The sequence below is a fragment of the Mangrovivirga halotolerans genome (genome assembly GCF_026241165.1).
Lineage (GTDB): Bacteria > Bacteroidota > Bacteroidia > Cytophagales > Cyclobacteriaceae > Mangrovivirga > Mangrovivirga halotolerans.
Genome location: NZ_JAPFQN010000006.1, coordinates 519,043 through 576,713 on the forward strand (window position 1 = coordinate 519,043; position 57,671 = coordinate 576,713).

Below are 57,671 nucleotides of genomic sequence, written 5' to 3' on the forward strand. Positions count from 1 at the left end.
AGTCCTGATCAAGTGATTTTGGTTTGCTCTTTTTTAATTTTCTGAAAAGCTGCTTTCTCTCTTTGCTCATTTACACTAAAAACATCACTATAAATGTTCCTAAAATTATAAACCAGGAAACATCCATAAATACCCAGAATGCATGGAGCAAAGATAACTTCATTTTTTGAAAGGGATTTGTAAAATAGATTAACTTTTCAACCGGATCTGACAAGCTAGTAAGAGAATTGATAAATAAGGCGATCATGAAGACAAGTCCGGCAATTATATGTATCAGATGCAGGCCGCTGAGCAAATAAAGTAAAGTTTCTACCGCCTGTCCATCAAAATAAACTTCATCATTAAAAAGATTCATCCAGGCAAATAGTTGAGATACCCCAAAAAGAGTAGTAAATAATATCCCAAACCCGAGATAACGCTTTAAATTCAGGTCATTCTCTTTTTCAAAAAAACCGGGTAGCCTTGCAATAAAATAATGAGAGAAAACCAGAAAACCGGTGCTGATATAAAATGTTACTGGCAGATTGATTGGTTTGGCAGAATGCTCGGAGCTCACAAATAGTACGACCAGAAGGAAAATAAATATTATCGAAGATCCAAAAATTGACAGGTAAGTAATGGTTTGGTATGGATGAAGCGACTCTATCTTTTCAAATGTAGATAGCGCTGAATTTTTATCCGCATCCGTCTTATAGACTTTACCTTTCATACATATATTACCAATAAATTATTTAATTGTTTCGGCTTAATTAATTTACATTAATTATCCCACCTAAACATATATGTAAAGCATAAAAATTTTCTGGTTCTGGAAGATTTTAGAAAACCTTTGGCTTTGTGAGTCGTTGTTTCTCAGGTATTATAAGCAAATTTGCAACAATCACTTACCTGCTACTGATGTGAAAGCCATCGGGGCGGGCTTTAGTCGTTATTAATTTTTGAAATAAAAAAAGTTATTGTGAAGGCATCTTCATTCCTAAAACTATACAGAGAAAGCAGCGAGGTTAATGCTGTAGCAGAAGCTATAAAGCCAAACGAAAGTTTAAACATTCAATTGAAAGGCGTTAGTGGCAGTCTGGATGCAGTGATCTTTTCAGCTGTATTTATGCATAATAAGCAAAACCACCTGTTGGTTTTACATGATAAGGAGGAGGCAGCCTATTTTCATACTGACTTAAAAAACTTTTTCCCGGATAAGGACATCTTGTTTTTTCCTACTTCATATAAAAGACCTTACAGTTTTGATGAAACTGAAAACGCAAACATATTGCGCCGTGCTGAAGTACTGAACAGGATGAATCATAAATCCCCTTCTGGAGAAATAATCGTTACCTACCCAGAAGCGCTTACCGAAAAAGTTATTAATAAAAGGTCCTTGTTGAAAAACACCTGGTCTGCTTCTGAAGGTGATTCTGTTGATATCGATACACTAAGTGAGCTATTGGTTTCTTATGATTTCGAACGGACTGATTTCGTTTATGAAGCCGGACAATTTGCAGTCAGGGGAGGAATTATTGATATTTTTTCTTTTGCACATGATTTGCCCTTCAGGATAGAGCTTTTCGGAGATGAAATTGATAGCATAAGAACTTTCGATCCTGAAACTCAAACTTCTCAGGAAAATGTAAAAACATTAAATATTATTCCAAACGTTCAAACCAGGCTTTTGGAAGAAACGAGGCAATCCATACTTGAGTTTTTACCACGAAACCTGAAAGTATGGATAAAAGATGTTTCCCAGGTTTTAGACACTGTTGATGCTTATTATAAAAAAGCAACAGAAGATTTCGATAGTGTTTTGAAACAATCAATGGGAACTAAGGTGGTGCTCGACCCAAAAGATCTTTTCGAACAAAAAAATTCTTTTCTCGAACACCTGAATACTTTTCCTGTAATTGAGTTTGGCAACAGGTTTTATTTTGAAGATGCTTTAACTATCAATTATGAATCTGAATCTCAACCAAGCATGAATAAGAATTTCACTTTGCTTGGTGATACCTTACTTGACTATCAGCAGAAAGGATATTCAAATTTTGTAATTGCAGAATCCCAGCGTCAGATTGAACGCCTACACAATATATTTGATGAGATCGATCCATTAATAAAGTTTGAAGATGTCACTGCAGGTATAAGACAAGGTTACATAGATAAAATTCTCCGAATAACCTGTTTTACCGATCACCAGATATTTGAGAGATATCACCGATTTAAAGTAAAAGACAGACATTCTAAATCTAAAGCATTAACTCTTCGGGAATTGTACACTTTACAACCTGGAGACTTCGTAACGCATATAGACTATGGCATCGGAAGGTTTGCCGGCCTGGAAAAAGTTGATGTGGGAGGGAATGAACAAGAGGCTATCAGGTTGATCTACCGGGACAACGATCTTTTATACGTTTCCATTCACTCAATTCATAAGATCTCAAAATATTCCGGTAAAGAAGGAACACCGCCGGTAGTATCCAAACTAGGATCGCAGGAATGGGAAAACAAGAAAAAAAGAGTGAAGAAAAAGGTTATTGATATTGCTGATGACCTAATTCAATTATATGCCAAAAGAAAAGCCACTGAAGGAACAGCTTTTAACAAGGATAACTATTTACAAGCAGAGCTGGAATCTTCTTTCATTTACCAGGACACACCAGACCAGGCAAAAGCAACGGCAGATGTAAAAGCAGATATGGAAGAACCTCATCCGATGGACAGGCTTGTTTGTGGGGATGTAGGTTTTGGTAAAACTGAAGTTGCAATCAGAGCAGCGTTTAAAGCAGTGAATGATGGTAAGCAGGTAGCTATTCTGGTTCCTACCACTATTCTTGCAATGCAGCATTATCACACATTATCCGAAAGATTGAAAGAGTTTCCTGTAGTAATCGATTATATCAATAGATTCAGGACGACAAAAGATATTAAACAGATACTGAAAGAAACCGAAGAAGGTAAGGTCGATATTCTTATCGGAACCCACAGAATTGTAAATAAAGACGTTAAGTTCAAAGATATTGGACTTCTGGTAATCGATGAGGAACAAAAATTTGGTGTTAAAGTAAAGGAGAAGCTGAAGGAATTCAGAGTAAATGTTGATGTACTCACACTGACAGCTACTCCGATACCAAGAACTCTTCATTTCTCTTTAATGGGAGCCAGGGACTTAAGTATTATCCAGACTCCACCACCAAACAGGCAACCGGTGACTACTGAACTTCATACTTTTAACGAAGATATTATCCGGGATGCTGTGAGTTATGAACTTAGAAGAGGAGGACAGGTTTTTTTCGTTCATAACCGTGTAAATGATATCGAATCTGTAGCAAACATTGTATTAAAACTAGTACCGGATGCAAGAATTGGCATTGCCCATGGCCAGATGCAGGGACATCAATTGGAAAAGGCAATGTTGAGATTTATAGAGGGAGAATATGATGTGCTGGTGTCAACCAACATTATTGAAGCCGGGCTCGATATTCCAAATGCAAATACTATCATAATTAATCAGGCACATATGTTTGGTCTTTCAGACTTGCATCAAATGCGAGGAAGGGTAGGGCGTAGTAATAAAAAGGCTTTTTGTTATTTATTGACTCCACCAACAATCGGCCTTTCAACAGAAGCCAGAAAAAGACTGAGTACACTTGAAGAGTTTTCAGATCTTGGAGACGGGTTTAAAGTAGCTATGCGTGATCTTGATATTAGAGGAGCCGGAAATTTGCTTGGATCAGAGCAAAGTGGGTTTATCACGGATCTTGGATTTGACACTTACCACAAGATTCTGGATGAGGCTATACAAGAGCTTAAGGAGAAAAAATATAAAGACCTGTTTGAAAAAGAACTTTCAGAGAAAGTTAAAAATCTTGTTCCGGATTCCAATATTGAGACAGATATGGAAATTCTTATTCCTGAAGATTATGTTTCTAATATCGCAGAAAGGCTTAGTCTCTATAATCAGGCTGATAACCTGAAAACACAAGAAGAGCTCGATAATTTTGAAAGCAATTTAAGAGACCGGTTCGGCCCATTACCTGAAAGTGTTAAATCTTTGCTGGAGACAGTGGAATTAAGATGGATGGCTCAACAGCTTGGCTTTGAAAAAGTAAATCTAAAAAATGGTGCGATTAAGGCATTTTGTCCACCATCAGATAGGGAAGAATATTATAATTCCGCAATTTTCGGATCAATCATTGGGTTTATTCAGCAAAATCCAAGGTTTTGCCGCATGAAGGAAACAGGAAAGCGCCTGGTATTAACAATACAGGATGTTGATTCGGTATCTAAAGCAAAAGAAATTATGAAACAGATGATGCCGCAAGCAGTTGAAACACCTTAATTGTTTTCTTTGATTGCGTTTTCAATTTTATCCACCATTCGCTCTATTTCTTCTAGTGGAATAAATCCTCGTGCCATAAGATAAATCGTTTCTCCGGCTTTCATAAAAAGAGTAGGGTATCCGGTTACTCCTAAAGCTGATGCAAATTTGAATTCATCATATGTTTTTTCGAGGTATTCGCGGCTGGTAAAGCGGTTATAAAAATCATCATAATCCAGGCCACAGTCTTCAACTATCTTTCTGTAGTTTTCAACTTTGTTAAGATCTTTACCTTCATAATAAAGCAGAGATTGAATTTTATGTGCGTATTCGATGCTTTTACTTCTCTTAATAGCTTTCATTGTACGCAAGGCTCTGGCTGGGACTTCCGAATCCATTACCATTGTTCCTTCCTTCATTACTCCATCAATAAACCCTTCGCCGAACTTTACTCCGGTCTTTTCTTCAACAGTTTTATATGTTTTAGCAATAAAAGGAGCAACTGCACCAATCGGACCCACTTGTTCACCTAAAATCATTCCACCACTAAGAACTGTTACATCAAAAGTCTCCTTGTGTTTTTCAGCAAACCTTTTAATGTGATCGCTAAAACCATAACACCATCCGCATAAAGGATCAAATACGTAAATCAACTCATTCTTTTCCATAGTTTGATAAACGAAACTAATATTCAATAGTTATGTCCAGGTCTTACCGTTAGTAACAAACCAGTTTGAATATTGACTCTTATAAAGCTATCTTAACAAATAAAATCAGGGATTTTATCTCCAGGATGTAACTTATTCAATAAATATATTTTTGAATTAATGGTCAATTTCAAAACAAATTAATAATGAAAAATAATTTTATGACTAAATAGTCAATTTTTAATATTTTATAATACAATAATTTAACGCAAAATTTAAATTCAATTAATATTTATGACTGATTATTCAGATGCAGGAAGCAGAGCATCAGAATTCCTTAGAAAATATAGTAAGTTTCTAATATTAGGAGTGCTGGTTCTCATTACCATCTTTACCACTGTTAAACCGGTAGGGACGGAAGAAGAGGGCGTTGTAATTTTTCTTGGTAAATATTCCAGGACTGTAAAGCCCGGACTAAATTTTATTTTACCTTTTGGGATTGAGAAAATGTATAAGATCCCTGTTCAAAGACAGCTTAAGCAAGAATTTGGGTTTCGAACAAAAGACGCTGATGTACGAACAACTTATTCATCCGGGAATTTCTCTGATGAATCATTAATGCTTACCGGTGACTTAAACCTTGCTGACGTAGAATGGGTAGTACAATACAGAATTGTCAACTCATATAATTATTTGTTCAAAGTAAGAAACGCTGAAGATGCGTTACATGATATGGCTGAATCTGCTATGAGAAAAATAGTGGGAGACAGAACGGTAAATGAAGTTATTACAATTGGAAGACAGGAAATCGCAACTGAGGTAGAAAATCACCTACAAAAAATGTGTAACGAATACGAGAACGGTATTCGTATCGACCAGGTGGTGTTGCAGGATGTAAATCCACCCGAACCAGTCAAACCATCATTTAACGAAGTGAATGAAGCGCTACAGGAAAAAGAAACTTTGATCAATCAGGCAGAGTCAGATTACAACAAAGTAATACCAAGAGCAAGTGGTGAAGCAGAACAAACTATTGAACAGGCAGAAGCATATTCTCTAAACAGAATCAACAGGGCTAAAGGTGAAGCTGAAAGATTCAATTCACTTTATAATGCTTACATCAAAGCCCCAGAGGTTACTAAGAAACGGATTTATTACGAAACGATGGAACGAATTCTACCTAAAATTCAAAGTAAAACAATCATCGATGAAAGTGGTAAAAACGTACTTCCATTATTAAATCTTAATAACTCATCAAACACCAATAAGTAATGAAGAAATCTAAAATAATAGCACTCGTTGCAGGAATAATCGTTGTTATCGGTCTTTTAATGAGTACATTTATCGTTAATGAATCAAAACAAGCAATTGTTACCCAATTTGGTAAGCCAATTGGAAAACCAAGGATAGAACCCGGCTTGTATTTTAAAATTCCGGTTATTCAGAAAGTTCAACTTTTCGATAAGAGATATTTAAAGTGGAATGGTGATCCAAACCAGGTTACCACTAAAGACAAAAAATATATTTTTGTTGATACTTATGCCAGGTGGCAAATCACAGATCCCTTGAGGTTTTTTATTCGATTAAGAGATGAGAGATCAGCACAATCAAGATTAGATGATATTTTGGATGGAGAAACCAGAAATGCTGTCGCTAGCTTTAACCTGCTAAATCTGATAAGGTCATCTAACAGAGAGCCCGTTGTTTCTGAGGACTATCTTCAGGAATTGGATGAACTGGAAGAAATTTCCGTTGGTAGAGCACAGATTGAGGATATGATTCTCGAAAAAGCAAATGAACGAACATCGGATCTTGGAATTAAGATTCTGGACATCAGATTCAAGAGGATGAATTATGTTGATGAGGTTAGAGATCGTGTGTATGATCGTATGATTAGTGAAAGAAAAAGAATCGCAGACCAGTTCAGATCAGAAGGGCAAGGAGAAGCGAGCAAGATTAAGGGTAATAAAGAAAGGGATCTTGCAAAAATTCAGTCTGAAGCTTTTGAACAGGCAGAAATTATTAAAGGTAAAGCGGATGCGCAAGCAACTTCTATTTATGCTTCTGCCTATGATAGGAACTCTTCTTCAAGAGAGTTTTATTCTTTTTTAAGAGCCATGGAGGCTTTAGAAAAATCATTTGATGATAAAACTACAATTGTAATAACAACTGACAGTGATCTATATAAATATTTAAAAGAAACGGACTAATTACCAGACAGTTCTTAAGATAAGCAAACCAATGAAGCAGGCATTTAGTAGTAATGAAGCTACTGTGTTTTGCTTCATTGTGTTTTTAAAATTTACTACCCTTTCTCCATGTTTTTTATAATTCCAAAACCACAGGGCTAAATTTAGTTGTATCGGAATTGTGCATATTAGAACCCATAATGCATATCCTGGGTTGTCTCTGAAGAAAAGAAAAATTACCAGGCCTAACCCAGCAATTGTTAACAGAACAGAAGAGAAAACAAACGTTCCTTTGATTCCTAATGCCAGGCTAATGGTATTATCCCCTCTTTTATAATCTTCTTTATGTTGATATATCTGCGTTATTGGATATGATCCATATAACATGAAAGAAGCAATTGCAGCAGAAATCAATATTTTCGGGTCGGTTAATTCTGATAAAGGCATTTGCGGATTATTAATTAAGCTAACGCTCATTACTACCCAGGCCCCTTGAAAAAACCCCACGATCAACCAGCTTAGCCAGGGATATTTTTTCAATCGTATTTTGGGGTAGCTATATGCCCTTGAAACAAGAATGTAGATAAGGCAAATAAAAAGAAATTTGATTCCAATAAAAAAGTAAGCAAGTATTAAAGCTGTTAGATCAAGGAGATTTGCAGCAGTTAATAGAGTTTTGTTTACTTGAGGAGGTCTTTCAAGTCCACCAATACTTTCTTCATCTTTATCGTAGTAACTATTAAACCCATTACTGGCAGGGTAGATCAACAAATGCCAGATTATAAATCCAGTTATGCTATTGAGAGTATTAATTTCGTCAGAAACGAATAATCCCAGCAGAAAAATAGGCGAAAGGAAAAGTGAAAAAGGAAACCTGAGATGTAAAAGAGTTGAAGTTAATTTTTTATCCATTCCACTTTTTCAGTTATGGGTGACCTTCTGCTTTGTGGCCATTTTTTGTCAGTATTACCAATAAATAAAAAACCCAATAGTTTATCATTCTTATCAAGGCCAAAAAACTTTAATGCTTCGTTTTCATAGGTTATTCCTCCTGTACTCCAGTAACATCCGACTTTATAGGCTGAAGCAGTTAACCACATATTCTGGACAGCACTAGCAACTGAAATTATTTCTTCAACTTCAGGAACACTTTCTTTTGGGTCCCTTTTCATACCAATAGCAATTACATGACTGCAGTTTAATGGTTTTGACTTTAGCTTTTGGTAAGTTTTTTCTTTAAAATCTCCACGGTCGGTTGAAAGTCTTTTGTATAATTCTGACTGGAAATCCGCAAGTTTCTTCAGCCCTTCTTCCGCAAAAACAGAAAACCGCCAGGGTTGAGTAAGCCGGTGAGTAGGCGCCCAGTTGGCCGCTTCCAGCATTTCATTAATAATTGAATCATCAACAGGCTCTTCATTAAATGCTACCGGATAAACAGATCGTCTGTTTTGAATAAAATATTTTAATGTAAGTATTTTCTGACTATTGTCGGCCATTTATATCTGTCGTTTTATTCTAATTATTATATTTGGAAAGCAATTTAAGAAATATAATGACAAAAATAATTTCTTTCATATCTCGTAAAGGAGGAACTGGAAAAACAACCAATGCAATTAACCTTGCTACCATGTTTCATTCCCTGGGCCATAAAATCGCATTGATCGAAACGGATAACAACTATACTCTCAACACGCTGAGAAAAATGGAGTTATATAAAACCGGGGCCAATGAACATAACCTTTTTCCCATAATTCCATCCTTAGATGAAAATGCTATAGAGGAGATTGAAAAGTTAAAAGAAGAAGGTCTGGATTATATTTTAGTTGATAGTGCAGGAAAAACAACAGATAAAAATATTAAAAAGCTTTGTATTGCATCTGATGTAGTGATTGTGCCAACCAGCCTGTCGCCAAATGACCTCTTGGTTACTTATCAAACAGTAAAAGATCTGGAACCAGCCAGAGAATTCAATGAAAACCTTAAAATACTGGTTCTTCCAAACAGGATCCATTCTCAAACCAGAAAAGAAACTATTGCACAGGCAACCGAAGAATTAGAAACTATAGTACTTGGCAATAAGGTTCCTATGAAGAATCTTTTTGTCAACTTTTCAACTATTTTATCTGAAAAGGAATATTTACCTGTTGCTAAAGAAATCCTGGAACACGTTTAAATTTTTTAATTATGGCTAAGAAAAGTACCCTCAAGGACCTCAATTCATTTTTGAATCAACAACCAAAAAGACTTGATAGCGAATCTGATATTCAACCATCAAGTATAGATTTGGATAGTGTACAAGCAATTGCCAAGGCAATTAATGAAATCACAAAAGATAGTGGTCTTGAAGCATCAGCTATCTTAAGCACGATAATAGAAGAAGTTTATCAAGAGAAAAAGGATAAAAGCCCGGAAGACTATCTATTACTAAACAGTGCGGCTTATTTAAATGCTAAGAATTAACAGTTTTCTCTTGATAAATCTCTCTTATTAGATTTTCATATCTTTTGTGAAGAACTTTTCTTTTTAATTTAAGTGTTGGTGTGAGTTCACCTGACTCAATTCCCCATATATCAGGAATAAGAGCGTGTTTCTTTATTTTTTCAAACTGAGCGAATCTTTCATTAGTTTTCTCCACAGCCTTAGCTAATAATTCTTTGATTTCAGGCTTTTCAATCAAGTCGTAATTCGAGTCGAAAGAGATATGATGAGATTGTGCATAATTACTAAGCGAATCAAAGTCAGGATGAATTATAGCTCCCGGGAATCTTTCCCCTTCTCCAATAACCATGCAGTGCTCAATAAATGGTGATTCTTTGAGTGCATTCTCTATAACCTGCGGAGCGATATATTTGCCGCCGGAGGTTTTAAACATTTCTTTTTTACGGTCAGTGATTTTCAGGTATTTTCCATCAACCATCTCTCCAATGTCTCCAGTCATTAACCATCCATCTTCATTAAAAGTTTTTGCAGTCAGCTCTGGTTGTTTGTAATAACCTTTCATCACGTTAGGACCTTTTACAAGAACTTCTCCATCTTCTGCAATTTTAACATTTACTTTATCTAGAGGAGGCCCAACACAACCTATTTTTGGATCGTCATATAAACTAAAACTAACCCCCGGAGAAGTTTCTGTCTGTCCATAAGCCTCAAGAATAGGCATATCCGCAGCCCAGAATGCTCTGGCAATTTTAGATTGCAGTGCCGCTGCACCTGAAACTATAAATAATATTTCGTTGCCCAGAGCTTCTTGCCATTTCGAAAAAATCAACTTTCTGGCAATTTTAAGTTTAAACTTATAGAAAGAACTATTTCCATTTGTTTTATACTCATCAGCTAAATTAACAGCCCAGAAAAATAAAGATTTTTTAATTCCGGTAAGCTCACGTCCTTTGGAAACGATTTTTTGATATACTTTTTCTAATAGTCGTGGAACTGTAGTAAATAAATGAGGCTTTATTAACTTGAGGTCTTCTCCAATAGTGTCGATAGATTCAGCGTAATAAATCGAAACTCCCAGATAAAAATACATACCGGAAGCTGTTCTCTCAAAAATATGACAAAGTGGTAAAAAGCTAAGCGCTTTCGATTGATATGTCGGCCTTATTTTTGGAAATATTTTGGAAATACTAACCAGGTTACTCAAAATATTTCCGTGACTAAGCATTACTCCTTTGGGTTTCCCTGTAGTTCCAGAGGTATATATAATTGTCAGTAGGTCTTCAGGGCTAACTGCAGTGATCGCACTCTCTAAATTATCGACCAACTGGTCAGTCAGATTTAGCTCATCCAGATAATCATAGAAGTTCTTATATCCCTGATCTTTCAAGAAACAAATAACTTCAGCATTGATACCAGCTTCTTCTAGCCCTTCGCTAGCTTTATCAGCAAGTTCCTTATCTTCACAAAAGACAATCGAAACTTCAGCTTCACTGAAAATGTATGCATAGTCTTCGGCAGTAATCGTCGGATAAACAGGAACAGTTACTGCTCCGATATGCTGAGAACCAAAGTCTACCACATTCCACTCTCTACAATTATTGCTAATAATGCCAATTTTTGCATCTTTTTTAAACCCATCCTGTAGCAACCTCAGGGCGAATCTCCGACATTCTCTGATAAGCTCTTCTGTCGACCAGGCATCAATTTTTCCATTATGAATGTTTGCGACAGCTACATCTTTAGGATAATGTACTTGCTGAAAGTATAATACATCAAAAACTCTTTGAGGTTGATTCATATTTATTACGGTTAATAGACTCTAATATAATCTCTGCTTATTTATTACCAAAACCACCGGGTCATTTTCCATCTGCGAAATGCTGTAAATAAGAAAAACGGCTAGTTAATTTCCCTCCTTTTGTGATTGTTGCATTTTTTATAACGAGGTTATCTATATCATTTTTAGTCAATGCTCCGATCACATTATCAGTTAATTGCCTTCCAAAATCCTCAGAAGCATCACGTGGTAACTCACAAGGCAAATTATCAACAGCCATTACTGTTACATTGGCTTCGTCAGAAAAAGGTGTTTCTTCCATTCCTTCAGATTGATTATAATCATAAAAGGGAGAATCAATTGTAGAAGGCCGTATAGTTGAAGGGATTGATCCTTCAATATCACACGTAATATCAGCAATTACTTTAATTTTGAAGCTTCGGTCAAGCATATCTTCCTGCTTAAATAGTACAGGTTGCGATGGATCCCAATATGCTCCTGCTATCAACAAGTCTGCATGTTTCGTAAAATCAAGAAAAGTTGAATAGTATCTTTCAGGGTGGTTATGAAATTCAGTTTTATTAAAAAGTCCGTCGCCTTTTTTCTTATAATAATCCATGCTGCTTAATTGAGTATAAACCGCGTGGTCATAATTTTCCTCTATAAATTGTTCAGGACTTACCTTTCTTATACCTATTCCATTAAGGACTTCCATGGCTCCTTTAGCAACTCTTCCGCCTCCGGTTAAAGCAATTTTTATAGGAGGCAGATTAACTTTGTCATATTCGTTTTTAAGCTCTTTTAAATCGAAACAATCTTTTGCCCTTTTAAGTTCAAATAAATGGTACCTCTTGCCATAAGTAAGAATCCCATTATATGCACCAACTATTCCTGCCCAACGACCAAAGGCAACTACCCGAGCTCCTTGTGGGTTGGTAAGAACTTCGTAGTCAATTAAGGTAATATCTTTTTCTATAATTTTTTGCAGGAGCTCCCGATTATATTCTTGCATTTTTATAGTATGAGAAAAGAATAAATACGTTTTGCCCTCTATAAGCCACTCCTTTGGTACTTCTTTTACCCCTAAGAGAATATCAGCCTGTGAAGGATCTTCCATAGGCATGATCCCGGCATTAATATATTCATCATCAGAAAAACATCGAATATCAGAAGGCTGGAAATAAACAGTTACATTTGTATATTTTTCATTAATTATAGCTGCTTGCTCAGGAGTTAAAGGAACTCTTCGATCGATTGGCCTTTTTCCTTCTTTGATCAAACAGATTTTAATGTTATTTTTCATTTAAATGGTGGGTTAATGGTTTTTATTGTTGTTTTAAATTGGTTGATGTTTTATTTTCTGCACAGTTTCCTGGCCGACACGCAAATTAAGGAAAAGACTCGAAAACTAACAGGACTGAGCAAGCGACAATACCGATTAACATATACGATATTTAGCACATTTCATTTTTTAGCTTTAATAGGCATTTATTATTTATTGCCGAAAGAGGAATTCATACATCTCCCTTATTCCAAAATTGTATTTATTATCACGCTTATTTTCGGAACCATTATAATTGTGAGCTCATTTCATATTATATCCATAAAAGAGTTTACAGGTCTGGAAAAACAAAATGACCCCCCTCAGTTAATAAAATCAGGCATTTACAAATACATCAGACATCCCATTTATACCGGGACTATATTAATTATTTTGGGCTGGCTTTATAGTTCACTGAACCTTTACAGTCTAATTATAGTTGTAATTTCATTTTTGTATTTGCCAATAGGTATTTGGCTTGAGGAAAGAAAGCTAATAAAAGAATTCGGGGATAATTATATTCTTTATAAAAACTACGTTGGAGGAATAATTCCAAAATATAAAAGCCGGAACTAATTGTTCCGGCCTATTTATTATCCTAGCGTTTCTACTGCTGTTATCATACGATCGGTACTTTCTTTAATACCAAGGAAAGCAATAATATCCATAAGATCAGGTCCGCCTCCCTGACCGGTCAGGGCCAACCGAATACATGGCATTACCTTACCCAGTCCGATATTACGCTCATCTACTATCGTCATCAATGTATGTTTTAATTTTGCAGGATCTTCAGTGTTTTCTTCTTTGATCTTTTCAGCAAAATCCATAATAATTTCAGCGGCTTCATTATTCCATTTCTTGCGCACCAATTTTTCATCGTATTCAGTTGGTTTTTCAAACAAATACTTTGATTCAGTATACATTTCAGCAATGAAGGTCACTCTTTCCTTCATAAAAGAAGCTATTTTTGCGCACTTTTCTTCTTCGCAATCGATGTTATGTGATTCCAGATATATTTTTAGTTCCTTGCCTATCTCTGCATCACTTCTTTCCTTCAGGTATTGCTGGTTAAACCATTTTGCTTTTTCAATATCGAATTTAGCCCCGGCTTTCTGGATTCTGTTTATATCAAAAAGCTCTATCAATCTTTCTTTTGAAAAGATGTCCTCGTCATTTCCCGGATTCCATCCTAGTAATGAAAGAAAGTTTATAAAAGAATCTGGCAAATAGCCTGATTCTTTGTACCCATAACTTATTTCTTTCTTTTCAGGATCAGTCCAATTCAAAGGAAAAATCGGAAAACCTTGTTTGTCAGCATCTCTCTTGCTGAGTTTCCCATTTCCACTTGGTTTTAAAAGTAAAGGAAGGTGGGCGAATTCAGGCATTGAATCTTCCCAGCCTAAATATCTATACAATAAAACATGTATTGGAGTTGATGGAAGCCATTCTTCTCCACGAATTACATGAGTTATTTTCATCAAATGGTCATCGACAATGTTAGCCAGATGGTATGTAGGCATTCCATCTGATTTCAGTAAAATTTTATCTTCAAGTGTTCCTCCATGAACTTTAACATAACCACGGATCAAATCCTTAAAGCGAATTTCCTCTTTGGCAGGAACATTAAGTCTTACCACATATGGGTCGCCATTTTCTATTCGGTTTTGTACTTCTTCCGGACTAAGTGTAAATGAATTCGACATTTTAGTTCGGGTAAGAGCATTATATTGCTGATTTGCTACTTTAGCTTCACGTAATCTTGCTCTCATTTCTTCCAGGTCTTCCGGTGTATCGAAAGCATAATATGCTTTTCCGTCATTGACCAGTTGGTCGGCATATTTTTTATAAAGATCTTTCCTTTCTGACTGGCGGTATGGACCATAATCACCTCCTTGGACGGGTCCTTCATCAGGAGTCAACCCAGCCCATTCCAAAGCCTGGATTATATAATCTTCCGCACCTTCAACATACCTGTTCTGATCAGTATCTTCAATTCTTAAGATGAAAGTGCCATTATTTTTCTTTGCAAAAAGATAATTGTATAAAGCCGTCCTTACTCCTCCGATATGAAGAGGGCCTGTAGGACTTGGTGCAAATCGTACGCGTACGTTACTCATTTTGGGAATATATTTATATCAAATTTCAGGGCTACAAAATTAACAGAACCTTGTTAATTACCCTAATGAATACTCTTGTCATTCAATACTCTGGACAGAGCTTTTCTGGCTTTTTGCGAATGCATATTAAAATTCACCAGGGTGATCAGATAATTACCAAGACCTAAAAGAAAAGCAAAGCCTGCATGTAGAATGTTTTCTTTTGCGAATAAAAAATAAAATCCTAAAGCAAGGGCCATGGTTGTCCAAAATGCAAAAAACATTTTTGTTGATGGCATTAATCTGTATTTCAGAAATAAAATACTACCCTGTGAAGTTGCCTCAATTTTTCCGATTATAATAGGATTAAAATTTTCCGGCTTTACTGTTTTTTTACTTATTCGGAAGGTGTTTTTTCCGATTATGCCTTGAAACAGAAAAGAGGCAGATGAACCATCTACCTCTTCATATTTTAAGTTATGTGTTCTTTTATTAAGTATTGAAACTACCTCTTCAATGTTATATGAAGACACCAGAGTTTCATTTTTAGCTGGAAAAATGCCCATTACTTAACTGCAATACAAGATATTTCAACATTAACGTCTTTTGGCAACCTTGCTACCTCGACCGTTTCCCTGGCAGGGGGGGCTCCTTTAAAATAAGCAGCATAGCATTCATTTATATCACTGAATTGCCCCATATCTTTAATAAAGATTGAACATTTAACAATATTATCGAAGCTCATGTCAGCTTCAGATAAAATGGCTTCAAGGTTTTTCATAACCTGATGAGTTTCCTGAGTAATATTGTCATCAAGAATTTCACCGGATGCCCTGTCGATAGCAATCTGACCTGATACGAAAAGCATTCCGTTAACCAATACAGCCTGACTATAAGGACCAATGGCCTCAGGAGCATCTTTAGAGTGTATAATTTGTTTTGCCATAATTATCTATTCTACAGTAACTGATTTTGCAAGATTTCTTGGCTGATCGACATTACAATCTCTCATTACAGCAATATGATAGCTTAATAATTGTAATGGAATAACAGAAACTAAAGGCATAAGTTCTTCAGTTGTAGCTGGAACTTCAATAGTATAATCTGCCATCTGAGGAATAATTTCATCCCCTTCGGTTACGATAGCAATAACTTTACCTTTTCTTGCTTTAACTTCCTGGATATTTGAAACTATTTTTTCATAACTACTATCCTGAGTAGCGATGAAAACAACAGGCATTTCTTCATCAATAAGGGCGATAGGTCCATGCTTCATTTCAGCAGCAGGATAACCCTCAGCATGAATATATGATATTTCCTTAAGCTTTAACGCTCCTTCCAAAGCAACCGGGAAATTATATCCTCTCCCCAGGTAAAGGAAGTTTTTAGAGTCTTTAAATTTTTCAGAAATCTTTTTTATCAAGGAGTCCGTCTTTAAAGCTTTTTCAACCTTTGTTGGGATGCTCTCTAATTCCACTAAAAGTTCGTGGAATCTACTTTCTTTGAGGGTGCCTCTTCTTAATCCTAACTTCAGAGCCATCATTCCAAGCACAGTTAATTGAGCAGTAAATGCTTTTGTACTGGCAACTCCAATTTCTGGTCCGGCATGAGTATAGGCGCCTTCATGTGTTAATCGGGCAATACTCGAACCAACGACGTTACAAACACCAAAAATGATTGCTCCTTTAGATTTAGCAAGTTCGATTGCAGCTAAAGTATCCGCAGTTTCTCCTGATTGACTAATAGCAATTACAATATCCCCTTCATTAATGATAGGATTTCGATATCTGAATTCCGAAGCATATTCAACTTCTACAGGAATTCTGCACCAGTCTTCAAAAATATATTCTGCCACGAGGCCTGCATGCCATGAAGTTCCGCAAGCGACGATTATAATTCTTTCAGCTTTATCAAGCTTATGCGCATATTCCCTTATACCCCCTAAAACAAGATGTCCTGAGTCTGCTTTAAGTCGACCGCGCATACAATCTGCAATAGATTTCGGCTGTTCAAATATTTCTTTTAACATGAAATGCTCAAAACCACCTTTTTCTATTGCTTCAAGCTCCATATCCAATGTTTGAATATAGGGCGTCAAAGGGATATCCTCAATATTACGGATGTTTAGTTCACCATCATTGATAACAGCAATTTCCTGATCATTCAGATATACAACCTCATTAGTGTATTCTACGATCGGAGTAGCATCTGAAGCAAGAAAAAACTCATTTTCACCAACTCCAATTACCAAAGGGCTTCCTTTTCGTGCCGCTATTAATTGCCCGGGATTATTTTTATCCATTAGCACAATTGCATAAGCACCAACTACCTTACTGAGTGCAAGCCTAACAGCTTCTACCAGCGAACATCCTTCTCGGTTTCTTATATCTTCAATGAAATGAAGAAAAACCTCTGAGTCTGTTTCAGATTTAAAAATATGCCCTTTGCTTAAAAGATCTTTTTTTAGTGAATCATAGTTTTCTATGATACCGTTGTGAATCATAGCAAGAGAGCCTGTGCTGTCAGTATGTGGATGCGCATTGACATCATTTGGTTCGCCGTGTGTGGCCCACCGTGTATGACCAATACCTATATTACCACTCAAATCTTCGCCAGCGGCAAAGTTTTCAAGGTCAGCTACTTTACCTTGTTTTTTATATACGTTAAGCTCTCCGTTTTTTGCAAGGGCAATTCCGGCGCTGTCATATCCTCGATATTCAAGCCTTTTTAATCCTTTAATAATAACAGGAGCTGCTTCTCGTTCTCCAACATAAGCGACTATTCCGCACATAGTAAAGTTATTATAATTTTATTCCTGTAATATACTATAATATACTTTCAACTGAACTTTTGACCCGGTGGTTACAATTCGGTTAAAAAGATTTACGCGTTGAAATGGTGACCCAAATAAAAGAAGATTATATTCAGGCGTAAGGTCCTGAGACTCCGCTTGTAAAAACATAGTCATTAGTTTTTTATAATCACCCTCAACATATGATACTGGGCCTACAGGAGCAAACAGGTTATCTATTTCCTGTCCTCCTAATGTTGGTGTTCCCTGATATGGAGCATTAAACACAAGCACTTCATATGCTTGTTCCTCTAAGACACCCAAAGGCCTTATTAGTGTAGAGTCCACGTCACTGAAAAACAAATTATTACTGTTGCTTGTATAATACAAGTATGCCTCTTCCGGAGGAGCAATCCTACCTTCATCTTCTTCGTCTTCCTTACTCGGAACATCCATAATAGCGATTTCGGCATGGTTTATTTGAAACCCGACAATATCCGTACTGTTAAGACTGTCAACAAAACTTCTATAATCACTCAGGTCAAGCTTTGCGGTCAGTCCGGTTATTGGCTGAACGAATACTTTATCGTTTATGAGATCACTTTCATAAACATCAAAGGGAGGAATTGTAGATAAATCTGTGCCACTTCTATCTATATTTAATGCATTATGGTAATCCCCGAATGTTTGAGTGGTAAGATATACCGTAAAAGCTTCAGATGTAGTGTCTTGTGCATTTTCCCTGAAGTAAAGAGTAATTCTTGGACTGGCAGTATTATTGATATAATACGCAGAGTTGTCAATTTCATCTGGTACAATAGCAATTCCTTTTAAAAAGTTTTTAAAAGCAGTAGTGTCTCCAAAAGCACCACTTTCCTTTTTAATTGCTTCATCAAAAATCTTTTGACCAAAATCATTAGACAGGTTAAAAGTAAGATTTAGCGAAGTGATTGTTTCCAGACTATCTCTTTCTTCAACTACCACCGTATCACCAAGAATAGTTGGATCATAAGTAAGATGATCAAAAGTATACCGGTATTCTCTGTCAGGATAAACTTCAGTAAGTTCATGAACCGAAAATCTTCCCGGCAGATTGTTTTTAGGGTTTAGCTTTTTTGAAACAGGCACAAACATTTTAATGGAATCCAAAACAGAAGTCTCATCAAACCTGTCTTCAAAGGTTGAAACCTCAGGAGGGTTAGGACTATAATATCCTATAGACTCAACTGTTCCAAATTCAGGATCAGTATATGATCCTACCGGAGTTTCCAGGCTTCTGCTTGAAATCACTGAATCAACTTGTACCTGCTTGATATCAAGATCAATATTTCTGACCAAGGTTTGAAGCCTTCCGATGTTCTGGTCAATTTCAAGACCCACTTCTGTAGGGTCTTCACAAGCCGAAAAAAACAAAAGGGCCAGACATAATAATGCCGGCCCTTTTGTGAAAAAGGTTTTATTAAACTGCAAGTTCATTGTAAAGATCATAGTATGACTCAATGAGAGTCTCCTCGTTATTGATTTCTTTAATGTTTTCAGATTCAAAAAGTTTTTTGAGTTCTTCATTATAATTTTCCTCTGCTTTTATCACGACGTCAGCATAGGTAATTCCGGTTTTTATGAAGCCGGCAAGATCACCCGTTTTTAGATGCTTTAATTTTTCGTCGTCAATATCAATCATCCTGGCTTTTTCAACAAGGTCTTCACCAAATTTATGCGTAAAGTTATTGTTATAAATTGTGAAAACACTTTTTGCACCGCTAAAAATAGGATCATTTTTATAAGTTGTTTTCAAATACATTGGAATTAAACTTGTGATCCAGTCATTGCAGTGAACAATATCTGGAGCCCAACCAAGTTTTTTTACTGTTTCCAACACACCTTTGCAGAAAAAGATTGCTCTTTCATCGTTATCTTCAAAGAACTTCTCCTGCTTGTCATGGAAAACGCTCTTTCTATGAAAATAGTCTTCGTTGTCTATAAAATAAACTTGAAGTTTTGCATTTGGAATTGAAGCCACTTTTATAACTAGTGGTTTTTCTTCGTCGCCGATAGAGATGTTAATCCCGGACAATCTTACAACTTCGTGTAATCTGTTCTTTCTTTCATTGATTGTCCCAAATCTTGGTACCAAAATCCTGATCTCCATTCCTCTTTCCTGCATTGCCTGAGGAAGTTTTCTGACAAAGTCAGCTACTTTTGAGGTTTGTAAAAAAGGATTGATTTCGCTTGCAACATAAAGGATTCTTAGCTTCGACATATTTGTATTCAAGGATGGTTTTTTTCTTTTCAAAACACAAAAATACATTTTTTTCTGTTGTTTTTCAAATAAATTATTAAGTTCACGTAAATTTGCGGCTTATTATGCCAAAGCAAATTTAAATGGAGGTATTTTCATCGATTGAGACATATAGCAAATGGTGGAAGGCTCAGCCTAAAAACCTGACCCTCGGATTTGTTCCGACAATGGGGGCACTGCATCAAGGTCATGTCTCTTTAATTAAAGAGTCAAAAAAACATTCTGACCTGACAATAGCCAGTATTTTTGTTAACCCTACTCAGTTTAACGACCCGAATGACCTTTTAAAATATCCCAGAACTCCTGAAAAAGACATTGAAGCCCTGCACGAAGCCGGGTGTGATGTTCTTTTTATGCCTTCAAGCGAAGAAATCTATAATAATAAATACAATATAACTATCAATCCCGGGCCGTCTGCTGAAATTCTGGAAGGATCATTCAGGCCGGGTCATTTTAAAGGCGTACTACAAATCGTTAGTAAATTATTTAATATCATCAGGCCGGATATTGGTCTATTCGGAAATAAAGACCTTCAACAACTGCAATTAATAAAGAAGATGGTTTTATCTCTTAATTATCAAATTGATATAAAAGGAGTGGATACGGTCAGGGAAGAAAGCGGGCTGGCTATGTCCAGTAGAAATGTAAGACTTGACTCAAAAGAAAGAGATCAGGCCCTTCAGCTCATTAAAAATTTGAACTTTGCACGTCAAATGTGGGAAAAAGGTGAAGAATTAGCTAAAATAAAGAGTGCAGTTAAAGAAAATTTTGGCAATTTTGGCTCTCTGAAACTAGAATATTTTGAAGCGGTTGAACCAGAAGCGTTTGAAATCGTTAATTCTCGTGAAGACCTGAACAGCCAGGTGGCTTTTTGTGTAGCGGCTTATGTTGGAGATGTCAGGCTTATAGATAATATTGTAATTGATAATTAAACGACATGCAACTCGAAGTACTTAAATCAAAAATTCACAGAGTAAAAGTGACACAGGCAGAACTTCACTACGTGGGAAGTATTACTGTGGATGAAGATTTGATGGATGCTGCAAACCTGATTGAAAACGAAAAAGTACAGATCGTTAATATAAATAATGGCGAAAGGCTGGAAACATACGTAATTAAAGGTAAAAGAGGGACCGGCGAAATATGCTTAAATGGTCCGGCAGCAAGAAAAGTCCAGGTAGGTGATATTATTATTATTATTTCCTATTGTATTCTCCCTTTTGAAGAAGCAAAAGACCACAAACCTGTTCTGGTTTTCCCTGATCATAACAATAAGGCTAATTAGGATTGACTAAGCAACGAATAAAATTTTTTATTAATCTGCTGGTATCATTTGGTCTGGCAGGGCTGCTCTTTTATTTGAGCTATGATACAATAGAAACAGCCCCAGGTCAGTCTAAATCAGATTATATCTGGAGTTTATGGCAGGAAACTAATAAGCTTCCTTTATTTCTTTCCGGAGGTTTGATTCTTTTGAGCCACATGATCAGGGCCGAAAGATGGAAATTATTGAATGCACCACTCAATTATAAAATTTCTTTTTCGAATAGTTATCATTCGGTCATGTCCGGATATATCGTAAACCTCCTGATACCAAGAGGAGGTGAATTATATCGGTGTTACATGCTTAATAAATTAGAAAAAGTTCCGGTTAATGTTTCAATTGGAACTGTGATTGCAGAAAGGGCTGCTGATTTAGTCTTTCTTCTTTTACTGATCGGAACTTCGTTCTTCATAGAGTTTGAAAAACTATTATTCTTTATAAAAGAGAGCAAAATTCTTGAATATGTAGGGGTAGGTAATTCTTTTTCATCAACCCTTTTATTTATTGCTCTGGCAAGTGTTGCTTTTATAATTTTACTGACTTTTCTGGTAAAAAAAGTTAAGCCTGATTTTTATAATAAAGTGGCAGCGAAAATCAAGAATTTGATGATTGGTATCAGGGATGGAATAGGTTCTATTTTAAGACTGGAGAAGAGAGGGCTGTTTATTATTTATAGTATACTGATCTGGGTTTTATATTATTTAATGACCTATGCTGTAATGAAAGCATTTCCGGAAACTAATCAGTTAGGTCTTGTAGCAGCATTATCTGTATTTACTATTGGTGGTATAGCGATGACTTTACCTCTTCCCGGGGGCATTGGATCTTACCACGTGCTCGTGCCGCTTGGATTATCAATACTTTATCAAATTGATCAAAGTGAAGCAAAAGGGTTTACTTTTATATTCCATTCTTTTTTAACTTTGGTGACCATTCTGGCAGGTTTTGTCAGTTTAATTTATGCCCAGATTAAAATTCACAGAAAAAATGTCAACGAAGTCGTCGAAGAAAATACTGTCAGATCGGAATAAAGCCTCAAAAATTGTTTCAGATTGGAAAAAAGCAGGCGATAAAGTGGTTTTTACAAATGGTTGTTTTGATCTGATTCATGCTGGTCATGTCGAATACCTTGAAAAAGCCTCAGAAAAAGGAGACAAACTCATTATTGGGTTAAATTCTGATTCCAGTGTAAGGAATATTAAGGGTAAAGAAAGACCCATAGTAAACCAGGATGCCCGGGCCAGAGTCTTAGCTGCGCTCGGATTTGTGGATATGGTTATTTTCTTTGAAGAAGATACTCCTCTTGAATTAATAATGGCACTAAAGCCAACGACATTAATTAAAGGAGCAGATTACAATATCAGCAACATTGTAGGAGCAGATTTCGTAATTGAAAAGGGTGGTACGGTTGAGACTATTGATTTGGTAGAAGGGTTTTCAACCACCAACATTATTGAAAAAATTAAAAGACTTTAAACACATAAAAAAATGATTTGGATAATTTTTATCGTTTTTGGTATTATAAGCTTTGCAGTAAGCCAAAAGCTGAAATCAAAGTTTAAAAAATATTCGAAGATCGGCCTTCAAAACGGACTTACAGGTGCCGAGGTTGCCAGACTTATGCTGGCTGATAATAACATTCACGATGTTAAAGTAACTTGTGTACAGGGAGAATTAACTGATCACTATAATCCTGCTCATAAAACAGTAAATCTTAGTGAAGCAGTTTATCATGGCAATAGCGCAGCATCAGCAGCAGTAGCTTCTCACGAATGCGGGCATGCAGTACAACATGCGAATGCTTATAGCATGCTAAAAGTCCGGTCCGCATTGGTTCCGATTCAAAATGTAAGTGCTAAAATCCTTAATATAGTGGTGATTGCATCCATTTTTGGAGGGGCATTTTTATTCAACAGCTTTCCCTTCCAAAGCATTTTATTAATCATCATCGGGGCTTATAGTGTGATGACTCTTTTTTCTCTTGTTACTCTACCGGTAGAGTTTGATGCAAGTAAAAGAGCATTAGCCTGGGTAAAAAACCGAAACATTGTTACAACATCAGAATATGGTATGGCAAAGGATGCTCTAAAGTGGGCGGCAATGACTTATGTAGTTGCAGCAATAGCTTCTCTGGTCACTTTGATGTATTATATTTCATTATTTTTGGGTTCAAGAGATTAAAAGTATTAAATTCGCTACCCTTCAATATAGAACATTAATCTTAAGTACGAATGCAACTACAATTTACTGAAGAACAACTAGCTGTAAGAGACGCAGCACGTGATTTCGCACAAAACGATTTATTACCTGGTGTAATAGAAAGAGATACAAATCAGGAATTTCCTGCAGAGCAGGTTAAAAAAATGGGTGAACTCGGATTTCTAGGAATGATGGTTGATCCTAAGTATAATGGAGGAGGTATGGATACTATTTCATATGTCCTTGCAATGGAAGAAATCTCCAAAGTTGATGCTTCAGCAAGTGTTATTATGTCTGTAAATAACTCTCTTGTATGCTGGGGACTTGAAAAATATGGATCTGAAGAACAAAAGGAAAAATATTTAAAGCCACTTGCATCCGGAGAAATAATCGGAGCTTTTTGTCTTTCTGAGCCTGAAGCAGGTTCTGACGCAACTTCACAAAGAACTACTGCGGAAGATAAGGGTGATTATTACCTTCTTAATGGAACAAAAAACTGGATCACAAATGGTGGTAATGCATCTGTTTATCTCGTAATGGCACAGACTAATCCGGAACTTGGACATAAAGGTATCAATTGCCTTATTGTTGAAAAAGGCATGGACGGATTTACTGTAGGAAAAAAGGAAGATAAATTAGGTATCAGAGGTTCTGACACACACTCTTTGATGTTCCAGGATGTAAAAGTTCCTAAAGAAAACAGAATTGGAGAAGACGGGTTTGGTTTCAAATTTGCTATGTCGACACTTGATGGAGGAAGAATCGGTATTGCTTCTCAAGCTCTTGGTATTGCTTCAGGAGCATATGAACTATCAATGAAGTATGCAAAAGAACGCAAAGCTTTCGGTAAGGAAATAGCAAAACATCAGGCAATTCAATTTAAGATTGCCGACATGGCAACTACAATAAATGCTGCAAGATGGATGTGTCTTGAAGCAGCTTACCAGAAAGATCAGGGTCAGAATTATGCCAGAGCTGCTGCAATGGCCAAATTGTATGCCTCTCAGGTGGCTATGGATGTAACAGTTGAAGCCGTACAGGTACACGGAGGATACGGTTATGTTAAAGAGTACCACGTAGAAAGGTTAATGCGGGATGCAAAAATTACACAGATCTATGAAGGGACTTCGGAAATTCAAAAGATCGTTATTGCCCGAGATGTGCTTAAATAATGATAAAGTACAATTATAACTTTCATTGTTTTCTTACATGACGCATTAATCTGGGAAATTACAATTTGAGAGTTCAAGTATTTTTTTTACTTTGGTGCTGAATTTTTTAATAGATACAATCAAAGGCGGATTATAACGCCGCCTTTTCAGGGCTTATGGAGGATTATAATAAGATTATTGAATCGTTATCGGTAAAGTTTTTAAGTGCTAAAAACATTGAAGTACTTAGATCTGTTACTGTGAAAAATTTGTACGATGTAGAGAATACGATTTTAAAACTACGTCATGGTGAAATTTCGTTTGGGGAAGATGAAATAGAAACTCTTAGAGAAGGAGAGATACTTTTCGTACCCGGCGGTAAAGGAGTTCCGATAACGTATGGTCCACAACCTGCTGATCAGGTTAAAAGTGATGACTTTTTAAACTTAAAGGAGAATTACTTAAAATCAGGACGCGATTTATTTTCACCGTCAAATAGCGATGACACTTATTTTAGCAGTATTAGTTTCACTGCTAAGGTATTTGACTCAGTTAATTTTTTCGCTTCTCTTGATATTCCTCCTTTTATCATCAGGAATGATGAGAAATTATCTAATCTGATTGAAGAGATCATTGAAGAACAAAGCAATGAACTCCCGGGAAGAGATCGCCTGATCAAGGTTAATACAGATCTTCTTGTAGTAGAGGTTATTAGATATATTTTCAGAAATGAGTTATTTATTGAGCAATTAGCGACAAATGTAACTTATTTCAAGGATCCGCGACTTTTGGATATCTTCGCTTTTATTAAAGAGAACATTGGTGGAGACCTGTCTAACAGAGTATTAGCAGGTGTTGCAAATGTCTCTGAAGATTATGTTGGACAGTACTTTAAAATGCTGACAGGTATTAATCCTCAGGATTATATTGAGTACCAGCGAATGGAACAGGCTGTCAACTTATTGAGAACGACTAAGAAGAGCATTCGTGAAATAGGTAAGGAAGTTGGATATAAAGACACAGCTTATTTCTGCCGAAGATTTAAAATGATGTTCGGAATTCCTGCAGGTAAAATGAGAAGAAGAGAATCAGTTATGAACGTTTAAGGATTGATTATAACGTTCTACAATATTAGCAACCTCGGTCATCAGGCCGGGGTTTTTTTCTATCCCATTGCCAACGACTACTACGTCTGCACCTGATTCTATGCATTGCAAAGCTTTTTCTTTATTGGTTATTCCACCACCGACAATTAAAGGAATTTCAATTGATTTTTTAACCATTTTGATCATGCGAGGAGGTATTGGTTTTTCTGCGCCGCTTCCACCATCCATGTATATTACTTTTTGTCCAAGTAGTTCTCCAGCCATAGCCGTACTTGCTGCGATATCCGGCTTGTCAGAAGGTATAGGCTGACTGTGACTCATGTAGCCAGCAGCAGTCGGTTTTCCACTATGAATAAGCATGTAACCAGTACTGATAATTTCTATTTTACTCTTTTTCAACACAGGGGCAACTAAAACATGTTGCCCAATGAGTAATTCCGGATTTCTTCCGGAAATCAATGAAAGCAATAAAAGGCCATCAGCATGTGGGTCGAGTTGAAGATTGTTACCTGGAAATAAAATAACAGGAATATTAGATCCTTCTTTAATAGCAGAAACTACCCAGGATAAGTTTTGGTGCATCATGAGACTTCCACCGATAAAAAAGTAATCAACTTTGTTTTCGACCGCCATCATGATAAGCTTATTAAGCCTGACAGATGAATCAATTTTATCCGGATCGATTAAAACAGCAAATGACTTAGTGCCTTTTTTAGTTTTTTCGGTGAGGTCTTTATATAATTCCCTATTATTCATTATTGTTTTTGGATACAGCTTTATCTGATTCTTCTGAATTATTCTCCAGGAACTCATTGATTTTTTCTTTTGCCAAAGCAAGGGCAAAAATACCAGCCTGATATTTCATTGCTTTCCAAATGGAAAAATCGTCTTTTTTAACCTTCTTGTCAACTTTTACAACTTTAGCAGAATCAGTTTCCTCTTCGGAAGTTTCCTCATCAGAATCTTTTTTACCTTTAAGTAATTTATACGTAAGATATGCAGTTAAAACAGCTCCACCAGCAATAAGGGCTCTTTTTCCCCATACTTCTGCTTCTTCCATTATATCATCTAGTTCTTCTTCCATTAAATAACGGTAGTAATCAGAGTTATTTTTTAACTGTTCCTTTTTTTTATCACTATCCATATTTTTTAAATATTACTGTCAAATAATTCAACCATTCTGTCCCTTAATTTTTTCTTAAAAGAAGGAGACTGAGAAATGAAATATGCTGCTACAGCAAGTATAGCATAAATAATGCTAACCGAGCCAAAGCCAATTAGTAAACTTTCGGCCCACTTTGATATGGCCAATGCCAGTAGAATACTAACAAAAACTATAAATAAAGAGAGCATCCCGATAAAAAACATGATCGCAACAGCATGCGTAATAAGCAGTGCTATTCTTTGCTCAATATCAAGCTTAACAAGCTCAACCTTATTTTCTATAAATCGATTGAATGCTTCAATAAGAGATTTGTACATGTTGGCGGTTGATTATTTTATATAAAGTTAGCCCACAATATTATACTCTACTTGATATTAATGAAAATTATTCGGGACTGCAAGAAAGACCTCGACCTGTAATTATTGGTTGTCAACTCTTTGTTCATGGTATGACCCAATTTTGTTATTGGTTATACCGTTCTCTGACTTTTGGGAAAAGTATATAAGAGTGTATGGAAGTAAAAAGAAAATAAAAATTATATAAATAAACCCTGCAATTCGATATTGGCCGGTAAGCTTTCCTAATTTTTCTGCTAATACTACAGGGATTTGGCGAAAAGCCTTGTTTGGTAAAAATAAAACGACTCCGAATAAATTAAATAATAAATGAACAACAGCAACATTAATTGCTGCGCCTCCAGTAAAAATAGCTACTAAAAGAGCTGTAATAGTTGTGCCTATGTTAGCACCCATAACAAACGCAAAGCCCTGATTCATAGATATTTTTTTTGTTGCTACCAGTGGAACAACCAAAGGAGTCGTTACCGAACTGCTTTGCACACCAGCTGTGATTACAGTGCCCCACAGAAAAGACCTGAGGGGATTTGTAAAAAAGTATCTTTGCATTTTTTCTTTTGATTCTCCGATTAACACTAGGCTTCCATACTTGGCAAGCAGCTTGATAGTAATAAGTAAAATTATAAAAGAAAGAATTGATAATAAGATGTAACTATCAAACCATCCGACGATTACAGATGAAATTTTGGTTTCATGAGTAATAAAAGAAATATCAGTATCGATAAAATTGTAACTTAGGCTCTTGAATTTGTTTGAAAGAAAACTTGTTATATTACTTAAAAAACCCGTAGTGATTTCGAGAGGAAACAATATAGCAGTAACTATGATATTAAACATATCATGTACAGTTCCGGCCGCTATAGCTCTTCTGAATTTGTTTTTTTGATTAACAAAGGTTAGTGAAACCAAGGTGCTTGTCAGAGTTGTACCAATATTTGCCCCCATAATAATTGGGATTGAACTCTGAAAGGAAATAGTGCCTGCTGCTACCATGGTAACAATTATACTTGTTACAGCAGAACTACTTTGAATAATAGCAGTAGCAATTAATCCAATAAAAAGTCCGATAAAAGGATTACTGGTGGCCTGAATCAATGAATTAATAGTTTCCTGACTCAAAAGCTTGAGAGAAGAAGCCATTACATTCAGCGTAATAAAAAACAGTATTAAGCTGGTAATTATAATGGAGTAATATATATGGACCTTTCTGTTATTCATTGATCATAATTGAATATTCGCCTGCAAAGATAGAGTAAACATATTAATTCTAGTTTAGAGCATATATCATCAAAATGTTAAATAAATTTTCTTTCTTAGTGCTGATAATCAGTGATTTTACGATTAATATAAAGCCAATGTTAACCTAGTGTTAACAAACGAGTTTTGCTTAACAATTATTTAATGGTATGTTTTAAAACTCTCTTATTAGATTTGCACCAATAAATTTTAATGATATGCAACTTGGTATTTTAGACTTACTTGCCATACTCGGTTCTCTGGGTATTTTTATTTATGGTATGAAGGTGATGTCGGAGGGTATTCAGAACCTTGCTGGTGATCAACTAAAGAACATTCTTGGTTACATGACTACTAATAGGTTCGCAGGAGTAGCGACCGGATTTGTCACCACCAGCCTTATTCAGTCATCCTCTGCAACAACTGTGATGATTGTTAGTTTCGTAAATGCGGGACTATTAAGCCTGAGACAAGCTATTGGTGTAATTATGGGTGCCAATATCGGTACGACAATTACCGCGGTTTTAATTACTGTATTTGGCTTTTCGAAATTCAGTGTTTCAGATTATACTCTAGTGGTAATCGCTTTGAGTTTACCGTTAATGTTCTCTAAAAAGAGCAACCTGAAATCATTAGGAGAATTCCTTTTTGGTTTTGGTTTATTGTTCATGGGATTAGACATGCTAAAAGGAAATGTGCCTGATCTTAAAAGCAATCCTGATGCGCTGGCCTGGATTCAGAACATCAGTGACATGGGTTATGCCAGTGTGATAATATTTGTATTTATTGGTACACTTATCACCGTTATAGTTCAGTCTTCCAGTGCTGCTATGGCCATAACGCTGATAATGTGTGAGCAGGGATGGATAGAGTTTGACGTAGCGGCAGCTCTTGTTTTAGGAGAAAATATCGGTACTACTATTACAGCTAACATCGCTGCAATGGTTGGTAATTCCTATGCAAAGCGGGCAGCCCGGGCTCACTTTATTTTCAACATATTTGGAGTACTCTGGATGTTGGCTCTGTATCACCCGTTCCTAAATATGATTGACTATTTTGTTGTCAAGTACATGCAAATACCTTCTCCATTTACAGAAGCTAGTTCGGTTAAATGGGCATTAACAATATTCCATATCAGTTTTAATATAATCAACACGTTATTGTTGATCTGGTTTGTACCATTTATAGAAAAGACAGTAATTCGTTTAGTTCCTGTTCGATCGGAGGATAAAGAAGATGATCAGTTTAAACTGGAATATATTGGTTCTGATATTATGCGTACGCCGGAGCTTTCTCTGATAGAGGTAAGCAAGGAGCTGAGTAGATTTGGCGCGTTGACTAAAAAAATGTTTAACAAGCTTAAAGTACAAAGGCATAGTAAAAGGTCTGCTGATTTTGAAGGAGCGTATAATAAAATTCAGAAATACGAAGAAGCAACTGATTCATTTGAAGAAGAAATCACAGCATATTTGGTAAAGCTTTCAGAGGGAAGGTTAAATGCCGATACTTCTGCAAAGGTAGTTATTATGCATAGTGTAGCTAATGATCTTGAGCGAATCGGAGATAGCATCCTTGATATTTCAAAGAATATTAATAGACTATATAAGAAGAAATTAAAACTAGACGACAAACAAAATAAACGTCTGGATGACCTTTCCTCTCTGGTTGAAGAAGCTTTTGATATCATGCTTGAAAATCTGGACAAAGGAACGTTTTCTATTGATCTTAAAGATGCCAGAAAGAAAGAGCAAGAAATTAATAAGCTCAGAAAGAAACTGAGAAAAGCTCAAATGCGTGTTATCGAAGACCCAACATATGAAGTAAAAACCGGGATTTTATTCCGTGATATTTACCAGGGACTTGAACACATGGCAGATCAGATCTTTAGCGTAAACCTGGCTTTAGCCGGAGAGAAGTTTGATCTCGATGAAATCCTTGAGGATGATATATAACAAATAAAGTAAAAACACTTTTCAGGTAAGAGCCAGTAATATTTGATTATTACTGGCTTTTATTTTTTTATAGGTGGTGCGTATCTAATCTATTTGGACATCTTAAACTTTTATTATCCGATGTTTGATGTAATTTTATGACCTGCAAAGAATTTTTAGTGTTGCATGTCAAAATTTTTTCAAACAAGCATTGAGTTTATAAAAGGAGTAGGGCCTCAGAAAGCTGCCATGCTAGGTAAGGAGCTGGGAATATTCACCTATGCAGACCTCATTCAATACTATCCATTTCGTTATGAAGACCGGTCAGTTTTTCATACTGTTTCCGATTGTTATTATAAAGAAGGAGAAATAGTCCAGTTAAGAGGGTCTATCCGATATTTTGATACTCTAGGTGAAGGAAGAAAAAAGAGACTGTCTGCAGATTTTAGAGATCATACAGGAAACCTGGAATTGACATGGTTTCAAGGGATAAATTGGGTAAAGAAAACACTAAAACCAGGTATTAACTATATTGTGTATGGGAAAGTTGCACGGTATGGCAATAAGGTAAGCATTGCGCATCCGGAGTTTGAACCAGAAGCTACCGCAAGCAAACAGAAAGGTTTGCAACCGGTGTATAGCAGCACAGAGCTTCTAAGGCGAAAATACCTTGATAGCAAAGGTATTTCTAAGATTGTTCGCAATTTACTACAAAGAGCGTTAAATGAAGTCCCTGAAACTCTCCCTGAGACATTAAGAAATGATTATAAACTACCGGGAAAGGCGGAAAGTATCAGACATATACATTTTCCTGCTAACCAGAATAAATTGCAGTTAGCGCGTTACCGGTTGAAGTTCGAGGAGCTGTTCTATATTCAGCTCAGGTTGATGAAACTCAAGCTACATAGACAGGATGCCTTCAAAGGTCTGGTACTCGATAAAACAAATCTTTTAACGGAGTTTTATGAAAACCATCTGCCTTTTGAACTGACAAATGCACAAAAAAGAGTAATAAAAGAAATATACCGGGATCTTAAATCCGGTAAGCAAATGAACAGGTTACTACAAGGGGATGTAGGAAGCGGAAAAACAATTGTTGCCTTTGTTTCAGCATTATTGGCTATAGATAATAATGCACAATGTGCACTAATGGCCCCCACAGAAATCCTGGCAGATCAACATTACCGAGGACTAAAACCTTTCGCAGATGAGCTGGGCATTTCTATTGAGAAACTTACAGGCTCAACAAAGAAAAGTGAACGAACCAGGATCCATGATAAACTTATGTCTGGAGAGCTGAATATTTTAGTCGGTACTCACGCCTTAATTGAAGATACTGTTCAGTTTAAAAATCTAGGTCTGGTAATTATCGATGAGCAACATAGATTTGGAGTTGCCCAACGGGCTAAATTATGGCAGAAAAACACCAAAGCTGTACCTCATATTCTGGTAATGACAGCTACTCCAATACCGAGGACCCTTGCAATGACTTTGTATGGTGATCTGGAGATTTCTTCTATTGATGAATTGCCAGCAGGAAGAAAACCAATCAAGACACTCCATCAATATGATGCAAACCGCCTAAAGGTAAATGCTTTTTTAAAAAAGGAAATAGAAGCCGGAAGACAGGTTTACATTGTATATCCGCTAATTGAAGAATCAGAGAAATTAGATTACAAGGATCTAATGGATGGTTTTGAAAGTATATCAAGAGCTTTTCCGGACTACCAGATTAGTATTGTTCATGGTCGGCAAAAACCTGCTGATAAAGATTTTGAAATGCAGCGCTTCGTAAAAGGAGAGACAAGAATTATGGTGGCTACCACAGTGATAGAAGTTGGAGTAAATGTGCCTAACGCGACAGTGATGGTAATTGAAAATGCGGAAAAATTTGGTTTGGCTCAATTACACCAGTTAAGAGGGAGGGTAGGACGCGGGGCAGAACAGAGTTATTGTATCTTAATGTCGGGATATAAATTAAGTAAAGAAGCAAGAAAAAGACTAGATACAATGGTGAGAACAACAGATGGATTTGAAATTGCAGACGTTGATTTACAATTAAGAGGACCGGGAGATCTAATGGGTACTCAGCAAAGTGGAGTCCTTGACCTTCTTGTTTCCGATCTGGCTAAAGACGGCAAGATCGTTCAATTGGCAAAAGAAGCAGCTTCGAGCCTTATGAAAAAAGACCCTGAACTGACATTAAATGAAAACTACCTTATTCGAAAGCAAGTCGAATCCCAGCAAAAAAACGTATTTAATTGGAGTAGAATTAGCTAATATTCGACATGCATACTAAATTAGTGGTGCATTTAAATAATTAATACACAAGATGGATTTCAATAAAGCAACCGAGTTTATTCAATCAAAAGCAGCTAAATCTTCAGAGCCATTAGGTAATAAAATCAAATTTACTTTTCCCGAAGGTGTTATACATGTAGATGGTGATCAGCAGCCAATGGAAGTTACTAATGAAGACAAGGAAGCAGATTGTAACATTAAAATGAAACTGAACGACTTTGAAAAGCTTATTACCGGGAACTTAAATCCGATGATGGCTGTGATGAGTGGAAAAATCAAAATTGACGGAAATATGGGAGTAGCGATGAAGCTGACCCAATTAGTAAATTAATTTAAAGCCACCTTATTTGGTGGCTTTGTTATTAAAGAAGTCTTTTATTCCATCCTTTTCAAGTTTACAGTTATACCATTCGGTTTCAATATTAGCACCAAGTTTTTTATAAAACTCAATTGCCGGAGTATTCCAGTCTAATACTTGCCACATTAGTTGATTAACTCCTAATTGCTGACCTTTTTCAACATAAGCATTAAAAAGCTTGATTCCATAACCTTCACCACGTCGTTTTTCCGTTACAATCAAATCTTCCAGGTAAAGGCATCTTCCTTTCCAGGTACTGTATCTGATATAGTGAATAACAATCCCTATTATCTTTTTGGTTGAAGTATCTTCTGCGACTATTAATCCAAAAGAAGGGTTATCACCGAATCCGTCTCTTATCATTTCTTCAATTGTATTGTCAACTTCATGAGGAGCTTTTTCATAAACTGCAAGCTCATTAACCAAATCGTATACCTGAGGAATGTCTTCTATTTTACCATCTCTAATTTCTACCATCTTCAATGTTAATTAAAATACGGGAAAAGATAAAAAGCCACTCCTTACTTAATTAAGCAATTTTTTTGGAATCAAAATAATATTGCCCCCACAGGTCTTATGGCAATACTTTATATTAAATGGGGTGATTTAACAAAAATTTAATCTAAAAAAATTTTTAATTATGTTATGCATGCATAATAAAATTTTATATATTTGAAGACTATTGAAATTAACCCCCATGAAGAAAACTGATAGTGTAGATTACTACATTAAGACTGCCTGGCATGCGATAGCCCGTATGTACAACCATCAGGCGGTAAAGGAAGACATCACGACATCGATCGGATTCGTATTGTTGAATATTGACTCGGAAAAAGGAACGCCCGCAACCAAAATTGCTCCTTTGATGGGTCTAGAATCCCGAAGCCTCACCCGAATGCTTAAAAGTATGGAGGAAAAGGGACTGATAGAACGGGTTCCGGATGAACACGACAAGCGTTCTGTAAGAATAGTTTTAACATCGTTAGGACAGGAAAAAAAGGAAGTGTCTAAAAGAGTAGTTAAGGCTTTTAATTATGCAGTTTACGATGAGGTTGCACCCGAGAAGCTCGAGGTTTTTATTGAAGTAATGCAACAAATACTAACGATCATAGAAGAAAACAACATTTACAAAGAAACAAACTCCCATTAAAAACATGAAGAACAGATCAATTAAGAAAGTAGCTGTACTTGGATCAGGTATTATGGGATCCAGAATCGCATGCCACTTTGCAAACATCGGTGTCGAGGTTGTACTTTTGGACATCGTCCCCAGAGAACTGACGGAAAAGGAAAAAGCTAAAGGGCTTACCTTAGAAGACAAAGCGGTTAGAAACAGAATAGTTAATGAGGCGTATCAAACGGCTATTAATTCAAAACCAGCTCCGTTGTATGACAAAAAGGATGCTTCAAAGGTTACTTTAGGTAATTTTTCTGACGACATGAAATTGATCAGTGAATGTGACTGGACAATTGAGGTAGTCGTAGAAAACCTGGATATCAAAAAGAAGGTTTTTGACCAGGTAGAGCAATACCGCACACCAGGCACATTGATCTCTAGTAATACTTCAGGAATCCCTATTCACCTGATGCTTGACGGAAGATCAGATGATTTTAAAAAGCACTTTTGCGGCACACACTTTTTCAACCCTCCAAGATATTTAAGATTACTGGAAATTATTCCTACTCCGGAGACTGATCAGGATATTATTGACTTCCTGATGCACTACGGAGATCTTTATTTAGGAAAAACGACAGTATTGTGTAAAGATACTCCAGCATTTATTGCAAACCGTATTGGTATATATGCAATGATGTCTGCTATGCACACTGTTGAGGAGATGGGTCTTAAAGTTGGTGAAGTTGACAAACTTACAGGTACACTTGTTGGCCGACCTAAATCAGCAACCTTCCGTACAATGGATGTTGTAGGATTAGACACGACGGTTAATGTAGCTAACAATCTTTACGAAGGTCTTCCAAATGATGAGAGCCGCGATACATTTAAGCTTCCTAAAATTGTAAAGGAACTTTATGACCGTAAATGGTGGGGAGATAAAACAAAACAAGGATATTATAAAAAGACTAAGGATGAAAACGGTAAAAGGTTAATCCTTGAAGTCGATTTTGATACATACGAATACGTTGAAGGGTCTAAGCCATCCTATTCATCAACCAAAAAGGCAAAAGAAATTGATGACCTGAAAGAGCGTCTGAAATTCTTACACAATGCTAAAGACGAAGCCGGGGAATTTTACAGGAAAACATCTTATGATGCATTCAAATATTGTTCAAATCGAATTCCTGAAATAGCAGACGAACTTTACAAAATTGATCAAGCCGTTTGCGCTGGATTCGGTTGGGAATTAGGACCATTTGAAATGTGGGATGCGATCGGAGTAAAAGATGTGATCTCGCAGATGGAAGAAATGTCAATGAAACCAGCACAATGGGTTTATGACATGGTTGAGGCTGGAAATGAGTCTTTCTACAAGTCAGAAAATGGACAGAAGCTTTTTTATGACATCGATTCGAAGTCATATAAGGTAATTCCTGGAACTGAAGAGCTTATCCTATTAGATAGCTTTAAAGGCAATAATGTAGTTTGGGAAAATGATGGAGCGACATTATATGATATAGGAGATGATGTTCTTTGTCTTGAGTTCCATACCAAGATGAATGCTATTGGCGGTGAAGTAATTGAAGGAATTAACACTGCAATTGCTAAAGCTGAGGCTGATTACAAAGGGCTGGTTATCGGTAATGAAGGTCAAAACTTCTCAGCGGGTGCAAACCTTGCGATGTTGTTCATGTTTGCAACAGACCAGGAGTATGATGAGATTAACTTGATGATCTCGCAATTCCAGAAAACAATGATGAGAGTTCGTTACTCTTCTATTCCAGTAGTTGCTGCAACTTCCGGAATGGCATTAGGAGGAGGTTGTGAGCTTTCACTACACTCAGATGTAATTCAGGCACATGCCGAAACTTATATGGGTCTTGTAGAGTTTGGAGTAGGACTAATTCCTGCAGGTGGAGGAACCAAAGAAATGGTTCTTAGAACTTCTGACTTATATGAAAAGGGCGATGTAGAGCTTAATAAACTACAGGAGTCATTTATGAATATTGCTACGGCAAAAGTAAGTACTTCTGCAAAAGAAGCTGAAGATCTGAATTATATTCAGACCAAAGATTCTTATACATATAACAGATCAAGATTACTGGCTGATGCAAAAGACAAAGTTCTTGAAATGCATGATGCTGGTTATGTAATGCCAGTTAAGAGGGAGGATATTAAGGTTCATGGTAAAACAGCCATGGCTATGTTCGAAGCCGGAATCACTGGTATGCTTTATGGAAATTATATCTCTGAGCATGATGCTAAAATTGCACGAAAACTCGGATATATAATGAGTGGCGGAGATTTGTCTTCTCCGACAACTGTATCGGAAGATTATTTATTAGAGCTTGAAAGAGAAGCGTTCTTAAGCCTGACAGCTGAAAGAAAAACTCTCGAAAGAATTCAAAGCTTGTTGTTCAAAGGGAAACCTTTAAGAAATTAATAATCGTTTAATTAATCAGTAAAAGACAAAATTAACATGGAAGCATATATAGTAAAAGGATATAGAACAGCAGTAGGTAAAGCCGGTAAAGGAAGCCTCAGGTTTACAAGACCCGATGATTACGCTGCTGAAGTGATCAAGCACCTGGTTTCTCAGGTCCCTAATCTTGATCCAAGCAGAGTTGATGATTTGTTTGTGGGATGTGCAGTGCCGGAAGCAGAACAAGGAATGCAGATCGGAAGAATGATTTCTCTTCTTTCCCTGCCACAAAATGTACCTGGATGTACTGTTAACCGTTACTGTGGTTCAGGAGTTGAAACTATTTCAATGGCCGCTGCGAAAATTAAAGCAGGCATGGCAGATTGTATTATAGCAGGGGGTACAGAATCAATGTCTATGGTTCCAATGATGGGATACAAAACCGCATTGAACTATAAAATTGCATCTCAAACTCCGGAATATTATTTAAGTATGGGGATTACCGCTGAAGAGGTAGCTTCAGACTATAATATCTCCAGAGAAGATGCTGATGAGTTTTCATATAACTCACATATGAGAGCTCTTAATGCAATTGAAAAAGGATATTTTAAAGATCAGATCGTTCCTATTAATGTCGAGGAAACATATTTAGATGGCGATAAAAAGAAGACCAGAGAGTTCGTTCACGATACTGATGAAGGACCAAGAGCAGGAACTTCGGTAGAAGCACTAAGTGGTTTGAGGCCTGTTTTTAGAGCAAATGGAGTCGTAACTGCTGGTAATTCATCTCAAACATCAGACGGAGCAGCTTTCGTTATGGTGATGAGTGAACGAATGGTCAAAGAACTAAACCTAGAGCCAATTGCAAGAATGGTTACTTATGCCACTGCAGGTGTAGATCCTCGCGTAATGGGTATCGGCCCGGTCAAAGCAGTGCCAAAAGCTCTTGAAATGGCCGGACTTAAGAAAGACGATATTGATCTTATTGAGTTAAATGAAGCGTTTGCTACTCAATCGCTTGCAGTGATCAGGGATCTTGACCTAGATATGGATAAGGTAAATGTGAATGGTGGTGCAATCGCACTTGGACACCCACTTGGATGTACAGGAGCAAAGCTATCTGTTCAGTTATTTAGCGAGTTACAAAGAAGAAATAAAAAATACGGTATGGTTACAGCTTGTGTCGGTGGAGGCCAGGGTGTAGCAGGTATTTACGAAATGTTATAACCCAAAAAAACACTATTATGTCTACAGCAACAGAAAAAAGAGAAGCAATTAAGGGAGGCGAGTTTCTTATTAAAGAGACTAAGGCACAAGATATTTTTACTCCCGAAGAATTTAGTGAAGAGCAAAAGATGATGGCATCTGCTACTCGTGACTTTTATGAGCATGAAGTAGCGCCAAGAATGGATAAGCTTGAAAAAGGAGAATACCACCTTGGAGCTGAATTATTGAAAAAAGCAGGAGAGTTAGGATTACTCGGAATTACAATTCCAGAAGAATATGGCGGGTTAGGTATGAGCTTTAATACATCAATGTTGATCGCTGATGTATTGGGAGCAAGCGGATCCTTCTCAACAACATATGGTGCCCATACAGGTATCGGAACTCTTCCGATTCTTTATTATGGTACTGAAGAACAAAAGCAAAAGTATTTACCGAAACTTGCTACAGGTGAGTGGATCGGATGTTACTGCCTGACAGAACCAGATGCGGGATCTGATGCAAACAGTGGAAAAACTAAAGCTGTTCTTTCAGATGACGGTAAATATTATAGCATCACAGGTCAGAAAATGTGGATATCTAATGGTGGATATGCTGACCTTTTAATTGTGTTCGCTAAGATCGAAGATGATAAAAACTTGACAGCTTTTATAGTTGAGCGTACCTGGGATGGAATCTCAATGAATGACGAAGAGGTTAAGTTGGGAATAAAAGGTTCATCAACAAGACAGGTGTTTTTCAATGATGTGAAAGTTCCTGTTGAGAATATGCTTTCAGAACGAGGAAACGGTTTCAAAATCGCTGTAAACATTTTGAATATTGGCCGTATCAAGCTTGGTGTTGGTGGAATTGGTGGAATGAAAGAAACTGCTAACCTGGCAACACAATACGCTAATGATAGAAAGCAGTTTGGAACAAGCATTGGTAACTTTGGTGCTATTCAGCATAAGCTAGCTAATATGGCGGCTATGATCTATGCTACTGAGTCACTGAATTATCGCGCTGGTCAGGATATCGAAGACCAGATGAATGCTCTTAAAGACGGAGGAATGGAAGACGCTGAGGCAAAGCTTAAGGGTATTGAGCAATTTGCCATCGAGTGTGCAATTTCTAAAGTTCATGGTTCTGAAGTTCTTGATTATTGTGTAGATGAAGGTGTTCAGATCTACGGAGGTATGGGATTCTCTGAAGATGCTCCAATGGCCCGTGCTTATAGAGATGCAAGGATTACCAGAATTTATGAAGGTACAAACGAGATCAACAGAATGTTGATGGTAGGGATGCTTCTTAAAAGAGCTATGAAAGGTGAAATCAATTTGATGGAACCAGCTATGGCAATTTCTAAAGAACTTACCGGAATCCCTGATTTCAACGTTGATTATGGCGATAGCTATTTCGGAAAAGAATATCATGTGCTTAAAAACCTTAAGAAGGTATTCTTGATGATTGGTGGTAAAGCAGCTCAGACATTTATGAACAAGATCGATGATGAGCAGGAGATTTTAATGAATCTTGCCGATGTTATGGTCGAGGTTTATGCTGCTGAATCAGCCCTATTAAGAACTGAGAAATTGATCAACACTTTAGGTGAAGAGGCTGCTCAGTTCCAGATCAATATGAGTAAATTATATCTGGCATTAGCGATTGATAAGATCAAAACTGCCGGACATGAGGCAATCTGTTCATTTGTTTCAGGAGACGAGCAGAAGGTGATGCTGATGGGTCTTAAGAGATTCACTAAAGCTGATCCAATAAATTATAAAGAAGTAAGAAGAGCAATTGCAGGAGAAATGTTAAAGTCTAACAAACTTCCTTTCTAAAGACAACTGTTTTTAATTACATGTTTCTTTAAAAGAAACTATGTGCTCCCAATAACAGCCACCTTTTTGGTGGCTGTTTTGTTTAGAGCTTAATAATATTTTGTATATTAAAATTATGAAACCAATTACCTTAATAAAACATTTCAAATTAATAACTCTTGTCTTTGTGTTAGTTCTTTCCTACTCATGTAAAGATGATGAAGAGACTCCTGAAGCCAGCCAGGATTATTTTCCTCTTGATTTAGGGAATTATTGGGTTTATGGCGAAGACCTTAATAGCGATCAGATTATTAGTGATGAAGAAAAACTGACGAATACTGTAATCAATTCAGATTATTTAATAAAGGGAATTTCTTATTCTATGATTGAGACTACAGATAGTTTTGGTAATCGATTAGACACACTGTATGTTAGAAGGCAAGGAACTGACTATATTGTTTATGCTGAGGATTTTTTAGAGTTTTCAGCAGACATTTCCCAGGCAGAAAGCGAAGTAACCTTGTTGATGTCTAATAAAAGTATTGGCGACACCTGGAATTATAATTTTGTCCTCAACAGTATTGAGTTTGATGGGGAACTCATTGAAGGAATTGCTGTAGACGTTGAAGTTGTTTTTGAATTGATCCAAAAAGAAATTAGTCTTACTACACAAGCTGGTACATTTAATGATGTGATAGCTGTAGAACAATCAATCAATTTACCTTTTCTACTTGACGATTTTGAGAGTTTTCTACCAATCACCCGGTTTTATTTTGCTCCAGAAGTAGGGATAATATTAACTGAAACCGACCTTGTAGTTAATGAAGATACTGGAGAGACAGAAACCTCTCAGAATGAATTGATTGAATATTCGTTAAATTAAAAAGCGGCTTTATTTAATTGATCCACCCATTTTTTCTAACAATTTCCCAAACAGCGATACCTGTTGCTACAGAAACATTAAAAGAGTGTTTTGAACCAAACTGAGGTATTTCAACCACAACATCAGCTTCTGAAATAACTTCATCTGACACACCAAAGACCTCGTTTCCGATAACTAGAGCTATTTTCTCATTATTATCAGGTATTTTATCAAGCATAGTACTCCTATCGGCTTGTTCAAGAGCGTAAACTTTATAACCTTCGTCTTTTAATTTTTTAATTACATCAGAAACATTTTTTTCATATTGCCAGGTGACAGTTTCAGTTGCACCGAGTGCAGTTTTTTGAATCTCTCTGTGTGGAGGTTGAGCTGTTATTCCGCATAGAAATAATTTTTCCAGCCTGAATGCATCAGCGGTTCTAAAGCAAGATCCGACATTGTTCATGCTTCTGATATTATCCAGAATTAAAACTAGGGGGAACTTTTCTGCTTGCTCAAACTCTTCCGGTGACAATCTATTGAGCTCTTGTGTCTTTAACTTTCGCATAAATTCAAATACCTGGCTGTATAGTCGTTAATTATTTTTATTTTTGATGTTTGAGTAAGCAAAACTACAACATCCTAATTTAATTGAGAAGGTATGGCAGGTAAAAGCGCTGGGAAAGAAACTCCCCTGATGAAGCAGTATAACCAGATTAAAGCCAAGTATCCTGGGGCAATGCTTTTATTCAGAGTTGGAGACTTTTATGAGACATTTGGAGAAGACGCGGTAACAGCGGCAAAAGTACTGGATATAGTATTGACTAAGCGGTCAAACGGAGCAGCTGCGAAAATAGAATTAGCAGGGTTTCCTCATCATGCATTAGATTCATACCTGCCAAAATTAGTTAGATCAGGTCATCGGGTGGCAATTTGTGACCAGCTTGAAGATCCCAAGTCAGTTAAAGGAATAGTAAAAAGAGGAGTTACCGAACTTGTAACACCTGGTTTGTCCTTTAATGATAATGTGCTCGACAGGTCAAAGAACAATTTTCTTGCTTCTATTCATGTAAATAATGAATCCTGGGGGGTGGCATTTCTCGATCTGTCTACTGGTGAGTTTCTTACTACACAAGGAACAAAACAGTATGCTGAAAAACTTATTCAGGGTTTTGCTCCTGCAGAAATCATATATAACAAAGCCCAACGTAAGAATTTCGACCAGGGGTTTTCTGAACGATATAATACATATACCCTTGAAGACTGGGTTTACCAATATGATTTTGCTTACGAAAAACTCACGAATCATTTCAAGACCAATTCTTTAAAAGGGTTTGGAGTTGAAGAAATGCATGATGGTATAGTTGCCGCCGGGTCTATATTACAATATCTGGAAGATACTGAGCACAAAGATCTTGCTCACATCTCTGCAATCTCGAGAATTGAAGAAGAAAAGTATGTGTGGCTGGATAGATTCACAATACGAAACCTGGAATTAATTGCTCCTCAACAACCGGGAGGAGTTCCATTAATTGATATTCTAGATCGGACTGTTTCTCCAATGGGAGCCAGACTTTTGAAGAAATGGTTGGTTTTACCTTTAAAAGATGAATACCTGATCCAACAGCGATTAAATAGAGTAGAGTTATTAGTTAAGGATGAAAAATTAAGAGAAGGTATAATTTCTCATCTAAAAAACATCAATGATCTTGAAAGATTAATTTCGAAGGTAGCTGTGGGCCGTATTAATCCACGGGAAATAGTGCAACTTAGAAGATCTATTGAAAATACTCAGCCAATTATTTCATTACTTGAAGCAAGTGGAGAAGGAGAACTTCAAAAAATTGCCGAAAGATTAAGCCCTTGTGAAACCCTTCTTGAAAAGATAACAACTGAATTAGCGGAAGACCCACCATTAAATGCCACACAGGGTAATGTGATTAAAGGGGGCGTCAATGAAAGGCTTGATGAATTGCGTAAAATAGCTTTTTCCGGTAAAGACTATCTTGCTCAGCTCCAGCAACGAGAGATGGAACGCACGGGTATACCCTCTTTAAAAATTGCCTACAATAAAGTATTTGGCTATTATTTAGAGGTCACAAATACTCATAAAGATAAAGTTCCGCCAGAATGGATAAGAAAACAAACTCTGGTTAATTCTGAGCGATATATAACTGAAGAGCTTAAAGAGTATGAAGACAAAATACTTAATGCGGAAGATGAACTTCATGTAATTGAGCATAATTTATATAATGAATTGATCAGAACTGCAGCTGAATACGTTGCTCAGATCCAGGAAAATGCCAGGGTACTAGCGATGCTGGATTGCCTTGCCTCTTATGCATACCTGGCGATCAAAGAGAAGTATGTAAAACCTGAAATCAAGGATCACAGAAACATTGATATTAAAGAAGGCCGTCACCCGGTAATTGAAAAGCAATTACCTATCGGTGAGGAATATGTTCCGAATGATGTTTACCTTGATGATAGCGACAATAAAATTTTAATCATAACTGGTCCAAATATGGCCGGTAAATCAGCATTATTGCGGCAAACTGCCTTGATAGTAATAATGTCGCAAATAGGGTGTTTCGTTCCAGCTAAAACTGCTGAAATTGGAATTGTTGATAAAATTTTTACCAGGGTAGGAGCATCTGATAACCTGTCTCAGGGAGAATCAACCTTTATGGTTGAAATGACTGAAACAGCCAGTATTTTGAATAATTTAAGTGACCGCTCACTTGTTTTGATGGACGAAATTGGTCGCGGAACCAGTACTTATGATGGTATTTCTATTGCCTGGTCTATTGTTGAGTACCTTCATAACAATGATCTCCCGGTGAAAACCTTATTTGCTACTCACTATCATGAATTAAATCAATTAGCCGATGACTTTGGCGGAATTAAGAACTTTAATGTTAGTGTAAAAGAGGTTGGCAATAAGATCATATTTATGCGGAAGTTGAAAGAAGGTGGTAGCGAACACAGTTTTGGTATTCATGTGGCACAACTAGCCGGTATGCCAAACCAGGTTGTTCTTCGTGCCCATGAAATTCTTCAACACCTGGAGAAAGATAAACTGAGTAAAAATGAAAAGGAAAAAATTGCTTCAGTACCAAAAAATAATTTTCAATTAAGCATGTTTGAGGCAGATCCGGCTTTTGAAGAAGTGAAAGGATTGATCGATGGATTAGATATAAATACAATATCTCCAGTGGAAGCCCTACTGAAACTCAATGAGATAAAGATGATGATGAAAAAAGACTAATTTTTTTCATTAAAAAATTATCTCAGAGTATTGAAAAATACATATCGTGTATTATATTTGCAGTCCCTTTCAAACGGTAAGGGAATTACAAGCGAAAGTAGCTCAGCTGGTAGAGCACGACCTTGCCAAGGTCGGGGTCGCGGGTTCGAATCCCGTCTTTCGCTCAAAATAGCACTTCGATTGAGAGATACTTCTCTCAATTTTTTTTTCTACCGTATTAACAGACTAGTAATCTAGTCTATGCCGGAGTGGTGGAATTGGTAGACACGCAAGACTTAAAATCTTGTGGCCTTCTTGGCCGTGCGGGTTCAAGTCCCGCCTCTGGTACCAAAAGCTCTCAGAAATGAGGGCTTTTGTTTTTTCCACTCATTTAGTTTATTTACCACTTAAATATTTATTAGACTCTCTCACCATATTCTTGGTTAATTTTGTTGTTGCAATCAAATTAGAATCACAATGTTTAAATCATTATCAACCAAGCAGGCTTTAATTGCCTTTTTGATACTTTTTTCGTGGTCAACTTTTGCACAGACCAAGTTGATCGAAAAAGTTGAAAAGAAAGATGGAGAGCTTACAATTCCTTATTCGAAGTATAAGCTTGAAAATGGATTAACTCTTATTGTTCATGAAGATCATTCGGATCCTCTAGTTCATGTTGATGTTACTTACCACGTAGGTTCAGCAAGAGAAGAAATTAAAAAATCTGGTTTTGCACACTTTTTTGAACACATGATGTTTCAGGGATCAGAAAATGTAGCTGATGAAGAACATTTTAAAATCGTAACTGAATCAGGTGGAACTCTAAATGGTACTACCAACCGTGACAGAACAAATTATTTTGAAACGGTACCAAGTAACCAACTTGAAACCATGCTGTGGTTAGAGGCTGACAGAATGGGCTATTTGCTTCCTGCTGTTACTCAAAAGAAATTTGAAGTACAGCGTGAAACAGTGAAGAATGAAAAACAACAACGATATGATAATGCTCCTTACGGGCTTTTCAGAGAGCTCCAAGCTGAGTCATTATATCCGTATGGTCACCCGTATAGCTGGTTAACTATTGGTAAGCTGGAAGACCTCGACAGAGTAGATGTAGAAGACCTGAAAAAATTCTTCTTAAGATGGTATGGACCTAACAATGCTGTTTTAACTGTTGGTGGAGATGTAAACACCAAAGAAGTTGTTAAAATGGCTGAAAAATATTTTGGTACTATTCCTGCAGGTCCCGAAGTTAATGACCTTGAAATTGAACCTATCTCTGTAGATGAAGACAGGTATGTTCACTATGAAGATAAGAATATTCGTTTCCCTGCCCTGATTGTAACCTTCCCAACTGTGCCTGCTTATCACGAAGATGAGGCAGCGCTTGATTATTTAGGTCAGCTTTTTGGAACTGGAAAAAAATCATTCTTTTATAAAGAGTTTGTAAAAACACAAAAAGCAATTCAGGGAAGTGCATTTCATAATTCTTCTGAATTAGCGGGAGAGATGACTTTCTTCGTATTACCGTATCCTGGTAGAAGCCTTTCTGATTTCGAAACGGAGATGAGAAAGATAATTTTCGAAAGCTTTGAAGAAAAAGGTGTTTCTGAAGAGGATATCGAGAAAATCAGAGCTACTTATGAAAGCAGTTTTATTAATGGCTTAACATCAGTAAGTGGTAAGGTAAGCAGATTAGCTGCATATGAAACTTTTGCTGATGATGCTGATTATATCGGAAAAGATCTTCAAAGATATCTTGATGTTACCAAAGAAGATGTAATGCGTGTATATAATAAATATATTAAAGGAAAGAATGCTGTTTATTTAAGTGTTGTTCCTGATGCAAATACACCACCTGCACAAGCTGATAATTTTGAGCCTGATACTGAAGGAGATAATCCTTATCCAACTACTGATTACTCAAAAGTAAGCGCACGAACTCCTGAAAAAGATTCTTTTGACAGAAGTGAAACGCCTGCAAGCGGAAAAGCTCCTCTTGTGCCTGTTCCAGATTTTTGGACTGCAAAATTGGACAATGGTATCAAGATGATCGGTACTAAAAGTGATGAAGTTCCAACTGTAGCAATACTTATAGAGATCGAAGGTGGTGCCAGAATGGAGTCTGAAATGCAGGACAAAGCAGGTATCGCTCAATTGACAGCTTCTTTGATGAATGAGTCTACAGAGAATTATTCTGCTGAGGAAATACAAGAAGAATTAAGAAAATTAGGTTCTACTGTTAGTGTTAGTGCAGGATCAAGTTCTTCACAAATGACAATTCAGACTCTAAGTAAAAACCTGGATAAAACTTTAGAGCTTGCCGAAGAGATTCTTTACAGGCCAAAGTTTACTCAGGAAGAATTCGAAAGGCTGAAAAAGCAACAGTTCGAAAGCGTAATGGCTTCACTAAAAGATCCTGCTTCAATTGCTAGTAATATATTTGATAGATTGCTTTACGGTGATGGCCATATATATTCTCTTCCTTCTTCAGGTAATATTGCTACATTACAAAATATTACTCTTGAAGATGTGAAGGAATACTACGAAAAGAATTATTCTGCTGGATTGGCATCTATAACTGTTGTTGGTGATGTAGAGAAAAAAGAAGCGTTAGAAAGTCTGGCCTTCCTAAAAGAATGGGAAAACACAGGTGTTGAAGTTCCTGAATTACCAGCTACTCCTGAGATTGATAAGACAACAGTTTACTTTGTTGATAAAGAAGGTGCTCCTCAAAGCCAGATCCGTGTAGGTTATGTGAGTGATTTAAGATACGATGTTACCGGTCCTTATTTCAAGACTACATTGATGAACTACCCACTTGGGGGAGCTTTCAATTCGCGTATAAATCTTAACTTAAGAGAAGATAAAGGCTGGACGTACGGAGCGAGATCTTATTTCTCATCATCTGATGTTCCGGGCCCTTTCACAGTATCTGCCGGCATAAAAGGCAATGCTACTGATAGCGCTTTAGTTGAGATCATGAAAGAATTAAAAGATTACGCTGATAATGGTATTACAAAAGAAGAATTGGCTTTCATGAAAAAGTCAGTTGCTCAACGTGATGCATTAAAGTATGAGACTCCTTTCCAAAAAGCAGGCTATTTAAGCCGAATTCAGGAGTATGATCTTCCAAAAGACTATGTTAAGCAACAAGCTAAGATCATTAACGATGTTACAGCTGCAGAGCTTAATACTCTTGCTAAAAAATATATTCCATATGACAAGTTAACAGTGGTTATTGTTGGGGATAAAGCAAGCTTAATGGATAAGATAAAAGGTCTAGGTTATAATGTTGTTGAATGGAATCCTGAAAAGAAGGATGCTGATTCAGGAACAGAATAAATAGATTAGATATTAATAGAACAGGCATCTCCCAAAAGAGATGCCTGTTTTGTTTAGGTTAATCTTTGTTAAAAGAGCATATTTCAAGTACATATAAAGGGTATAATAAAGAATTATAAAGAGTATAATTCTCAATCTTTTATATCTTTGTTACTTTCTAAATTGGATGATCAGAAATTATGGAAGAAAATCAAAATGCCATAAATCAAGATAGGATTCACGAGCACCAGGAAAAGATCCAAAGAGTGTTTTCTGAGGTTAATAAAGTTGTTGTAGGCCAGCAGAAGATGGTCAACAGATTATTGATCGGCTTATTTACAAACGGACACATCCTTTTGGAAGGTGTACCTGGTCTTGCAAAAACTTTAACCATTAGCACGTTGGCTAATGTTTTACATTTAGATTTTAAACGGATTCAGTTTACTCCGGATCTTCTTCCTGCAGACCTCATTGGAACAATGATCTATAATCAGCAGAAAGCAGAGTTTGAAACTAAAAAGGGGCCAATCTTTGCTAATATTATTTTAGCTGATGAGATTAACCGTTCTCCTGCTAAAGTTCAGTCTGCTTTGTTGGAGTCCATGCAGGAAAAACAAGTTACAATTGGAGAAAACACCTATAAGCTTGACAGACCGTTTCTGGTTATGGCAACTCAAAACCCGGTTGACCAGGAAGGTACGTACCCACTACCGGAAGCACAGGTTGACAGATTTATGCTTAAGGTATATGTGGATTATCCAAGCAAGGAAGATGAGTTGGAGATTATGAAAAGAATGTCAAACCTTCAGTTCAATCAAACAGTTGAAACGGTACTAACCAAAGAAGAGATTTTTCAGATAAGAGATGAAGTTAATTCAGTCTCAATTTCTGAGGAACTTGAAAAATATATAATTGAATTGGTATTTGCCACCAGAAGACCTGCTGAATATAATATGCCCGACGTGGCGAATTATGTACAATTCGGGGTTTCTCCCAGGGCAAGTATAAACCTGAACTTAGCAGCAAAAGCAGTTGCTTTCTTTAATCAGAGAGACTATGTTCTTCCAGAAGATATTAAAGAAGTAGCACACGATGTACTTAGTCACCGAATCCTGTTGAATTATGAAGCGGAAGCTGATAATGTTTCAACTCAGGATATTATAGATATCGTATTAGAAAAAGTTCCGATTAATTAAAGAGGAACTGAAGTAAAATACAAAAGGCTATCATTGTGATAGCCTTTTTTTATGGAAAGCTTATAACTTCAACCTTAACTTTTAAAAGGCCTGCTCTGATCAAACCGATCTTCTCTGCAGCAACCCTTGAAACATCAATTATTCGACCTTTGACCCAAGGCCCCCGATCGTTGACAGTAACCGTCGTGCTTGCTCCCGTTTTAAGATTGGTTACCTTCAAAACTGTTCCGAAAGGATGTTTAGGGTGAGCAGCAGTTAACTTTTTAGGATCGTATTTTTCTCCCGAAGCGGTTGATCTCCCTGTAAATTTATCGTGATAATAGGAAGCAATGCCTTCTTCAGTGTGTTTAGAAAAACTGGTATCCTGCGCGATTGCATTACTGGATACTAACATCACAAGACCTGATATGATCAGGAATAAAAATTTAGTTTTTCTCATAAAAAGCTTCTTTTCCACGGTCTAGAAAATCAATGAAATTATCAACATCTTTATCATATCCCACAGGAGGCACTAATGCATGTTGATCTGTATCTAAAAGAATGTAATTTGGTTGGGCATTGTTATTTGCTCTCTGAATCTGTATGTCTGCATTTTGTTTACCGAGTGTTTTCTTCACCTTATCATCAAATGCAGAAATATACCATTCTTCTTTATCGAGTTCAGTTTTATCATCTACATACAATGCCAAAATAATATAATCTTCTTTTAACCTTTCCTGTACTCTTGGATCTGACCAAACTACAGCTTCCATTTCACGACAATTGGTACAACCATGTCCTGTAAAATCTATAAAAATAGGTTTGTTTTCCCGTCTTGCTGCAGCAAGAGCCTGCCCATAATCGAAATAACCATCCAATCCGTGAGGTAAATGAAGGAATTCAGAATATTTTACATTCGCATCCGGGCCTGTGTCTTCCTCACCTTTAATCATACCTACTAAATTAAAATCATGAGTATGCATTGGAGGTAAATAACCGGCTAATGCTTTTAAAGGTGCGCCAAACATGCCTGGAATCAGATATATAACAAACCAGAAAGTGATAATGGAAAATAAAAATCTTCCCACACCAATTTTATCCATCGGACTGTCATGAGGAAGGCGAATTTTACCAAGCAGATAAAAACCCATTAAAGTAAAAATCACAATCCAAATACCAAGGTAAATCTCTCTATCTAATATTCCCCAATGAAAAGCCTGATCTGCAACACTTAAGAATTTAAATGCCAACGCTAATTCAATAAATCCAAGCACAACTTTTACCGAGTTTAACCATCCTCCTGATTTGGGAAGGGAACTTAACCAGTTTGGGAATATTGCAAAAAGAGTAAATGGTATCGCAAATGCCAATCCAAAAGCAAACATTCCTGCGATTGGTTTAATACCAATTTCTCCGGCTGATTCGACTAATAGCGACCCAACTATTGGGCCGGTACAAGAAAATGAAACTAATGCCAGGGTAAAAGCCATAAAGAATGGACCAAGAAACCCTCCTTTGTCGGCCTTCTTGTCCATAACATTTACCAGATTTGACGGTAATACAATATCGAAAGCTCCAAAGAATGAAATAGCAAAAATTAAAAACACTAAGAAAAAGATGACGTTGGGAAGCCATTCTGTTGCCAGATGATTGGCGGTTTCGGGTCCCATAAACGGAGAAAGAGCAGCGCCTATTACTGTGTAAATCGCAACGATTGAAATGCCATATATCAATGCATCCCTGATTGCTTTTGACTTACTTCCTTTACCAGTGAAGAATGAAACCGTCATTGGAATCATTGGAAATACACAAGGGGTTAGTAAAGCTACCAAACCACTTAAAAAGGCTACTACCATAAATAAGAGTAGGCCCTTATTTTCCTCTTCCGGTTTTACATCTTTAGTAAAGAAGGAAGGAAAATCTTTAACATATAACCCCTTTCTTTCTCCGACTATGAACGACTGGTCAATGCTTATATTTTCCTCATTGACCGGCTGGGTTATATCATATTTTTGTGCCTGCGATTCATCAATTGTATCTTTATTAATAGAAGATGATTTTGAGGTCTCAGCTTCTTTTTGATGATTATTTGAATCTATTTTTGCTTTCTCACTGCTTCCTCCGGAAACATTAACCGACAGGTTAAAGTCCTCTGTTACCAATATGCATTGCCCTGTTTCATCTGAGCAAACCTGACCATCGATGCTCCCTGTTATTGACTCAGTGGTTGATGTGATTTTGACCGCCTGTTCAAAGCTTCCTGTTCCTTTAAAATATTTTACCTCACACCCAAAGATCTCATCCATTTTTGATTTGGGATCAATAGCTTTTAGAGGCCCTACAGGTTCATATGATTCTGAATTATTCAAGCTAACAGTAGCGACTACCGGACCACAATCAGGATCAAAGTCTGAAGAATACAAATACCATCCCGCATCTATATTAGCCGTAAATTTTAATGTGACTGTTTCACCAACTTTTACATTATTGTTATCAATTGAAACATTCCATTTAGCTGGCTGTATAATTTGCGCAGTCGCTGATACTGAAATTAATAGTATCAGAGCAAAAGCAATTGCAATATTTTTCATGTACACTTTTTAAAACCGGGTTTTAATAGTTCAGGGTGCCTTTGGTAAGCACCCTGTTAATTAATTGTAAATATTGTTTAATTATTCTGCTTTAGCAAAATGTCCGTGAAAACGTATGATAGTATCTATCCCTTTGAAAAAGTTTTCTACGCCATAACTTTCATTTGGTGAATGGATAGCGTCTTTATCCAACCCAAAACCCATCAATAAGACATCGGACTTTAACTTTTTTTCAAATAAAGCAACAATTGGAATACTTCCTCCATCTCTTGTTGGCAATGGTTTTTTATCCCATCCATCTTTAAAAGCTTTTTCAGCAGCTCTAAAAGCAGGAGAGTCTGTAGATACGACTGCAGATTCACCTCCATGGTGAGGCGTTACTTTAACCTTTACATAATCAGGCGCGATATTGTTGAAGTGATCAACAAATAATTGTGTTATTTCATCACTTTCCTGATTTGGAACCAGACGCATAGAAATTTTTGCATGGGCTTTAGATGGAAGAACAGTTTTTGCTCCTTCTCCAATGTACCCGCCCCAAATTCCATTAACATCTAATGTAGGTCTGATACCTATTCTTTCAATTGTGGTATACCCTTTTTCACCAAATACAGCATCAATATCAAGCTCCTTTTTATAATCTTCTTCGTTAAATGGAGCTTTGTTTAATGTATCTCTATATTCCTGTGAATATTCTTCTACTTTATCATAGAATCCAGGAATGGTAATATGACCATTTTCATCTTTTAATGATGAGATCATATCACAAAGCACATTGATAGGGTTGGCAACTGCACCTCCATAAGTTCCACTATGCAAGTCTCTGTTTGGACCAGTCACTTCTACCTCAACATAACTCAAACCTCTAAGGCCTGCTGTAATTGATGGTGTATCCATTGATATCATCGATGTATCAGATATCAATACAACATCATTTTTTAGCTTTTCTTTATTTTCATTTACAAAGATTTCAAGATTGTTAGATCCGACTTCTTCTTCTCCTTCAATCATGAATTTCACATTGCATTGCAGGCTGCCCGTTTTTGCCATAGCTTCAAAAGCTTTAACATGCATATAAAACTGACCTTTATCATCGCATGCTCCTCGTGCATAAATCCTGTCATTTTTAATGACCGGTTCAAATGGTGGTGAATCCCATAATTCGTAAGGATCAGCAGGCTGAACATCATAGTGACCATAAACCAGAACCGTAGGGAGATTCTCATCAATGATCTTTTCTCCATAGACAATTGGATAACCAGCCGTTTCGCAGATTTCAGCTTTATCAACACCGGCATCGATCAGCTTTTGCTTAATAAACTTAGCTGCTTCATGAACATCTTTTGAAAACTTTGGGTCTGCACTAACAGACGGAATTCTCAATAAATCAAAAAGTTCATTTAAGAAATCATCCTTATTTTCTTGTGAATAGTTAAGGGCCTGTTGAGAGTTGTGTTCGCTCATTTTAGTGGTAGTTGTTTATTATTATCTATTTATTTAAAATCCTGTGTCTTCATCATCATCTTCGCTATCCGTATTTTGTGCTTCGGAATCAGAACCAAAAGGTACTGCCTGCACAGGAACGTTGGGCTGAGAATTAAAGAATTCTAAAGTATAAGGAGTATTAATTCCCAGGTAGTCTTTCCTAAATCTGTCTATGAAGTCAGTAACTTCACTTAACTCAGCTATAGTTTGAGTATACGCACCCATCTTCTTACTGTTTTTCTCTGAGCGCTCTTTTATTTCTGCGTTTATTTTATCATCTGAAGAAAGCATTAGTAATACCCCTTCTTCATATTGGAAAAAGAACCAGTGACCTGGAGTCAGCTGAGCAAATACATTGAATGATTCATTACCATCAGGGTCTTTTTTGAACTCTACAAAGCCGTTAATAAGTGTATTTACATCCTGTCTTCCAAGGTGAGATACGCCAACAGTTCCGTTGTTATACCATGCCTTATTATCATTATCCCACTTCATATTAAGGTTTGTCAGGAAGATATTGAAGTCGACTTCCCTGTCAAAGCCTGCTAATGGAGTATATTCATTTAATGCACGTTCTTCAAATGCTTTTGCTCCTTTATCCGATACAAATTCAGACAAATAATATATTTGTTCGCTAAGATTTGATAATGCTTCAGGAGTACCAATAGCATCTGCAGTCGTTCTGAAACTGCTGCCTATTGCTTCCAGAATATTATCATCTATCTGAGCATTTAAACCAACCATTGAAGATACCTCCATTTCACCTTTTTCAGGAACTCCTGACCCACGTCCGGCTGATTTCATATTGAAATCCTGATTTCCCGCAAGGTAGTTTAGTTTTCCTTCGAAGGTTACCTGGCCAGATTCGTCATCATAGGTATATTTTTGTCCCTGGTAGCTATTACCCTGAAGCTTTTCAAAATCTACAATTTCGTATGTTTTTGACATTCTGTTATAACTCAGCATACCAGAAGGCTGGAAGAATGGCAGGTCATCCGGGGTTAATTTATCTTTTACGAAGATCGAATAAAGGTAATCAGTTCCTGTTTCGTAGAAAATTCCTGCTTTCAACCTCTTACCTGCTTCGGTTGTAGCTTCATCGAAATCAAAAACAATATCTTTAATTTGAGCATCAGAATTATATACGATCCAATCAGATTCGCCAGTACTCATGTCTAATCGCACTGCACCATTCAGTTCAAGAACCTCCTTATTGGCATACATGGTCACTTTTCCTTTGAAATAGAAACCCGGACTTATTAAAAAGTTTTCTGCCACATCGACATTACCTGATGCTACAGTTCTTAACTTAGTTACGTTTTTCTCTGGTGAATATTCCTGAAGTGAAAACTCTCCAAATTCGATATTAAATGTATCGCTCAGAGCATTGATATATCTGTAAGTCGCCTTTCCTTCAAACTTTCTTCTGCTAATAATATCGATCTCACCATCAATAAGTGTGTGATACTCATTGAGAGTATCTACTACAATAGTAGCATTGTGAAGACGATCTAATGTTGCGTTTTCTCTGATTAATAATTTATTATCATCAGGAGTAACTTTTGCGTCTGCAATTTTTATGTAGGGTATGCCAAAAATGTTTAATGTAAGATCATTTATGTCATATTCAGCCTTTGTTGCATTAAAAGCCAGTGAATCCAACTCTTCTCTTGTAGTATAGAAATAACTGTTTTCTATAGGGACATCAGCTGGTTTAAGCATAGAGACCTGCTGATTACTTAAATCCCATGTTGCTTTTGTGATCGAAGTTTTAAACTGAGCAAAAGGGAAATCAAGAGCTGCAACCCCTTCTTCCTCGGGTTGAATGTCAGCGATATTATTAGTCAAATCAAAATCCAGTTTTACATCTTCTCCTCTCAATGCAGGTTTCTCAGGATTGCTCGATTCAATAATAAAACCAGCGTTTCTCGCACCAATATGATATTCTGAAAAACTGATATTTGTACTTTGGGTAACTGACCCTCGTGTTTTTAGCTTACCTCTACCAAATCCTCCGTGTTTACTGTAAACAGCTGTACCTGTAAGAGTTGCAGTATTATCATAAAGGTTAATTGGTTCTGACAGGTTAGTAAAATTCATACTGTCTGTAGGTATGTCCCACCTAAATTTTGAATCTGCTGAAGTGATTGCCGGCACCGAAGGCCCTAAATCGTCTCCTTTTGCAATTTCTACCCTGGATGCAGGGGCTGACACAGAATCCATGTAAAAAGTAAAATCAGAAGCATAAACATCTGCAGCAAGATATTCAATTCTGCCATCGGCTGTTAATCCTTGTGAGTTGAGTGTAATATCAGAATAAATTTTTCCATCGCCTTCGTATAGCTGATAACCATCTTCAGGAGTATTATGAACAAATCCCAGTGAATTGTCAGGCATCAGCTTGAGTGTTTCTTCGAAAGGAGGGAAGATATCAGAATAGAAAGTTCCTTTAAAAGTTAAGGCTTTGGTATCACTACCACTGACACTATCTAAATCAAAGGTAGGAACTGAAAAATACACCGATTTATCATAAGCGCCATCAAGCACATCCGGACTGTCAAAATATACAGTTGCTCCTCTGGAACCTGAAAACTTTGGATAGCTTGGATAATCCCGTAAAGCTGATTTGTTATTCGGTTTATTTATAAATAAAGTTCCTGCTGTTTCCTGAAGCTCGTTTCCAATACTTTTACGTTGACGGGCCCTGTAACCTTTTGGCTGGTCTGAATCGAGATTAAACCTGATCTTATCAATTTGAGGCATATCAATAAGAAAACTGTCATAGTTAAATCTGAATTCCTTACCGATATACTGAATATTCCCTGCATTGACTATACCGTCAAAAAGCAGGTCGCGATTTCTTAGTAATACAATTGTCTGGCTATCTGGCTCAACATAAACCTTCAGTGACTTACTAATTATGAAGCGTTCAACACCTCTTACAATCATTTCATCTTTATTGATCCTGAGCGTCGCATTTGGTTCATCAGGAGAAATTGATTCTAAAGTAAGGTTATCGTAATCTTTTCTACCCCTGTCAGAAAGAACATAATGGTAGCCTTTTCTGCTGATTTCGATGTAGCCGGTATTCGGGTTAAATTCAATAAATCCATTTCTCATTAGAAAATGAGCATACCCACGGACCTTTTCTTCACTTTCTTTCATGAATTCAGCCACTTCATAAGTATAAAAAGAACCTGACCCTCTTTTTCTTGCAAAGTAAACAAAGCGCAAAAGAGGATTGGTATCCATGAGGCCTGTCAAATTCCCGAATCTTTCTGTGCTAAAGAATTCTTCAGATTCAAATTCAACCGGTAATTTATTTTTTGCTGTCAGTCGGCTGACATTTAAACTATCTGACTTTAGATCCCATTCGATTAATTCTGCCTTGAATTCCATGTTAAATAATGAAGATTTAAAAGCAGTACTTTTAAATGCGCCTTCATTACTTAATACCGTGAGATTCATAGAGTCAAGGTCGTACTTTACTTTCAAAGCAGGGTGTGTAATGGAATCCCGGTCGTGATAAATGACTAAACCAGCACGAGGACTGGAAATAATGCTATCACTCAGTTCGAAAATATTTGAATATGCCTTAAAATATTTTTGTCCATTTATTTTTACTTCAATCCGGCCCAGGCCAGGAAATACAGGAGTAGAAAGTATTTGTTTCCCTCGAAGAGAAAACCCTCCTTTATATTCAAGGTTTTTCTCTTTAAATCCCTTTACATAGATGTTGTTGGAATATGATTTAAACCTTGGATAAGTTGGTTTTCCATTTTTTGACCTGCGCTGGAGCTTATATTCAAATACCCCTTCAACAGGCTCTTCTAATCGAGACTTATAAGTAAGCTTTACTTTTTGAGATTCAATTTTCGGTTTCGAAATATCAAAATAATAATCTCCAAAAGTCGCATAAATTTCATCAGGATCTAATCCGGCCGGAGACCAATCAAATGAACCTCCGTTGGCAACAAGCATGTTATTGAACATCATAACACTTCCGGAAGTGTTCTTAATGAAAACCGTATCGTAATTAGATGTGAATTTCAGAAAAGTTTTTTCGAATCTTAATACCGGACCAGTTACTTCAGGTACAACTACCTGAATAAGTGTACTTATAGCTGCTGGCGAAACATCATCATTTTGCTTTTCTTTTTCTTCTTCCTCCCAGCCAGTAGCCCATGTGTCTTCGTTATCAGCGGGTTCTTCCTCATCTTCTTCCCAGTTATCCCAATCATCAAACCACCCATCCTCTTTCTGTTCTTCATCATCTGAGGCCACCTCATCTACAGGTTCCTCGAAAGGTTCTGGCGAAGATTCTTCTACTTCCACATATTCTAGTGAAACATTCCCTTCTGAATATACTCCGTAGTTAGGAGAGTAATAAAGGGCTTTATGGTCAGCAAAATCGTGAAGATGATCCAAATATTTATTTAGATCTGACTTGGAGTGATTTTGAAATACTTTTTGAGTTGTATTTATGATTGTAGTCCTATCAATCATTCCGCTCAGCTTATCAGCTTTTGAAAGAATGTGAAAAAACCTGTAAACCTCTGAATAAAAGCTGTATCCCGTATCAAGCATATTTTGAGTAAGCTTAATTGCGGTTTTTTTATCAGCGATATCCAGAGAGGACCAATCATTAGAAAAGTTTTGCGCCATTGCAATCATTTCCTCGTTCTGGGAGTTCAGAAAAGCATCCGTAACGACATCCTTATATCTAATAGGATCGTCTGGAAGCTGAACTCCCTGCGCAAGGAGCATGTTGCATGACAACAGTCCAGCAAAAAATATCAAGAATAATTTTCTCATAGCTCGTTGTAATCCGGATATAATTTCTCGTGAAATTAACGAATAAACACGGAAAAGATTTGATGGTGTAGGGTTATTTGCCTTTTTTAACGAGTTGCAAACATTTCCAGTTTTGTTCTGCTGCTTCCTTTTCAAGGTTCAAACCATACATTTTTGCTGCATCCAGAATTTCAGAGGTGTCTCTTTCGTAAAAACCACTAAATAATATGTGGCCTCCTTCTTTAAGACGAGAATTGTAAGATTCAAGTTCTGAAAGGATTATGTTTTTATTAATGTTTGCAAGTAAAATATCAGCAGGTTCTTTTGGCAAGCTTTGAACTGTGCCATGAATCACCGATACTATTTCATTCATATTATTATTCTGAATATTTTCCCGGGAATTTTCAACGGACCACTCATCAATATCACATCCTATTATTTTTTTTGCCCCCCTGAGTCCAGCCATGATTGAAAGTATTCCGGTACCGCAACCTATGTCATAAACCACCTTATCTTTATGGTCTAATTCCATTTGCATCCTGACCATCATTGAAGTAGTTTGATGGTGGCCAGTACCAAAGCTCATCTTTGGAGTTATTAAAATTTCATAGTCATATGGTTTTTCAACCTTGTGAAAAT

General features: G+C 36.7%; 48 protein-coding genes and 2 tRNA genes (2 of these 50 only partly in view). 26 read left to right on the forward strand and 24 right to left on the reverse strand.

Annotated features, from left to right (window positions below; translation table 11 throughout):
- Both OO013_RS13155 and OO013_RS13160 read right to left on the reverse strand, forming a co-directional pair.
- On the reverse strand, positions 1-70 hold the 5' portion of the coding sequence (locus OO013_RS13155) for a YkgJ family cysteine cluster protein (protein ID WP_266057323.1). 389 nt of this gene lie to the left of the window's left edge; 70 of the gene's 459 nt are visible here — the first part of the coding sequence; the start codon lies at positions 68-70; its stop codon lies beyond the left edge, outside the window.
- Positions 71-709 (reverse strand): cytochrome c oxidase subunit 3 family protein, encoded by a 639-nt coding sequence (locus tag OO013_RS13160; RefSeq protein ID WP_266057324.1) that lies wholly within the window; start codon positions 707-709, stop codon positions 71-73.
- A 249-nt stretch (positions 710-958) separates the two neighbouring features.
- Between OO013_RS13160 and mfd the strand changes: the two genes are divergently transcribed.
- Positions 959-4,327: a transcription-repair coupling factor gene (mfd, locus tag OO013_RS13165; RefSeq protein ID WP_266057327.1), complete on the forward strand. Its 3,369-nt coding sequence runs from the start codon at positions 959-961 to the stop codon at positions 4,325-4,327.
- Here mfd and OO013_RS13170 read toward each other — a convergent pair.
- Positions 4,324-4,974 carry a DsbA family protein gene (locus tag OO013_RS13170; RefSeq protein WP_266057328.1) on the reverse strand — a complete coding sequence of 217 codons (651 nt, stop codon included), beginning with the start codon at positions 4,972-4,974 and terminating at the stop codon, positions 4,324-4,326. The genes mfd and OO013_RS13170 overlap by 4 nt on opposite strands.
- A 273-nt stretch (positions 4,975-5,247) precedes the next feature.
- On the opposite strand from OO013_RS13170, the gene hflK reads away from it, so the two are divergent.
- Together hflK and hflC are read left to right on the forward strand one after the other, a co-directional pair.
- Positions 5,248-6,225, forward strand: a complete 978-nt coding sequence (gene hflK, locus OO013_RS13175) for an FtsH protease activity modulator HflK (protein WP_266057330.1) — start codon at positions 5,248-5,250, stop codon at positions 6,223-6,225.
- Entirely contained in the window at positions 6,225-7,163 is a 939-nt protein-coding gene (gene hflC / locus OO013_RS13180) for a protease modulator HflC (RefSeq protein ID WP_266057331.1), read from the forward strand. Before hflK ends, hflC begins: the two co-directional genes overlap by 1 nt.
- On the opposite strand, the gene OO013_RS13185 is transcribed toward hflC, so the two are convergent.
- Positions 7,164-8,054 carry a UbiA family prenyltransferase gene (locus OO013_RS13185; RefSeq protein ID WP_266057332.1) on the reverse strand — a complete coding sequence of 297 codons (891 nt, stop codon included), beginning with the start codon at positions 8,052-8,054 and terminating at the stop codon, positions 7,164-7,166.
- Positions 8,039-8,638 (reverse strand): nitroreductase family protein, encoded by a 600-nt coding sequence (locus OO013_RS13190; RefSeq protein WP_266057334.1) that lies wholly within the window; start codon positions 8,636-8,638, stop codon positions 8,039-8,041. Before OO013_RS13190 ends, OO013_RS13185 begins: the two co-directional genes overlap by 16 nt.
- Before the next feature lie 56 nt (positions 8,639-8,694).
- Between OO013_RS13190 and OO013_RS13195 the strand changes: the two genes are divergently transcribed.
- Together OO013_RS13195 and OO013_RS13200 are read left to right on the forward strand one after the other, a co-directional pair.
- A complete protein-coding gene (locus OO013_RS13195) occupies positions 8,695-9,315 on the forward strand; it encodes an AAA family ATPase (protein ID WP_266057335.1) in 621 nt (206 codons plus the stop codon).
- 11 nt (positions 9,316-9,326) lie between these two features.
- Positions 9,327-9,602: a hypothetical protein gene (locus tag OO013_RS13200; RefSeq protein WP_266057337.1), complete on the forward strand. Its 276-nt coding sequence runs from the start codon at positions 9,327-9,329 to the stop codon at positions 9,600-9,602.
- Here the strand turns inward: OO013_RS13200 and OO013_RS13205 are convergent.
- Both OO013_RS13205 and OO013_RS13210 read right to left on the reverse strand, forming a co-directional pair.
- On the reverse strand, positions 9,592-11,379 hold the full coding sequence (locus tag OO013_RS13205; RefSeq protein WP_266057339.1) for an AMP-dependent synthetase/ligase: 1,788 nt from the start codon (positions 11,377-11,379) through the stop codon (positions 9,592-9,594). The two genes, OO013_RS13200 and OO013_RS13205, sit on opposite strands and share 11 nt — an antisense overlap.
- Before the next feature lie 61 nt (positions 11,380-11,440).
- Positions 11,441-12,661, reverse strand: a complete 1,221-nt coding sequence (locus OO013_RS13210; protein WP_266057341.1) for an NAD(P)-dependent oxidoreductase — start codon at positions 12,659-12,661, stop codon at positions 11,441-11,443.
- 45 nt (positions 12,662-12,706) lie between these two features.
- Here OO013_RS13210 and OO013_RS20295 point away from each other — a divergent pair, with 45 nt between their 5' ends.
- A complete protein-coding gene (locus tag OO013_RS20295) occupies positions 12,707-13,255 on the forward strand; it encodes a methyltransferase family protein (RefSeq protein WP_500796398.1) in 549 nt (182 codons plus the stop codon).
- Between the two features lie 17 nt (positions 13,256-13,272).
- On the opposite strand, the gene gltX is transcribed toward OO013_RS20295, so the two are convergent.
- The 6 genes from gltX to OO013_RS13240 form a co-directional block, all read right to left on the reverse strand.
- Positions 13,273-14,796: a glutamate--tRNA ligase gene (gltX, locus tag OO013_RS13215; protein ID WP_266057342.1), complete on the reverse strand. Its 1,524-nt coding sequence runs from the start codon at positions 14,794-14,796 to the stop codon at positions 13,273-13,275.
- A gap of 62 nt (positions 14,797-14,858) precedes the next feature.
- On the reverse strand, positions 14,859-15,341 hold the full coding sequence (locus tag OO013_RS13220; protein ID WP_266057344.1) for a hypothetical protein: 483 nt from the start codon (positions 15,339-15,341) through the stop codon (positions 14,859-14,861).
- Entirely contained in the window at positions 15,341-15,721 is a 381-nt protein-coding gene (locus OO013_RS13225) for a RidA family protein (RefSeq protein WP_266057345.1), read from the reverse strand. Before OO013_RS13225 ends, OO013_RS13220 begins: the two co-directional genes overlap by 1 nt.
- Before the next feature lie 6 nt (positions 15,722-15,727).
- Positions 15,728-17,566 (reverse strand): glutamine--fructose-6-phosphate transaminase (isomerizing), encoded by a 1,839-nt coding sequence (gene glmS / locus OO013_RS13230; RefSeq protein ID WP_266057346.1) that lies wholly within the window; start codon positions 17,564-17,566, stop codon positions 15,728-15,730.
- 18 nt (positions 17,567-17,584) lie between these two features.
- On the reverse strand, positions 17,585-19,054 hold the full coding sequence (locus OO013_RS13235; protein ID WP_266057347.1) for a DUF4270 family protein: 1,470 nt from the start codon (positions 19,052-19,054) through the stop codon (positions 17,585-17,587).
- Entirely contained in the window at positions 19,026-19,826 is an 801-nt protein-coding gene (locus tag OO013_RS13240; protein WP_266057348.1) for a glycogen/starch synthase, read from the reverse strand. The genes OO013_RS13235 and OO013_RS13240 overlap by 29 nt, the downstream gene beginning before the upstream one ends.
- A 122-nt stretch (positions 19,827-19,948) precedes the next feature.
- Between OO013_RS13240 and panC the strand changes: the two genes are divergently transcribed.
- The 7 genes from panC (at position 19,949) to OO013_RS13275 (ending at position 25,645) form a co-directional block, all read left to right on the forward strand.
- On the forward strand, positions 19,949-20,797 hold the full coding sequence (gene panC, locus OO013_RS13245; RefSeq protein WP_266057350.1) for a pantoate--beta-alanine ligase: 849 nt from the start codon (positions 19,949-19,951) through the stop codon (positions 20,795-20,797).
- A 5-nt stretch (positions 20,798-20,802) separates the two neighbouring features.
- Positions 20,803-21,150, forward strand: a complete 348-nt coding sequence (gene panD, locus OO013_RS13250) for an aspartate 1-decarboxylase (protein ID WP_137089275.1) — start codon at positions 20,803-20,805, stop codon at positions 21,148-21,150.
- Positions 21,151-21,152: 2 nt separating this feature from the next.
- Complete coding sequence (locus OO013_RS13255) at positions 21,153-22,220, forward strand: lysylphosphatidylglycerol synthase transmembrane domain-containing protein (protein ID WP_266057354.1); 1,068 nt, start codon at positions 21,153-21,155, stop codon at positions 22,218-22,220.
- Positions 22,177-22,665 (forward strand): D-glycero-beta-D-manno-heptose 1-phosphate adenylyltransferase, encoded by a 489-nt coding sequence (rfaE2, locus tag OO013_RS13260; RefSeq protein WP_266057356.1) that lies wholly within the window; start codon positions 22,177-22,179, stop codon positions 22,663-22,665. Before OO013_RS13255 ends, rfaE2 begins: the two co-directional genes overlap by 44 nt.
- Positions 22,666-22,677: 12 nt before the next feature.
- Complete coding sequence (locus OO013_RS13265; protein WP_266057358.1) at positions 22,678-23,370, forward strand: zinc metallopeptidase; 693 nt, start codon at positions 22,678-22,680, stop codon at positions 23,368-23,370.
- Positions 23,371-23,420: 50 nt separating this feature from the next.
- Entirely contained in the window at positions 23,421-24,560 is a 1,140-nt protein-coding gene (locus OO013_RS13270) for an acyl-CoA dehydrogenase (protein ID WP_266057361.1), read from the forward strand.
- A gap of 155 nt (positions 24,561-24,715) precedes the next feature.
- On the forward strand, positions 24,716-25,645 hold the full coding sequence (locus OO013_RS13275) for a helix-turn-helix domain-containing protein (protein WP_266057362.1): 930 nt from the start codon (positions 24,716-24,718) through the stop codon (positions 25,643-25,645).
- Here the strand turns inward: OO013_RS13275 and OO013_RS13280 are convergent.
- The 4 genes from OO013_RS13280 to OO013_RS13295 all read right to left on the reverse strand — a co-directional run bounded on the left by OO013_RS13280 (position 25,628) and on the right by OO013_RS13295 (position 28,384).
- Positions 25,628-26,401, reverse strand: coding sequence for a phosphoglycerol geranylgeranyltransferase (locus OO013_RS13280; protein ID WP_266057363.1), 774 nt, complete (start codon positions 26,399-26,401; stop codon positions 25,628-25,630). The two genes, OO013_RS13275 and OO013_RS13280, sit on opposite strands and share 18 nt — an antisense overlap.
- Positions 26,394-26,789 (reverse strand): hypothetical protein, encoded by a 396-nt coding sequence (locus OO013_RS13285; RefSeq protein WP_266057364.1) that lies wholly within the window; start codon positions 26,787-26,789, stop codon positions 26,394-26,396. The genes OO013_RS13280 and OO013_RS13285 overlap by 8 nt, the downstream gene beginning before the upstream one ends.
- 5 nt (positions 26,790-26,794) lie before the next feature.
- Positions 26,795-27,127: a phage holin family protein gene (locus OO013_RS13290; RefSeq protein ID WP_266057365.1), complete on the reverse strand. Its 333-nt coding sequence runs from the start codon at positions 27,125-27,127 to the stop codon at positions 26,795-26,797.
- 102 nt (positions 27,128-27,229) lie between these two features.
- Positions 27,230-28,384 carry a Na/Pi symporter gene (locus tag OO013_RS13295; RefSeq protein ID WP_266057366.1) on the reverse strand — a complete coding sequence of 385 codons (1,155 nt, stop codon included), beginning with the start codon at positions 28,382-28,384 and terminating at the stop codon, positions 27,230-27,232.
- 236 nt (positions 28,385-28,620) lie between these two features.
- On the opposite strand from OO013_RS13295, the gene OO013_RS13300 reads away from it, so the two are divergent.
- The 3 genes from OO013_RS13300 to OO013_RS13310 all read left to right on the forward strand — a co-directional run bounded on the left by OO013_RS13300 (position 28,621) and on the right by OO013_RS13310 (position 32,965).
- On the forward strand, positions 28,621-30,354 hold the full coding sequence (locus tag OO013_RS13300; RefSeq protein WP_266057369.1) for a Na/Pi cotransporter family protein: 1,734 nt from the start codon (positions 28,621-28,623) through the stop codon (positions 30,352-30,354).
- Between the two features lie 165 nt (positions 30,355-30,519).
- On the forward strand, positions 30,520-32,613 hold the full coding sequence (gene recG, locus OO013_RS13305; RefSeq protein WP_266057371.1) for an ATP-dependent DNA helicase RecG: 2,094 nt from the start codon (positions 30,520-30,522) through the stop codon (positions 32,611-32,613).
- A 52-nt stretch (positions 32,614-32,665) separates the two neighbouring features.
- The gene (locus OO013_RS13310; protein WP_137089288.1) at positions 32,666-32,965 is read left to right on the forward strand and encodes an SCP2 sterol-binding domain-containing protein; all 300 of its coding nucleotides are present in this window, start codon (positions 32,666-32,668) and stop codon (positions 32,963-32,965) included.
- A gap of 12 nt (positions 32,966-32,977) precedes the next feature.
- Here OO013_RS13310 and OO013_RS13315 read toward each other — a convergent pair whose 3' ends face one another.
- Positions 32,978-33,469, reverse strand: coding sequence for a GNAT family N-acetyltransferase (locus tag OO013_RS13315; protein ID WP_266057372.1), 492 nt, complete (start codon positions 33,467-33,469; stop codon positions 32,978-32,980).
- Between the two features lie 220 nt (positions 33,470-33,689).
- On the opposite strand from OO013_RS13315, the gene OO013_RS13320 reads away from it, so the two are divergent.
- From OO013_RS13320 to OO013_RS13340, 5 genes are all read left to right on the forward strand, one after another.
- On the forward strand, positions 33,690-34,142 hold the full coding sequence (locus tag OO013_RS13320; protein WP_266057373.1) for a MarR family winged helix-turn-helix transcriptional regulator: 453 nt from the start codon (positions 33,690-33,692) through the stop codon (positions 34,140-34,142).
- 4 nt (positions 34,143-34,146) lie between these two features.
- The gene (locus OO013_RS13325) at positions 34,147-36,552 is read left to right on the forward strand and encodes a 3-hydroxyacyl-CoA dehydrogenase/enoyl-CoA hydratase family protein (protein WP_266057374.1); all 2,406 of its coding nucleotides are present in this window, start codon (positions 34,147-34,149) and stop codon (positions 36,550-36,552) included.
- Between the two features lie 36 nt (positions 36,553-36,588).
- The gene (locus OO013_RS13330) at positions 36,589-37,758 is read left to right on the forward strand and encodes a thiolase family protein (RefSeq protein ID WP_266057375.1); all 1,170 of its coding nucleotides are present in this window, start codon (positions 36,589-36,591) and stop codon (positions 37,756-37,758) included.
- A gap of 17 nt (positions 37,759-37,775) precedes the next feature.
- Positions 37,776-39,575 carry an acyl-CoA dehydrogenase FadE gene (locus OO013_RS13335; RefSeq protein ID WP_266057376.1) on the forward strand — a complete coding sequence of 600 codons (1,800 nt, stop codon included), beginning with the start codon at positions 37,776-37,778 and terminating at the stop codon, positions 39,573-39,575.
- Between the two features lie 115 nt (positions 39,576-39,690).
- On the forward strand, positions 39,691-40,437 hold the full coding sequence (locus OO013_RS13340; protein ID WP_266057378.1) for a hypothetical protein: 747 nt from the start codon (positions 39,691-39,693) through the stop codon (positions 40,435-40,437).
- Between the two features lie 13 nt (positions 40,438-40,450).
- Here the strand turns inward: OO013_RS13340 and OO013_RS13345 are convergent, their stop codons facing one another.
- Complete coding sequence (locus OO013_RS13345; protein ID WP_266057380.1) at positions 40,451-40,984, reverse strand: RNA methyltransferase; 534 nt, start codon at positions 40,982-40,984, stop codon at positions 40,451-40,453.
- Between the two features lie 93 nt (positions 40,985-41,077).
- Here OO013_RS13345 and mutS point away from each other — a divergent pair, with 93 nt between their 5' ends.
- From mutS to OO013_RS13370, 5 genes are all read left to right on the forward strand, one after another.
- Positions 41,078-43,684 carry a DNA mismatch repair protein MutS gene (gene mutS, locus OO013_RS13350; RefSeq protein ID WP_266057381.1) on the forward strand — a complete coding sequence of 869 codons (2,607 nt, stop codon included), beginning with the start codon at positions 41,078-41,080 and terminating at the stop codon, positions 43,682-43,684.
- Between the two features lie 91 nt (positions 43,685-43,775).
- A tRNA-Gly gene (locus tag OO013_RS13355) sits at positions 43,776-43,848 on the forward strand.
- A gap of 78 nt (positions 43,849-43,926) precedes the next feature.
- Positions 43,927-44,014, forward strand: a tRNA-Leu gene (locus OO013_RS13360).
- A gap of 126 nt (positions 44,015-44,140) precedes the next feature.
- Positions 44,141-47,008, forward strand: coding sequence for a M16 family metallopeptidase (locus OO013_RS13365; RefSeq protein WP_266057382.1), 2,868 nt, complete (start codon positions 44,141-44,143; stop codon positions 47,006-47,008).
- 179 nt (positions 47,009-47,187) lie between these two features.
- Positions 47,188-48,183, forward strand: coding sequence for an AAA family ATPase (locus tag OO013_RS13370; RefSeq protein ID WP_266057383.1), 996 nt, complete (start codon positions 47,188-47,190; stop codon positions 48,181-48,183).
- Between the two features lie 49 nt (positions 48,184-48,232).
- Here OO013_RS13370 and OO013_RS13375 read toward each other — a convergent pair whose 3' ends face one another.
- From OO013_RS13375 to prmA, 5 genes are all read right to left on the reverse strand, one after another.
- Complete coding sequence (locus OO013_RS13375) at positions 48,233-48,622, reverse strand: septal ring lytic transglycosylase RlpA family protein (RefSeq protein ID WP_266057384.1); 390 nt, start codon at positions 48,620-48,622, stop codon at positions 48,233-48,235.
- Positions 48,609-50,753 carry a protein-disulfide reductase DsbD family protein gene (locus OO013_RS13380; protein WP_266057385.1) on the reverse strand — a complete coding sequence of 715 codons (2,145 nt, stop codon included), beginning with the start codon at positions 50,751-50,753 and terminating at the stop codon, positions 48,609-48,611. Before OO013_RS13380 ends, OO013_RS13375 begins: the two co-directional genes overlap by 14 nt.
- Positions 50,754-50,834: 81 nt before the next feature.
- Positions 50,835-52,217 carry a dipeptidase gene (locus OO013_RS13385; RefSeq protein WP_266057386.1) on the reverse strand — a complete coding sequence of 461 codons (1,383 nt, stop codon included), beginning with the start codon at positions 52,215-52,217 and terminating at the stop codon, positions 50,835-50,837.
- A gap of 33 nt (positions 52,218-52,250) precedes the next feature.
- Positions 52,251-57,053 carry a hypothetical protein gene (locus OO013_RS13390; RefSeq protein ID WP_266057387.1) on the reverse strand — a complete coding sequence of 1,601 codons (4,803 nt, stop codon included), beginning with the start codon at positions 57,051-57,053 and terminating at the stop codon, positions 52,251-52,253.
- 73 nt (positions 57,054-57,126) lie between these two features.
- A protein-coding gene (gene prmA / locus OO013_RS13395) for a 50S ribosomal protein L11 methyltransferase (protein ID WP_266057388.1) crosses the window boundary here: on the reverse strand, positions 57,127-57,671 show its 3' portion. It continues 292 nt past the right edge of the window; the window shows 545 of its 837 coding nt (coding positions 293-837); the start codon falls outside the window, past its right edge — the gene reads right to left on this strand; the stop codon is at positions 57,127-57,129.

Coding starts and splice junctions, on each gene's coding strand:
- panD (WP_137089275.1), top strand. CDS start 20,803: ATGCAACTCGAAGTACTTAAATCAAAAATTCACAGAGTAAAAGTGACA.
- OO013_RS13185 (WP_266057332.1), bottom strand. CDS start 8,054: ATGGATAAAAAATTAACTTCAACTCTTTTACATCTCAGGTTTCCTTTT.
- rfaE2 (WP_266057356.1), top strand. CDS start 22,177: ATGTCAACGAAGTCGTCGAAGAAAATACTGTCAGATCGGAATAAAGCC.
- hflK (WP_266057330.1), top strand. CDS start 5,248: ATGACTGATTATTCAGATGCAGGAAGCAGAGCATCAGAATTCCTTAGA.
- OO013_RS13170 (WP_266057328.1), bottom strand. CDS start 4,974: ATGGAAAAGAATGAGTTGATTTACGTATTTGATCCTTTATGCGGATGG.
- OO013_RS13310 (WP_137089288.1), top strand. CDS start 32,666: ATGGATTTCAATAAAGCAACCGAGTTTATTCAATCAAAAGCAGCTAAA.
- OO013_RS13300 (WP_266057369.1), top strand. CDS start 28,621: ATGCAACTTGGTATTTTAGACTTACTTGCCATACTCGGTTCTCTGGGT.
- OO013_RS13190 (WP_266057334.1), bottom strand. CDS start 8,638: ATGGCCGACAATAGTCAGAAAATACTTACATTAAAATATTTTATTCAA.
- OO013_RS13315 (WP_266057372.1), bottom strand. CDS start 33,469: ATGGTAGAAATTAGAGATGGTAAAATAGAAGACATTCCTCAGGTATAC.
- recG (WP_266057371.1), top strand. CDS start 30,520: ATGTCAAAATTTTTTCAAACAAGCATTGAGTTTATAAAAGGAGTAGGG.
- OO013_RS13225 (WP_266057345.1), bottom strand. CDS start 15,721: ATGGCAAAACAAATTATACACTCTAAAGATGCTCCTGAGGCCATTGGT.
- OO013_RS13320 (WP_266057373.1), top strand. CDS start 33,690: ATGAAGAAAACTGATAGTGTAGATTACTACATTAAGACTGCCTGGCAT.
- OO013_RS13200 (WP_266057337.1), top strand. CDS start 9,327: ATGGCTAAGAAAAGTACCCTCAAGGACCTCAATTCATTTTTGAATCAA.
- OO013_RS13290 (WP_266057365.1), bottom strand. CDS start 27,127: ATGTACAAATCTCTTATTGAAGCATTCAATCGATTTATAGAAAATAAG.
- OO013_RS13235 (WP_266057347.1), bottom strand. CDS start 19,054: ATGATCTTTACAATGAACTTGCAGTTTAATAAAACCTTTTTCACAAAA.
- OO013_RS13205 (WP_266057339.1), bottom strand. CDS start 11,379: ATGAATCAACCTCAAAGAGTTTTTGATGTATTATACTTTCAGCAAGTA.
- OO013_RS13340 (WP_266057378.1), top strand. CDS start 39,691: ATGAAACCAATTACCTTAATAAAACATTTCAAATTAATAACTCTTGTC.
- glmS (WP_266057346.1), bottom strand. CDS start 17,566: ATGTGCGGAATAGTCGCTTATGTTGGAGAACGAGAAGCAGCTCCTGTT.
- panC (WP_266057350.1), top strand. CDS start 19,949: ATGGAGGTATTTTCATCGATTGAGACATATAGCAAATGGTGGAAGGCT.
- OO013_RS13160 (WP_266057324.1), bottom strand. CDS start 709: ATGAAAGGTAAAGTCTATAAGACGGATGCGGATAAAAATTCAGCGCTA.
- OO013_RS13210 (WP_266057341.1), bottom strand. CDS start 12,661: ATGAAAAATAACATTAAAATCTGTTTGATCAAAGAAGGAAAAAGGCCA.
- OO013_RS20295 (WP_500796398.1), top strand. CDS start 12,707: ATGTTTTATTTTCTGCACAGTTTCCTGGCCGACACGCAAATTAAGGAA.
- OO013_RS13280 (WP_266057363.1), bottom strand. CDS start 26,401: ATGAATAATAGGGAATTATATAAAGACCTCACCGAAAAAACTAAAAAA.
- OO013_RS13330 (WP_266057375.1), top strand. CDS start 36,589: ATGGAAGCATATATAGTAAAAGGATATAGAACAGCAGTAGGTAAAGCC.
- OO013_RS13365 (WP_266057382.1), top strand. CDS start 44,141: ATGTTTAAATCATTATCAACCAAGCAGGCTTTAATTGCCTTTTTGATA.
- OO013_RS13265 (WP_266057358.1), top strand. CDS start 22,678: ATGATTTGGATAATTTTTATCGTTTTTGGTATTATAAGCTTTGCAGTA.
- OO013_RS13370 (WP_266057383.1), top strand. CDS start 47,188: ATGGAAGAAAATCAAAATGCCATAAATCAAGATAGGATTCACGAGCAC.
- OO013_RS13240 (WP_266057348.1), bottom strand. CDS start 19,826: ATGTCGAAGCTAAGAATCCTTTATGTTGCAAGCGAAATCAATCCTTTT.
- OO013_RS13295 (WP_266057366.1), bottom strand. CDS start 28,384: ATGAATAACAGAAAGGTCCATATATATTACTCCATTATAATTACCAGC.
- OO013_RS13380 (WP_266057385.1), bottom strand. CDS start 50,753: ATGAAAAATATTGCAATTGCTTTTGCTCTGATACTATTAATTTCAGTA.
- OO013_RS13385 (WP_266057386.1), bottom strand. CDS start 52,217: ATGAGCGAACACAACTCTCAACAGGCCCTTAACTATTCACAAGAAAAT.
- OO013_RS13275 (WP_266057362.1), top strand. CDS start 24,716: ATGGAGGATTATAATAAGATTATTGAATCGTTATCGGTAAAGTTTTTA.
- OO013_RS13325 (WP_266057374.1), top strand. CDS start 34,147: ATGAAGAACAGATCAATTAAGAAAGTAGCTGTACTTGGATCAGGTATT.
- OO013_RS13220 (WP_266057344.1), bottom strand. CDS start 15,341: ATGGGCATTTTTCCAGCTAAAAATGAAACTCTGGTGTCTTCATATAAC.
- OO013_RS13195 (WP_266057335.1), top strand. CDS start 8,695: ATGACAAAAATAATTTCTTTCATATCTCGTAAAGGAGGAACTGGAAAA.
- mutS (WP_266057381.1), top strand. CDS start 41,078: ATGGCAGGTAAAAGCGCTGGGAAAGAAACTCCCCTGATGAAGCAGTAT.
- OO013_RS13345 (WP_266057380.1), bottom strand. CDS start 40,984: ATGCGAAAGTTAAAGACACAAGAGCTCAATAGATTGTCACCGGAAGAG.
- OO013_RS13270 (WP_266057361.1), top strand. CDS start 23,421: ATGCAACTACAATTTACTGAAGAACAACTAGCTGTAAGAGACGCAGCA.
- OO013_RS13375 (WP_266057384.1), bottom strand. CDS start 48,622: ATGAGAAAAACTAAATTTTTATTCCTGATCATATCAGGTCTTGTGATG.
- OO013_RS13390 (WP_266057387.1), bottom strand. CDS start 57,053: ATGAGAAAATTATTCTTGATATTTTTTGCTGGACTGTTGTCATGCAAC.
- gltX (WP_266057342.1), bottom strand. CDS start 14,796: ATGAGTAACGTACGCGTACGATTTGCACCAAGTCCTACAGGCCCTCTT.
- OO013_RS13285 (WP_266057364.1), bottom strand. CDS start 26,789: ATGGATAGTGATAAAAAAAAGGAACAGTTAAAAAATAACTCTGATTAC.
- hflC (WP_266057331.1), top strand. CDS start 6,225: ATGAAGAAATCTAAAATAATAGCACTCGTTGCAGGAATAATCGTTGTT.
- OO013_RS13335 (WP_266057376.1), top strand. CDS start 37,776: ATGTCTACAGCAACAGAAAAAAGAGAAGCAATTAAGGGAGGCGAGTTT.